Below are 57,671 nucleotides of genomic sequence, written 5' to 3'. Positions count from 1 at the left end.
CTGAACTCAAATTTGGTGAAGGACATCTGGTACGAGTAGATCGGCAATACGTTCGATGAATTCACCGGACCACCGGCGGTCATGATAAAAATGATGTCAAATACTTTGAACGTATTGATGATGCCCAACATGATGAGAATGAGGATGGTCGGTCGCATCAGCGGCAGTGTAATATGACGAAACTGCTTCAATTTGCCTGCACCGTCCAGCTTGGCGGCTTCATACAGCTGCTCAGGCATTCCCTGCAAACCGGTTAACAAAATAATCATGTTGAACGGAATGCCTACCCAAATGTTCGCAATGATGGTGGACAGCAGCGAAGTTGATTGGTTACTTAGCCAACTGTACGGCTGATCAATGATGCCCAGGCTTTGCAAAATGAAGTTGACAACCCCGTAATCTCCGTTCAACATCCACTGAAATACGGAGGCCGTAATGACCATCGGCAGCATCCAGGCAAGCAGCATCAATGAGCGCATCAGATTTCGTCCCGGAAACCTGCGGTTAAAGAACAGGGCCAAAGCAAATCCTATTCCGAACTGAAAAACAAGGCTGAACACCGTAAACACGATGGAGTTGCGAAAAGCCGTATAGAACACGGGATCTTTGAACGTGCTTACATAATTCTCGAAGCCGACAAAATGATGCTTCTTCTTGAAGTTATATACATTCACATCCTGCAGGCTTAGCGTAATGTTATAAACGATTGGGAACAGGACAAACACAAGCATGAACAGCACGATTGGCAGAACGAACAGATAATTGTTCCATGATGAAAACGATCTGGAGGAGCGTTTTGCCGGAGTCATTGCAGAGTGCGCCATCCCGAATCCCCCCTTTCTATTCTTCTTGTTGTTCCTGAAGCAGCGAGGCAATAATTGCACCGGCCGACTTGACGGCCGCTTCCGGTGTTTTGGCTCCTGTCAGCGCTTCCTGAAGCATGGTTTGGATCGCCTCCGAAATGCTGGCATAGTTCGGACCGTACGCTCTCGCTTTGGCCACCTGCATACTGTCGGCAAACACCTTCATTTGCCGGTCTTCCTGCCAGAAGGAATCCTGAAGCAAATCGCTGCGGCTCGGCAGCCGGCCGTTCGTCTTGAGCAGCTCTTTCAGCCGCTCCGGTTCGTTGGCAAATTGAATCACATCAAAGGCGATATCCTTGTGCTTGGAAGCCTCTGAGATAGCCCAGTTTTCCCCGCCAAGCACAGTCGCGGATTGCACATCCGATGGGAGTTTAACAACATCCCAGTTTACTTTTGCGCTCTTCTGCAGAAAGGGAATCTGCCATGTCCCGTTCACCATCATGGCTACCTTACCAGCGGCAAACTGGGTTGCAGTATCCGATTGCTTTTGCGTGATTACGTCTTTGGACATCAGTCCTTCATTCACCATGTCTGTCAACATGGTTAGCGCTTTCAAAGTTCCCGGTGAATCAAAATCCGGAATGTCCGAACCGGCCTGCAGCACGAACGGCAGGAACTGGAACGTTCCCTCTTCCGTTTTGACGGCGCTTACAGCAAAGCCAAACACATCTTTATCGGTCAGCTTTTTGGCCGCAGCCTGCAGCTCATCCCAATTAGTAGGAGGCTGTAATCCTGCTGTTTTGAAAAGATCCGTATTGTAATACAGAGCAAGATTGTTACTTCCGACCGGCACACCATAATTCCGGCCATTGTAAACCGTGGATGACCAAGGTCCCTCAATGTAATGCTTGGCCTGTCCCCACTTTTCTATCTCTTTTGTAAGGTCCGCAAGCACACCGGCAGCCGCAAACGTTTGGTGGTCCGCACTATCGATCCAGACGATATCTGGCCCCTGGTTGCCGATGGACCCAAGCAGAAGTTTGGTCTTGATATCCGAGTAAGACACATAGGTCCGTTCTATCGTGATGTTGGGATGTGTCTCCTCATATTCGGAAATGATTTTGTTGATGGCTGCAACACTGGCGTCACTGGTCATCGTGTCCCACCAGGTGATTTTCACTTTATCTCCCGATTCCCCTGAATTCTGGCCCGGGGTGCAAGCCGTCAAAAGAAGGATCAGGCACGCAACAATTGTTAGCGCCTTCATATTGCCGATCACACTAAGTCCCCCTTTATGCTTTTACTCCTGTTGCCATGATGGATATATGCTTAACGCCGGCGGGCATTGGGCCCACTTAACTGTGGCGGAATTTTTGAAGTCATTTTTTTAAAGTCGGATATAAAATCCTGCGTAAAACCGGCATTGCGATTAATGATGAAGGAAAATTTCATTGTACGATGGAAGAAAAACCGCATGATAAAAGAAAAGATGTAAGAAAAACGTATCGATGAACGAAAAAACCGAAATAATGATGTTTAAATGCAAATTATTGATTTACGTACATCATTTTATTGTGTAAAGCATGCATCCTTACTCCTGCAAGCTTCAGAATAAGGGTGACAATGCTTTTTTTTAAATGTAATAGCGGGCATTTTCCTTCGTTACAAGCTCCAGCTTCGTGATATTCTCCCGCATATTGATCTTCTCCCCATAAGCCAAATGGGCAAACAAAGTCTTTACGGTGAGATAGCCCTGGTTCACAGGATCCTGGCAAATTGTTGCTGTCACGACATTTCTGCGCAGGAACTCATAAATTTCCGTTGTGATGTCATGCCCGACCAACGCCACTTTGCCTGCCAATCCCGCCTTCTCCAAATGAGCAGCCACTACCTGCAGCTTGGCGCTTGTTACATAAACAGAATCGACCTGACTGAATAAATCTGCAAAGGTATCCGGGTCCTCATACTCTTCCTGCTTAAGCTTCAGCATCTGCGTCATTTCCACATTACCGTATTCAGCGATGACTTCCCTGAAACCCATAATCTTCTGCTGCATCTGAAACGTCGTGGCCGACGGTACCGATGAGGCATCCGAAGTAATGAGGCCTACTCTGCCATGGCTTTCCGAGAATTTGCACAGCAGGTCTGCGGCCAACCTGCCCGCAATGCGATAATCACAGCCTACATAAAACAGCCGTTTGCTGAGCGGAGAGTCATTATTGAAGGTGCAAATGGGGATACCGCTGTCGATCCCTTTGTCGATAATATCCGTCATTTCCTCGGAATCATTGGGCGAAATCGCTATCGCATCAAACGCCTTGGACTCAATCAGGTCCAGAACGACCTGCTTCTGCTTCTCCAGATCATATTTTTCGGATTTGAACAGCTCGATATGAAGCCCATAATCTCTCAGCTCCTCATAGGCCGTCCGAACCCCACTCTCAATTTGGTCCCAGAAATAGTCCGGCAGCTCCGGGAAAACAATCGCCAGCGACAGTTCCTTTTTCCGCGATAAAAAACTGGCCGACTTGTTCGGGGTATAATTCAACTCCTGCAATTTGTCCATCACTTTGCGGTACGTCGCAGGCTTGACGTTGCCCCTATTGTTCAGCACCCGATCCACCGTCGCCACAGAGATTCCGATCATCTGTGAAATTTCCTTGAGCGTCAATCTTCTGCTATCGTTCATAGTATCCAACCTCGGATTGTATGCGCTCTCATTATGTGCTGAAAGCTATTTTGTTTATTTCAAATTCATCATAATCCTTGCGGTAAAAGCTGTCAACGTCTTTGTGACGTTAATTTCTATAAAATGATGTTCGTACATCATTTTATTCAAACGCAGACGCCCACCTTCCAGACACGACTGTCATGCCGGGGGTGGGCTTACCGTTTTTTATTAAACCTCTAAGAGTTGCGCCTTATTGGGGATTATCGAGCCTGTTTGGAGCTATGGAGCGAAAGGTTGATCGGCCATACTCCAAGCAGAAGCGAACATTACTACGTTCAACCGCTCTCTTCCGTTACTGGCTTTGTCTTCCACATGAAAGTCACAATGAGCCCGATCCCCATAATAACGGCCGCAAACAGGTAAGGGTAGTTGATATTGACATCAAACAAAATTCCGCCAAGGGCTGGTCCGGCAATGTTCCCCAAACTGGTGTACGTGGAATTCATGCCGGCGACGAAACCCTGTTCTTTATCGGCGGATTTGGACAAAAATGTCGTAAGTGCCGGGCGTAGCAAGTCAAATGCCAGAAAAATAAAACAGGTTACCGCCAAAACGACCCAGAAGCTGGAAACCAAAGTTGAAATGACAGCCAGAATGACTCCGGCGATCAAACAGATCTGGATCAGCTTCTTTTCTCCCAGCATATCAACCATTTTGCCAAACAGGAAAATTTGTACGACCACACCGAAAATGGAGCTGGCGGTGATGATGACGGCAATATCCTGCGGGGTGAAGCCAAACTTGTGATCGGAAAACAGGCTGAACACCGTCTCGTACGCCGAGAGTCCGAATGCGAGCACAAATACGATCACAAAAGCGACAAAATAGATTGGACGCAGCGATTTCCGTAAATCGCCTGCGAAACTGGATTGCTGGGTATATTCAGAAATTTCGGCGAGCTGTTCTTTCGTCAACTGCTCCTTTAACATGAACACAGAGCAAAGACATGCCACAAAAGCAACTCCGGCCGCAAAGTAGAAAGGCAATCGCACGCCGTACTCGGCAATGAAGCCGCCAATGCCAGGACCGATAATAAAACCGGTGCTGATCGCAGCCGAAACATAACCCATCGCCTTGGGACGTTCCTCTACCGAAGTAATGTCAGCCACATAAGCGGTGACGCCCGGCATAATGAATGCGGCGCTGATCCCACCCAGTACCCGGGCGAGATACAACACCCACACATTCGTACCTGCACCAAAAATCAATTCCGAAATGCTAAACAGCAGCAGGCCGAGCAGGATGATCTTTTTCCTGCCATAACGATCAACCCATCGGCCGGCAATCGGTGACACCAGCAACTGGGCAACCGCAAATGCAGCTACCAGATAACCCATCGTTTTGCCCGACAAATGCATAATATTCATAAAAGACGGCATAACGGGAATAACCAGACCAATCCCCAGAAAAACAATAAATATATTGCTCAGCAGTATGAGTAATACCGCTTTTTGCTCTTTAATCGGTTTCTGCATCATCGTTACCTCTTTCTGCGCTTTCTGGTTCATTTCTAAACTTGACGCATTCTATCATGAACGCGAAACGCCCCGCCAAAAAACAGCCCAGGACGCTTCCAGCTTATCTTGCAGTCGCTTCTCATCATTGCCATATACGAGCTCCAATATAATGGAGTCCACTACGCCCAGGAAAGCCAATGTCGGTATTTGCGCAGTGTCTCCAACGATGACTCCGGCATCAAGCCATTCCTGAAATTTGCGCTCCAGTACCCTCTGCACTTGCGTCTCCAGATCAATAACTTCCTTCTCAATAGCTTGAGCCAAATGTGCCGGTGGAAAGAACGACATGCGCAGCCAAAATTTCAACAGCTCGTTTCTCTGGAACAAATCAATGATCAGCCGCAAAAAACCGTACAAGTCCCGCTCAGGGTCCGGCGAAGCGATCGTGCCAAAATACTCCAGCTTGGATGACAGTTCCGCTTCCTTCGCATCACGCAGAACATGCAAAAACAGATCATCCTTGCTCTTGAAATGAGCGTAGATGGACTGTTTCTTCATGCCGACTGCATCCGCGATTTGAGCGAGAGAAGCCCCTTCATAACCGTGAATCGTAAAAAATTTTAATGCCGCATCCTTGATTTCACTGCTCTTCAAACCGACACCCCCTACACTGACGAACGTTCGTCAGTTATAATACCAAAAGAAACCCACATAAGCAAGCAACGCGAAATCCGCCCAACAGAGATCCATTGTGAGAATAAGGAATTTGACTGGGAAATAAAGTGTTGGACTGAGAAGACAAAAGCAGTAGAGTTGTGAGGCGGCTTACGCTATTGTAACAAAAAGAAGCCACTCCTTATTAAAATGGAAGTGACAAGCAACCTTTTAAAGGAGGGCTTCTTTTGTACATTCAGTTACATTCAATATACTCTATAGACCAACTATGTCGGCAATGGATATGCAAAGAAGATATTCATGCCTCTTCAATGCTTTTGCAGCATATTATAGATCATTTCAGCTGCTTCAGCGCGAGTGACATTGTTTTTCGGACGGAAAGTCCCGTCAGGGTACCCCTGAACCAGTGATTCCTGGGTCAGCCCCAGTACTTCCCCCTTTGCCCATGAAGAAATGCCACTTTCATCCTTGTACACATTGCTGATTGCTTCCTGCGGTAAATTCCGCAAAGCGTTTCCGATCATTTTACTGGCCTGTTCCCGGTTAATCACAGCAACAGGAGCAAATATATCCTCACTGAAACCTCGGGCAACGATATGAGCAATTGCCGTCTGCAGCCCAGGAATGTACCATGCTTCTGAGTCGATGTCTTTAAAAGACAGTGCCGTTTCGGATGCTTCCGGAAGCTCCAGTGCCCGAACCATCATGGCAGTAAACTCAGCGCGTGTAACTGCCCGGTTAGGCTCAAATGTCGTTTCTGCAGTACCTTCAATTACGCCATTCTTAGCTAAAAAGGTGATTTTCTCCCGGCTAAAGGTTCTATCAATATCTTTGAATATTATATCTTTGGATGCTCCTGTGGCGTTGTCAATCTCAGCAACAGGAGTTTGTGGCTCCGCTGGTATTTGAATCGTGAAACCTGGTTCCTCAATAACCGTGGTTTGGCCGCCGCCTCCACCACCCCCACCGGACCCGCCAGTTACTCTCGCGTCAGTCTGCACGGTGAGTTCTTTCGATGCAGATTTCATCCCCCTGGCATTCTCCGTCCAAACGATGAAAGTATAGTTGGTTCCAGCAGTCAGTTCTCCTTTGATAAAAGATTGGGCCTTACCACGATATACCTCTTTTCCAGCCAAGGAAACGACCACAGTATCATTCGGTTGAACGTCATCGAAATAAAGTGTAACTGATTCGGTAGTATGCTCACTGCTTAACGTGAAATCACCCGATGGTTTGGTCTCAAAGGCTGCTGAAATCATTCCTCCGCTTCCACTGGTGTTGACGGGCTCCACCGAAACCGTATATGCCTGAGAGCTGTTTAAGGAGATGAAATCATATATGGAGCCTGTAGTCTCCTCAATGATTTGTCCATCCAGATAAACCCGGTAAAAGTCGGCTCCCGTGACCTCCTTCCAAGTAGCCTGGGCGGAGGAAGATGTAATTTCGGAAACCTGAAGGGAGTCTTCTTGCATACTGCTTGGCAATGTCCGCCATGTGAACCGGCTGTTGTTCCCCTCACCGTTTTCATTGATTGCAAAAACGCGGAAGTGATAAATAACCCCAGGAAGAAGATCACCCACGTTAATAGCAGGCCCGGTCACAGTTCCAAGATTCCTAAATCCTTCCTGTTCTATCCGGTATGATGTCGCGCTCTTCGAGGGCGTCCATGCTAAGGTAAATGACTTATCCTTAGCGTTCACGCTTTTCAATCCCTGCGGAGCTGCCGGAAGCGTGAGTACGCTTGCGTCCACTTCTTTCCCAAACCCGGAGGAATTTCCGCTGGCTATGCTTGCTTCGTAGGCCGTCCCACCTTCAAGCCCATTGAAAACAGCAAACGTATCGGAAACGGTCATTGTCTCTCCATTCATGCTTACCTGATACTTGGTCGCGCCAGGCACAGCATTCCAGTTCACTTTGACACTCTTCTCGCCAATTTCAGTGAATCGGAGTTCGTTCACCTGCAGCGGGAGCGTCAGTGCATAAGTTGCTTCTGTTACCCCTAAACCGCTGCGGTTATACGGTTTAATTGTAAATTGAGCCGATTGACCGGCTGAGAGATCCCGGATCGTAATCTCGTTTTGACCAGATTCCAGTTGCATTGGCGAACCACCGTCAACGGAGAACCAGTACCCCGCTGCCCCTCGTACTGGCTTCCAACCGAGCCGGATCCAATCCTCGCCAGCGTCCAGACTGCTGAAGTTTTCGGCTTTGGCCGGGAGAGTAATGAGATCAAGCCTTGCTTCATCCCCGCTACCGGACTCGTTCGTTGCGGTTAAGCGGTAGCTGTACTCGGTTCCGGAATTCAATCCGATATCATGGAAAGCGTTATACACATCGTCGTACACCGTTGTTCCATCCCGTTCCAGTTCATAATAGGTAGCGCTCGTTACGCTATCCCACTGCAGATCGATGTCACGTTCTCCGACCTGAACATATGTGAATCCTGGAGACGCCGGGAGCGACATGACGGACTGGTGCGTAGCCGGGCCTTCCCCGCTCTCATTGATTGCGGATATGGAAATGTCATAGAACGTAGCCGGCTGCAGGTTCAGCACCGGCGCATACACGCTGGTCGTAACCGTCTCATTGAACATTTCCTGCATCGTATCAGCTTGAACTGCTCTCAAGCGGTAGGCAGTTGCCGACTGCACAGGGTCCGCGCTGACCAACACCTGGCTGAAGTCATTTTCGACTGGTGATACAACCATATGCTGCGGAGCTGCAGGCAGGGTCAGAACCTCTTCTGTGCTGCTGGTTGCTTTTCCAACATGATTGCTCACTTCCAGCTCAAACGGATATCGCGTACCCGGCTGCAGACCCGTAACGGTAAGCACGTTTTCCGGATAATCAGCTGTGAAATACTGCCCAGTGGACCGATTGTATAGGGTGTATTGATAGCCGTCCGTATAAGCAGATCCATTCGGCAAGGTCCACTCCAGGACTGCCTCATCCTGTTTTACCGATTGAACGGATAAAGCTGGAACCTCCGGCTCCTCCTGCAGGCGGAACGGCTTCGAAACGGTGATCTCCTCATTCCCCACCTGGTCCACCGCTTTGGCATGGATGTACCAGATTCCTTCATCCTGGATTGTTACTTCCACCCGGTTATCGGCTGCTATATCCCAGGTGGCTGGCTCGTCCAGGGAATTTGTAATTTTGTAATACCTCTCTTTGACTCCCGATCCTTCATCTGAAAAGGAAACGGAAGCTTGGATGTCATCATCCGACCAGCCGCGACCGTCCGGATCGAGGTCTATAGCGGGTCCCTGCTTATCGACATATACCGTCTTGCTGGTTACGGCACTCACGTTCCCTGCTACATCAATGGCGCGTGCAGAGATCACTACCGTACCATCCTCAGTGATGTTGCCACTATCGCCTCTTTCAAATGAGCTGTTACCGATCTGGTACTCATAATGAAACGGGCTGAGCGTGTCGGTGCTGCCATCGACCGTGAAATCCACATTGCCGGCAGTGTAATCGTCTTCAGTTGTAGTAATCACCGGTGCGCTCGGCGCCGTCCGGTCTACCACTACACGTAGCGGATCCGCATCTGCCACATTACCGGCCTTATCGATGGCTTTTGCATGTACGTACCAAATGCCTTCATCTGTGATCGTAGTCTCAGTGTCGCTATCGACCAGTTTCCAGGTCGTTGGTGCATCAGGCGAGTCGGAAATCTGAATATATCGTTTGTCTATGCCGGAGATGCTATCTGCAAATTTAAATTCCGCCTGGATAGCGTCTTGAGCATATTCGGCGTCAGTAGTCACAGTGACAACCGGCTTTGTCTTATCAATCGTCAGCTCATAGACAGCTTCCTGACTGACATTTCCGGCCTGATCATAGGAACGAGCCGTGATAACGGTTGTTCCTTCAGCAGAGACGGTAAAATCATCCTCCGCGTCCACTGGCCACTTCAACTGTGTTGCTCCAGACAGGATATATTCCGTCCGATGCATGCCCGATCCGGTATCCGTTCCTGGTCGGATATGCACGCTCACATCTTCCGGACTTGGAGAGGCCTTACTCACTTCGATTATTGGCGCCGTTGGGCTAGTCGTATCAATGAGAACCGTAACGCTTGTTTCTTTCCCTACGTTGCCTACGTCGTCTGTGGAGCGCGCGGTAATTACCGTCTCTCCTTCCACAGCAGCGGGTATCACAAATTCGGAACTGTACGGCTGCCAGCCTTGATTTAAGGTCCCTATTAATTTGTATTCCGTCAGGCTGACATCCTGATCGGCCGGAGGTTTAATAGTGACCCGGATATCGCGGTTCGACACAGTTTTGGATGGATGTATCTCCGGCAGGCCGGGGCTTGTCCGGTCGATCCGGATGATTTCCTCGGTCACGTCGCTAAAATTCCCTGCTTTGTCGATGGTCCGAGCCCTGACAACGGTCTCTCCTTCAGTAGTGACGATGAACGGCTCTTTCGATTCTTTCCAGTCTACATTCTCTGCGCCACTTAATGCGTATTCTGTTTTGTCTACCCCAGAGAACTCATCTGTTCCCGGTGTAATGCTGACAGAAACGTTTGTAGAGGACTTACCGATCGGATCCGTCGTGATGACCGGGCTGGTCGGCTTGGCCATATCGATCTGTACGGATGCCGTGCTTACGGGGCTCAGATTCCCTACGTCGTCAAAGGAGCGCGCAGTAATGGTCGTTTCTCCTTCAGTCGCGGGAATAGAAAATCGTCCGTTGTATGGCTGCCAATTCTGTGTCACCGCACCATTCAGCTTAAATTCAGTACCTTTTAAATCACTATCTGCAGCAGGCACAATCTCTACAGGTATGGACGCATTCGAAAGTGTTTTTGACGGTACGATCGTTGGCTTCGCGGGCCCTGTTTTGTCGATGTGTACTACAGCCGTTTTTATGCTGCTGATATTGCCTGCATTATCCACGGTTCTCGCGCTGACGGTGGTTTGCCCTTCATTGGTCACCTGGAAGGAAGATGAATAGGTCTTCCAATCGGCAACGGTGGCCCCAGCCAGAGCATACTCCGTTCTGGCCACTCCGGACTTTGCGTCCGTTCCTGGCGTGAGGGTGACGGTAACTGTTGTATTGGATTTTCCGGTCTTGTCGGTTACTATCGTTGGAGCTGTAGGAACCGTTTTATCAATTTGGGGATCCAGTACGGAGACCGGTCCAATGTTGCCTGCATTGTCTATAGTTCGTGCATAAACATTGACGCCCTCTTGGGTGATATTCACGGCCGATATGTAATCCGTCCATCCCCCTCCGTTAAGTTGATACTGTGATTTTTGCACACCACTCACAGCATCCTGACCGTGTGCGATCGTGATTACTTTGTTGCCGCTGTACCAGCCACTTCGATCGGCGGAGATCGATGGAGCAGTAGGTGCCACCTTATCAATCAGGGTATCCAAAGTGGAGGTAGAACTGATATTTCCAACCTGGTCCAGCGTTCTCGCCCCAACCGTTACCCGGTCGCTTACCGTGAACGGTCCCGTATAATCCATCCAGTTGCCTCCGTTAAGCTGGTACTGAGATTTTTGAGCGCCGCTAAGGTTGTCGAAGCCGTGAACAACGGTGATAACCTTATTGCCGTTACCCCAACCGCTACGATCCGGAATAATGGTTGGAGCGGCCGGCGCAGTTCTATCAATGTAAGCATTGACTGTAGTGATAGAGCTGCTGTTACCTCTATAATCCAGAGCGCGTGCATCAATCTGAGTGATTCCTGGATTACTAATTACCAAACTTATTCCATCAGTCCAGTCCCCACTTGTAGCACCAGAAAGTCTGTACTGATATTTTCGTACAGCATAATTATCCGTGCTTCCCCCGATGTTTACTGTCACATTAGATGTAGTCCATCCAGACGGATTAGTAGTTACGACTGGAGCAGTCGGAGGCTGATAATCAGAATAATAATCTTGAGCCTGGAGCATGGCTGACGATCGAGGTATTATTTGATCAGCAGTGACACGAAAATAACGAATAGTCTTGAGTTGGCGAGCAATATCTTCATTTACTGGTGTGTATGAAATGCCATATGAGCTCCCCATGCTGTAAGATTCGCCTAAAATCCAATTAACACCATCTTGAGAAATATACACGTTAAAATTAGCCCCAGGGTAAACAAAATCTAATCCTAATCTCACAGAATACTCATAAGGATCAATTCCAGGTGCGCCAAAATCAAAAGTAACTGTGCTTTGACGACTAGAATCATTCCACGTCTGTCCAGAATAGTAGGCATCAACCTGTGGCGGGACGATGAAACTGAAAATTTGCAGCGTCATAGCCGCAACTAGAAATATCGCTATGACTTTTTTTCTCATACTCTTCCGCTGCCCAAGTGACTTTGCCATCTGGATCTTTCTATTTCCGCGGCGCTCTTTAGCTGGTAAAACAGCTATTACATTTATGAGATACAGCTGCCCATCGTGGTTCGCCAGTTTATGAACTGCAGATAAAACTAAGCTTTTCATACGTTGCATGAATGGAATATCCGACTCTGTTTGATAGGCATTCGCTAGTGCTGCCCATTCCTTAGCTGTGTGCATTACCGGTCCGGTAGAAAGCACTGATTGGACTTTGGCATCCACAGAGGCAATATTACTCACCACCATGGAGAAACCCATAGCACGAGCATACACCGTGGTTCTGCCTTCCTTGGTAATGGTAAAAGGCTCCGTGTAATCAATCCAAGAACCAAACTCCCCCAATTTGTACTGGGTCTTCTCTGTTCCTGCACGACTCCTGGAAATAGTTACAAGTATCGGTTGATCTGTATAGTCAATACTGCTCAACTGAATACTTGGCGTAGCCGGCCGTGTTTTGGGAATAGCCGTCGTGGCCTGAGCTACTGCACTGATGTTCCCAGCATGATCCAGCGTACGTGCATAGATGATCGTATCTTGTTCCGGAACGCGAACAGGTAAACGATAATCCTGCCATTCACCATCACCCAGCTTGTACTGGCTTTTCAGTACACCACTGCCGCCTGCATCCGCTCCATCCTGAATTGCAAGCTGTTTTTCATCGCTGTCCCAGCTCACGTTATTCACCAAAATATTCGGCATATCGGGTACAATGGCATCATCTTTAGGTGTATTTATTCCGTTGTTATAAGAATTTATGTTATTTTGAATAGCTTCTTCTCGCTCCGGATCTGCAGCTTGTTTCACTGGCTCCGAGAGAGAGTCCGAAGAATTTCGTATAGGTAATTCCGCATTCTTCGCTTGATTGGCTGCCTCCGGCATGTCGCTCGATCCGTAAACGGCTGAGCCGAAATACGGATTAAAGATACCGGATACCAGTATGATCAGGAGAAGAATGCTCACGCATCTTCGCAAATGGTTTCCCCCCTCTACATGTTAATGGGTTACAGAAGACTTGAAGTCGTCATAGCTGGACAGATTCGCATGATAGTAAACAACATCCCCATCCGGTGCTGCAAATTCATGGCCATACTTGTCCTGGACTACATTGCTGTACCCTTCGAGCTGCCATTGATTATCCAGCGGTGTGCTGTCCCCCGGCAACCTGTAGTACCGCAGGTGCGGCGTATCCAATCCATCCTGATAGGTTTCAATGCTGAAGTTCACCACAATGAAGCCGTCCTTCAGGAAAATCGGTGAGTGATCCGTTAGCTTATTGGTTCTGCCGTACTCCGCAATATTAAACCCGGTCGGAACGACATACGGAGCTGCCGGCAAACTGTACTCGCAATACCATTTTTGAACGGATGCCACGGCCCGGCCCGGATCTACCGTTTTCGGGAGATTGGACGTCGGTCCGACCAATGTCCGTATCCGCTGCGTTAAATCAAGCAGGCTGTACCCGCCAATGGTGCTTTTATTCGAGGACTGCTTCAGAAAGTCGGTGAAGCCATAGGTGGCCACGTATTTGGCCGTGTTGTTCAGCTCCGTTGAAGAGACGTTTCGCAACGGGGTATTCAGAACCATGCTGCGGGTCAACGTGTCCTGGCTGGAACCGATTTTCACGAATTTTTGACCTGTCGTCTGATTGTGATAATACAGATCGACTTTCTGGCGCTGGGTTCCGTCTTTATTCACGAAGTAGAATGTCGGCACGATCTTCACGTGGTCTTTTGGACCGAAATTATTCCCTTTCGTCTTAAAGTCGAATTTGAACGCATAGCCGGTCTTCACGGCCACATTCTTATACCCGCTGTTCGGGTGGCTGCCCGGCAGGATCGGAAGCATGAAGGGAGACTTATTCCCACGGGGCGCACCGTCTATGGAGTTCGGCCCGACCCAATAAGCTACACCGGTAGGCTCAGAGCTACCCTTCTTCGTGCGGAAGACCGTCTCCCAATCGTAGTCCATAATGTCCGTTACCTTGAAGTCATACAGGCGCCCAATCACTTCCACCGGCACCGTGTTGATCGCCACATGGTTGGCCAAGTCGAAGTTGGCCATCTTCTCCCAGGTGAAATTTTCAGGTGCATTCTCCGCTATCGAACGGAAGTGGACCGTATATTTTCCTTCATCGACCCATACCGGCATCCGGAACGTGGTCTGCAGTTGAGTCACCGGAATATCGATCCAGGTTTTGGCCGGAATGTACTTGCCCATATCTTCATTGTAGACATCGAACTCGAACAGTACCTGCTTATATGCCGTGTACTTCGCATAGTCCCGGTTACCGTATCCTTTAATATCCCGGTGCTGCCCGATCGTCGGAATGGTGACAGTAAACGGCCTGTCCAGAACCAGGGCCGCGGTGCCTGCAGTCGGGTATACCTTCTGGTTATGCTCCTTGTCATTCGTGACGCTGGGGTACATCACCACCGGCGTATGAACCGTAACGCTGTTCAAATCATCTACCGGCTGCCGCACGTTTTCCGGATTGCCCAAGCTGCCGTCCAGTGGTGAATACTCAATCGTGCCAGTGCTTTCATTATCTGCCTTGTTGGTCTTGCTGACCGGAATAACGTTCTCCGGACGGTACAGAGCGTTTTCGTCAATACTGAGCGGCGTTTTGATCGCTCCAGGATCCTTGGTCTTGGTTTTGACCATGGAGCCGTCCATCACGGTCTCTCCGTTGAATGTGAGCTTGTCGTTACGCACATCCAGTTCCGGCGTCTCTTCCTCCGCATAGCTCTCAAGGTTTTCATCCGGAACATCCGGTTCGCTGCTGCCGCCGTCAATCGTCTGACTTGGAGCGGAAGCCGATACCGGTGACGGCTCCAGCAGATTCTCTACTTCCGTTTCCACATCCATCGTCGGCACTTTGTAGGAGCTGCCTGGATCAATGACGATGCCATTACCCTGGAAGGCGTAATTATAGAGCTTGGCATTGTCGATTTTATACACCTGCAGGTCAGGAATCGTCCAGTAGGAATAGTGCCGTACAATGTCATAGGATGGGGTCACGGTGACAGTTCGCGACTTGTTAACATTACGCGTCTTCGTTTCGCCCTTACTGTTTTCATACTCCTCTTTCTCCGTCCATTTCAGTTTATATGTCTTGCTCACGGGAACCGTAAACGTACACGTGCCGGTGAACTTCTCGAATTTGTTGTTATACAGATATTCCTTCGCCAAAACGTTGCCATATAAGCTTTCCGAAGTGGGGATGCCTTTGGCCACTTCAAAATTTTCAGATCCCCGTACGTCCGCCTTGATCTTCCCAACTGCGCTGCTGTTCATCTGGCTGTCGGTCTTGACTCCTGCAGATTCTGGAGGAGTGCAAACCACGGCTGGTTCTTCTGGTTCCTCCGGAAGTGGAGCGCCGCCTACTGCTACGGCAACGGTATCCGTAAGCCAGTACGTTCCATTTTTCCATTGCACCGTGATCTTGGCCACCCCAGGGCTTATCGCCTTGACAAGACCCGTCTCTGGATTAACAGTTGCTACTGAATTGTTATCCGAAGACCATTCAGTTCGGCCGGGGCGTTGAGTAATATCTACCTGGTCCCCATATGCCGTCTCCCCCGGAGCTTGGGTAGCAACCTCCCCTTTGAACTGTGCTTCCTGTCCAACTTCCATTTGTTGGACGCCAGTTGCAAGGATTTTCTTTTTCTCAACAATCGTACCGCGCCATTCAATATTAAGCGGGGTAAGATATAGGGCTGTATTTTTAGGGTAGCCCTGTCCTCCAGGACGAAAGAGTTTTTTACCATTTTCATCCTCTTGTTGTTTGTTATGTTCAGATCTATAATCCCCTTCACCAGTTTCCCCAGGTTTAGTCTCACCAGTTTCAGAGGTAATAGTAATGTAGTGCAGATCAATAACTTCGAGCTTTGTAATTTCTGAAGTAATTCCCTGATAATCTTCCATTGTCTCAGCTTTAGCAATGTGTTTGTTCGTTATGAAACCTGGGGCTTGAGGCAATCCGTTAGCATCAGTATAACCATCAGGTTGATAATCCGGCTTATTCATATCAATCTTGTCCGATACTTCTTCAGCTGCAGGCCAAGGTTTTTTGTCAGTACCGACATTCGGTACAATAACTTTTCCGCCAGGTGCTCGATAGGAAGTGGCGGTCCACTTCCCATCATCTCTCTGCACCCAATAAACTCCTGGTCTGGCATCCTTAAATCCGCTCACAGGAATAACATATTTTTGCTCTTGAACTGGTCCTTCAGGCGTAACATATGAACTCTTCAACTTCAACTGATCGTCAAGGTTCGAACTTACAGCAGTTACCTTTTCAGCAGCACGGACACTTAATCCACCATAAAATAGTATTGAGAACATCCCTATAAGAAGAAACAGGGCAATTTTTAATAATTTCGGAGGCAATAATATCTCATCCTCTCGTCCGCTTATTCTAGAATTAAAACTGTTGACCTACCGTTAACTACTAATTGTTCTATAACCTTTCCGTCTGTAGCTTTCTTGGGCATGGAAGTATACATCCAGAAATTCCTAGTTACACCCTTCTTAAAGAACCCTGATGAAATATAATCGTCGTGCGGTAAATTTGTAATTCCAAATGTTTTAGATGTTCCAGTCTCAAAGTTAGCCCCACTTAGAAACCTATTTCCGGTTGCATTTGCAAATGCGAGGTTTGTTAGCTCTCCATTCGGTGTAACGCTTGCCTCTGTAAAAACATAATAACGGTCGCCTTTTACAGGCCAATCAAATTTGTCATCAATAAACATTTTTCCGTATAGATTTCTAGGCTTCTTATCGCTACCGGACTCAACAACTATCATGCGATGAATAGTCTGAGTTCCAAGATTGTTGCGAAGTTTAAATTCTTTATCCTTAATCTGGCTAAAATCTGCCGGAGTACCATCAGTGTATTTCCCGAACTTATAAGGCGTCAGCGAAGTCAAATTCGTCCCTGTCAGCCCCACCTCTCTCATCTCATTCAAATCCCGAAAATCCGCAGCCTTTTTCTTTTGCACAGACTCATATCGCCCCAAAATGGCGGCAACCTCGGCGCGCGTCGTCGTCTTGGACGGACCGAATGCTCCATCCTCATATCCAGTCATCAGTCCTGTTCCCAGCGCTACCGACACATACGGATAATCGGTCTTGTTCAGTCCACCTTTGTAATACTCAGCAACCGGAACCAGTGTGTCTTGCGTATCGGACAAAGCAGTCTGAAAATCTTCTAGTGCCGCGGCCAGACCGGAGGCCATCCATTTCGCCATTTCGCGGCGAGTCAGTGACGTGGACGGCTTAAACCCATTAGGGTAATCGCTCGTGGAGATAAAGCCCATCCCGATTGCCTTATTAACTTCCTCTTCACTCCAGTTACCGGACAGGTCCGGAAAACTTCCTTTTCCTCCCTCCACCTCATTGCTGGAGACGCGGGACAAAATGGCAGCAAATTCCGCGCGTGTAACTTGTGCATTAGGGCGAAATGTTCCGTCCGAATATCCCTTTAAATATCCGTTGTTAACAGCAGCATCGATAGAGGCCTTGGCCCAGTGTCCTGCCGGTATATCCTTGAAAACCGAAGCTGCGAAAGCTTCCTCTACTCCAACTGATCCCCATACCGCAGCCACAGCAAGCATTCCTGCAGCAACCGATACCATTACTTTTTTCATCCCCATGTTTTAACCCCCCAATTAGTCTCTTGCCATATACTCTTTCAGTGTAACCTCCACTTCCAATTTCTCCAAAAAGTTTCACTAGAATTTGTCAGATTATTTTTTCACTGCACTTCCCGGAAAATAACCGGCCAAAGCCGCCTCCTTCTCACTTGTGAATTTTTCTATGATTTCACCCGCATGGTTATCGGAGGCCCGATAGTAGACTTTGATACCATCTTCCACGTATCCGAATATCTCCGTATTTTTAATCAGCCTGCTGCCGCCGAGCGCATAGCTGTTATAGCGATTCAGCCCAACTGGCATGCCCTGAATAAAGGAAATGACCCCGATATCGTTTATCGTGTTGTTCCATTCCTCCTGTTCCACACGCGGCAGCGTAAATGTGTAGGTTATGCCCAGTTTCTGTACATACTCGTTATAGGAATTAATGTAATATGCCAAATTGTCCTGCAGCACCGATATAATCGTCGTCCGCCGCACCTGTTCAAAAAGCACCGGATCGTCAAGCAGAGCTATGCTGTGGCCGGTAAGAACAGCGACGTTCGCTCTCGTCCCCTCAAACCACGTTTTCGCATCGGCGTCATAAGCATACACATAATCGTCCAGCGTAAAAGAAAGGCTGTTTCCCTGCTCATCTGCATAAGCAAACGGCTTTTTGGATTTCCATACCTGCTTGTTGACATTTTCTCCTCTTCCATTCCGGAAGGTTTCGTTGGTATACACCCACAAACCGTCGTAATCGACAACCGCAATCAGGGGAATATACGTTTTAAGCACCCCTTGGGCAGTTTCATCATCACGAATCCCTACATTATTAAAAAGCGTCTCGTAAAAAGCCTCTACTGCCAGTTCTTTATTGGCACGAATCCGTTTAAAAGAAGCATAGCCGCTCCCCAGGTCCTGATCTTCATTCAACTGCAGTGCAAAAGCCGCATCCTGCACCGCTGTCCGCACAGCTCCATCATAGAGCACAATCTTTTCCTGAGTCCTTTCCTGCTCCAGCACCCGTAAGTTATTTTGGAAGAAAAGTGGAAACACGATCACCACCAGCACAAGCGACCAGCTAATAATCTTCATTCAGTACCATCCCTCCATAAGGGATATAGATTCGTGTCGAGTCTCCTGAATGATCATTGGTTAAGAAGTTATGCATCAGGACAGCCTTGGTCGTATTCGTATTCCTCACCGTAATGGTGAAAAAGTCCCCCTCCCGCATGTAATACTTCCGGTTATCCGCAAAATCCGAACTGCCTCCCGCAGGAAATAGAACGGCCAAAATGCTTTTCGTGTATCGGGTCTCAAAATAAACATCTGTCTTCCCGGTAAAGGTAGCGCCATCAAGCGGGTCCAGATAGACCGGATTATACTGCTTTGCCTTATGCTCCATTTGAATATCATATAGATTTGAAACGCCAAGCTCCCTCGTAAAATCTTTATACATGGTTGGCGTAATGTATCCTTTGCTGCGCACAGCATCCACAAAATTGGTGGTCGCCTGATAAGCAATGTTATACGCTATTTGATCCTGCTGTTGATAGGCCGTTTGCATAGGATAGAAATAGAGCAGCAGACAAGCAACCATAATGGCAAACGGATAAAGCACATACCTGGCCATTTACGATCTCCATTTCTCATTGTTTTCTGAATATTAAACGTTCAAGCCCACCATCCCCATTCCTTTGATACGACGAGCTGTAGACAGCCCGTAAATCAATGATGGAAACCTCCGTATCTTCTATACCGGCGTCTTTGGAAAAAAGATAACCGTCCACCTGAATATCCGCTCCGAGCTCCGCAATTTGGAAAATGGACTGCATAACTCCGGCCCCGCTAACCTTCTCTTCTTCCTCCATCACCGGAATGACGACGATGTCCCGATCCCGGCTGCTCAGCACGGCATCCACTTTATCCAGTGCAACGTGGTTTTGAATAAACAATCCGACTCCAACTGCGGCCGCGCTGATGAACAGCAGAAAACCGACCGCAGTAAACAGCATTTTGGCAGTAATACTATCCATTTCGGCAGTTCCTGTCCATCAGCTTTGCGTAAATTCAATGCCTGTGACCACATTGTTCTCGTCACGAATGATCACACCTTTGAATTGTCCTGACGGATTGACATATTCACTGGAGGTAATATCAGTGGCGCTGCCGATACTGCCTTTGGTATAGAGGGTGCCGCTTTTGTTCTTGTTCGTGGACACCTTGACCGTAAAATTTTCTTTATTGCCGAATTTGCGAATGGTGTTCACCACCTGGCTGCCAGTCAAAATCGTATTATCATAGCCGGCATACGCCTGTCCTGACAGCTCGGTCTGAATGCCGGAAAACTCTGTCTGCGCTTGCTTGGCCCCCTCCTGGGCTGTGCCGAACAGTGTTACACTCAACGTAATCAAGGCGATAGCGAGGAACAAACCCGCTGCTCCGATTAATGCTTTTGCCGCTGTACCCATATCTCATACTCCCCTTTTCTAAATGTAATCAATAAAATATCAACTCACTGCACATTCCGTATTTGCTCAAAAGACGCCCCGGCCTGTGTCATGCTCAAGTAAATCATCGGGACCACCAAATAAAGAAAGATTAAGTACATGGAGGGCGCCAATCCAAAGATTCTGCCCCAGAACGCTTTTCGCTCAATCAGTCTGCTGAAGTGTTCTTTACGCTTTTCGGCGTAATACTCCTTCGTCAATTCCAGATCGTCAAAGGCCTGCAGCAGCGGAATCTTTTCCACCGATAACCTCAGCTTTTCAACAACCCTGACAAAAGGCTCAAAAGCCACTTCCTCACCCAGTATTTCCAGTGCTTCCTCCTGTCCGCTGCTGTAGTTGTTCAGGCAGTTTTTAATCGGGTCCTTAAAAATAACGCTGTATCTCTCCATCCACTCAAGCACCGTTTCGACATCCATTCTTTCAAACTGGGCCAGAATGGATATAATCGTATGGAACTGATCCACCTCATCCTGCATCTCCATATAACGAATCTTTTTCTGGAAATACAGCAGCCAGAGAGGTATATGAAAGGCTGCACAAGCGAGCAGCAGGCAAACCAGCAGCTCCCACCACTTGAAGTACTCATTCTGAATGTCCACATATTTTTGATAGATCCGGTTGGCCGTAAATATCATCGTTGCATCATTGCTACTGGTCTCTGTTAACGTGCTTACCAAGGGGATCAGCGATGATGGCGATACCTCTGCCGTTTCTCTCAGCATGACAAGCACGGAGCGGTCAAAATCGGTATTCTTTTGTGCAACCACCAGCTCATCCGGACCAAGCTTCCCGAAAATTCCCGTCCCCCGCAAAGGATCATGCAGTACATGCTGGATAGATAGCGAGTGCATATAGAAAAACATGAAGACAGTGCCTATCAAAATAATCCCGCTAAGCAACAGGCGCTGTACGTACAGCCACTCCAGTGTGAGATAAGAGTTGGCTTCCTTGATCAATACCATGAGCTGAAAATGAGCCTTTTTGTGCGGCGCAGGTACAAAGCGGTCTACTATCCAGCGCAGCAAGGGGATTTTCGTGTACAAGAGCTTCTCCCAAAGCAAACGCTCGCTCTTGGCTACGTACCTGGCCTCGTCATTTGCCAGCAGCTTCTTGATCAGCTCGTAACACAATAGCACGACAAGGAAGAAAAAGACCTTGATAAAGAACCCGAGCTTGCTCGAATAAAAATCGCTCATGACAGGAAAGTAGGTTTTCGCCCACAGCTCAATCGGTTTTACAAACAGCACCGAAAGCACGGCAATCGTCGATAATCCTTTAAGCAAATAGTTCAGCCGCTCTCTTCGTAAAATTTCATAGTTCACGTCCTGGATCAGCTTGGCGATCGCACTGAGGTACATGGACGAATTTCTGACAATCCGGTCCCCGAATTCAGATACGAGAAAGGAAAAGCCGGTAAACATCTTATAGTACTTGTTGGGCGCAACCTCGTAGTAAATGTCCAAGGCCTTGTGCTGATCATCTGCGGTCAAAATTTCATAAATTCGCTCGCCATGCCGGGCCGCCTCATGAGGGGCAGTAAGGCTCGCTTCATAGATCGCCTCTTCCACATTCCGGGTCCGCTGAAATTGATGCCTCGTATCCTCAAACAGTGTGATGGACTGCTTCAACATCCGGTCCTCCACACGGTTCACAAACGTGGTGATCATCACTCCGTTCAGAACGACAGCGCCAAAAAGAATAAAGAAAATGGTGAACACATCGCGGCTGATCAGACAAAACAGCAGCACCAGAATCGCCGTCGAGCTTAATGTAATAAAAGCAATATGCATCGTCTGCCGGCGAATCGCGTACTCATCGAAGGAATCCAGCACCTCCAGCCGCTTGCGGATCTTCCAGATGTATTTTCGCAGCAAAGGCAATCGCTGAAACTGAACATAGGATTTCTGATAAAGCAGATTCAGGCGATGACGGCTCGCTCTCTTCCCGAACAGTCTCTCAAAAACATCGCTCTTCCTTCTTCCTTCCGCGTTTTTTACGAAGGCGATCAAGGCAAAGGCGATCATAAACAGTAGAAACATACCGAAGAAAAAGCCGGTAAGCAGCCAGTTGTTCATGCGGGCACCTTCCAGTAGGCTGCAAGCAGCTCCGCAAATTCCGCCCGGTCCCTGGCATTCATGTGCCGTATCATTTCCGCCTGCTGCCGCTCCGAAATCGGATGCTTGGCGATATACGCGCCATCCTGGAATACGACGATATCTTTGCCTTCGAACGTTTTGCGATCCGTCATGCGTCTATAAAACTCGATGGCTGCCTGCCCGGGATCTTCAGGATAGGTGTGCTGATCCAGCAAGGGCACACATTCCGTAATCCGTTCGATATATCTGCGCCCTTCCGCATCCTTGAACAGATGGATGTCAAAATCCAGTACGCTGACCACCTGCTGCTCGGCAATGGATTCATTACGGAACAGTCCGGTCTGCAGCGTTGAATTCCGCAGGGAAAATACGAGATCGCGGAACGTCTTCGCATGGTGCGACAAAATGGTGAACAAGCTGGCAACGGTACCGGCCTGCAGAAACCAGGCAACCTGCTCCGCGGTCGCGGCCTCGCCGATAATGTTGACCGCTCCATCCGTTTTTTTCTGAATATCCATCCCTTTTTGGCCAGTGATATCCGCCGTTTCCCGAATGGATACGACGTTCCGCTGCGGAAACAGATTCCTTAAGTGCAGCTCAAAGGCCATTTCCTGTACCCGAAGCGTTAAATACCCGGCTACATAACGTGTCATGGCCATCATCAGCGTTGATTTACCTGTTCCCTGATCCCCTGTGACCGTAGTCACTCTGGCTCCTTTCATAAGGAACGGGATCAGACGAATGGGCAGTTCAGTGTTTCCGAATGTGTATTCCCGGTCCCTTGGATTCAGGAAATGCTCCAGCTCGGTGTATGTGAGATTGAATTTCCGGTTGAAAAACACCCATGACTCCGCAAACGGGGGACGCATCACAACAATCCGCGAATTGTCCTTCATATCGTTGACGATAAAGCCGTTCTGCTCCGTCAGCTGACCCGGATTGTTCCATTTGTAGATCGTTTGACAAATCCGTTTCAGCTCCAGTTCGCTGCCAAAGGACAGGAAGGACAAATGCATCGTTTTACCCCGGTACATAATCCATACCGAATGGGTGTTATCATGCCCCGAGCTGGCTTTCATCACCTGCAGCATCTGCTCTTCATCCTCAATAGCCTGCATGGAGGCAGGAATGCCGGATACTCCGCCCGATACACCGTCGATTTCCATATACCGGATCTCGTCTATGACGCCAAATCCTTTGAAGCTCTGATAAATCCGCTGCACAATGACCTGCATCTTATCCTCGAAAGACAGCAAGCCTGTGCACTTTTCGCGGTAAATTTTGCTTATCTCATCCTCTGTGATGATGTAGGATTCCGTCTGCCCTTCTTCAATCACGGATTTAAGCTCGTCCAGCCGGTATTCTTCAATCATCCGGGGAAGCGCCTTGTAATGATGCTTTTTCTTGTACAGCTGTATTAAAATATCGAATTTGTCCCTGGCGCTAAGCCTGTCCGGCTCTTCAAAGGGCAGGACATAGTCTGCATTGCGCTCATTCATGCCATAATCCCTGATCAGCAGATCATAAATCAGATCCTTGACATACATTTTGTCGTACAAGTCACCGCTGTTGCAGCCCTTGAGCGCAGCCTTCAGCTCGGTGCGCATATGCTTTTGGCGGTTGAAATCCTCAAGGTCCAGAGCCAGGTCATACAGATTCGCACCTGTCATTTCATTGAATTTGTCTTTAATATACTGGGTCATCTGCTTGATGCTGTACCGCTCCGTGTCCTCCGGCGTTTTCTTTTCTTTCCGTACAGCCTGCGGATGCCTCAGCTTGTAAATCAGGTATGACAGAAGAGCGGTCAGCAGGATTCCAATACCGATGCCATTCCAAATGACAAGCATCAGGATACTCCCCTCTCGATTCGCTTGATCTCTGTATTGACCCCGATCTGAGACAGCATCTCCTTGGCAGCCTTCCTGACCTCCTGAAAGAAAGGATAGCTCTCATGCCTCCGCCCGGCATTACGGGCACGCCGGAACCAGCCGAGCACATCCTTATCATTGAAAGCATCCCGGTAATCCGAGCAGTACGGAATGACAAAGAGCGGATCCTTGATCCCGAATTTCCGCCTGATATTCGTCGCGTTATATTTGGAATGGGGATCATACTGTCCAAGCAAAATCATTTTGTTCTTCTCCTGCAGTCCGGACGGCCACTGCTCCTGACTGGCATAACGCTCCAGCGAGTTCAGATCCTGGCTCAGATTAACTACGACAAGGTCCGAGCTTTGAATAAGCTGATTTGTTGTCTTATTTACCCCGCCGCTTTCAATATCCAACATGATGGTCTGATAATATCGCCTTGCCTCATCAAATATGGCGGCCATAACATGCTCAATCCCTTCATGGCCGGATTCATCCGGCTTGCTGGTGCCTGTCAAAAGATCCAGCCGTCCAGGTTCAAGCGATAAGGTATGGTTGCTGATGCCGGACGCGCTCAGCCGCTTCGTTTTAAACAGCCGCTCGAGCGCATCCATGCCGGTCGCTGCCGAGGTCACGAAATTTTTGATTTGCAGTTCCTTGGATTTGAGAAAAGCGTCCTCCAGACTCGAATTCCCGAATTGGGTCCGGGCGATCAGTGTCCGGATATCATAATCCAGTCCAATCATGGCCCCGGCCGCGGCACAGTTCGCCGTATTCCCCCGCCCGTGATTCGGGCTCCAAAATGTAATGATCGACATGTCTTACCTTCCCCTTTCTGCCGCCTTCAAGGCCAGCCGCAATGCGTTTCTCTCCACATCAGTTACAGCCGCAAGAATGCTGAGCAGCGTCTTTTTTGTGCTTCTGGATAGTCCTTTCAGCTTCAGCCTGTTCTCATACTGCATGCGCACACCTGCTATGTAGTCCATTTCATCGTAATAAAATTCCACATCCTGCTCGTCAGGAAATACGGTGTTCAGATGGCCTGCAGCAGTCTCCATAAAAGCTTCACTAACCGGGCTTTCTGCCGCCATGTACCTGATGCGAACTATTTGCAGGTCATCCCCCTGTTGCTCCTGCAGAAGCTTCCGCAGCAGCTCAGCATTACGCTGAATCGTATACCGCTCGCTGTTGGTGACTAACGCATAGCTGCTGATGCCTCCCCATGCCGTCAGCAACGAGGCTTCCAGCGTATCCGTATGATCGATATCCATGAGCACAAAATCATAGCTTGTGTACTGCTCGTTGTTTCTTTGGAAAAAGCTCTCCAGCGACTCATGAATGGCTGCTCCGTTTTTAAAGCTGTGTTCGAAGCCTGACGCCACATCAAAACCATCAAATTCAATGACTCTGCTGCCTCCCTTCAAACCGTCCCCAGACAGCTCCGGAACTGCAAACTGATACTTCTGCAGCACGGTGCCGTCGATAATCAGCACCTTTTTGCCGGCAGACGCCATAATTTTGCCTAGCCAGAGCAGCAGCCCTCCCTTATCACAAGCGCCTAAAAACATAATGTTTTGCAAACCTGCACCTCCTTAAGGTTGAACACTGCCCCCGGGCACCTGTCCGTAGATGTCATCGTCGCTTGCCGCAGCGGTTCCCTCCGTTTCCTCCAACAGCTTCGGGTTTTGTGGATTCCCGTTTGTCGGAGGGGTGGGGGAATTGGAAGCCGTCGTATGCTGGCGTTCAGCATAGTCGTTATTTTCTACAGGCAGCCCATCTTTGACGGGAGGCAGCTGTGAAGCGTAGCCTGAACTGCTGCTGTCTGTCAGCATATTTGAAGCTGAGGCATTTTCATTGTTACCTCCTGCGCCTGTTGCGCCAGTACTGTATCTGCCACGCTCTGCCTCGGACATGGCCGCCAGATTCATTTCCAGGACGTTTCTTTTCCGCGATTCAAGCTGCTCTGTCGCCACCTTTACAATGTTCGGATCGGACTGAATCAGCTTCTTGACCTCGTCCTTAGGTGGATAGGTTACGATGGCCTTGTCCTGCATATAAGGATCGACGTAGCTCAACGCGTAGATCGTTGCCTCATTGATATAGGCATCCACAATGGCGCTGGACATCATCAGAATCTCCTGCTCATCCATCTCGTAGGAAATCAGTCCCCCTGACAGATCCTTTACTTTCTTCTTGGACAGGACGATGTAGTCTTCACCGGTCGGGAATTTGATCCGGACATCGACATAATGATCCGGCCCCAGCTTGGCAGGCAGTTGAATGAGCCTGAATTCCTGATTCCGCAAATCATCCGGGGTGACCCCATTCTCAAACAGCATGGATCCCGTGACCGCCGTATTTTTGGGAAGGTCAATCCTGGTGTATTTGCCGACGATGTCCTCTCTGTTCATCACATTTTCAGGCACGGACGCCACAGGGATATTTACAAGAGCAATATCCGTCTCCGCGAGCGCATCCCCGGCTTTGTGATCACTTACAACTACAGGGACCTGCCTCATCTCCTGCTGCAAAATTTGCTTCGTATCCGCAAGTTCCTGCTCCAGCTCCGCTGTTTCCTGCGAATAATCTGTCTCAAAACTTCTGAACAGCAGCACACCGATGGTCAGGCATACGATCAGCATGACGACCGCACCCACCGCACAAGCCAGCACCAATTGCCTGTGCCGCACACGTAATCTGGACATATCTTCTCTCCTTTGCCGGAACGGAAAACAAAAAAGCACCGACCATTCTCCCAAAGGAGATGATCGGTGCTTCCGATAGGTTCCGCTATTCAAATTATTCCCATTATAAAAATAAATGCTCATCCCGTCAACTATCATTTTTAAGGAGAGGGTGATTTATTGAACTTTGCGGCTATGGTACTGTGAGCAACAGTGCTCCACCGCATTTTTTACATAACTCGGACAAATTTTACGTACATCCCAGTCTGCCTTAACATAAAGAAAATATAATTTTTACAAACAAAGAGCGGACAGCGTTTTCTGTCAAAGCCCGCCCAAAATATTGACTAAAAAGGGGAATATGACTTGAAAAAGACGAACAAATGGCTGTTCACCATGGCGGCAGCTTCCATTGCCGTACATACCGCTGCCGCCCTGCCGGCTGCGCATGCCGCCGAGGCTGAAGGCAAAGCAGTCCGTGACATGGTATCGAACATGCAGGGGACTTTGAAATGGGATACCCGGGATAAAAGCGTAAATGTCAGCCTTGGCGATACGACCGCTGTTTTCCGGACCGGATCGGCGAAGGCCGTTCTGGATGGTGAAGAAGTTACACTCGATCAGGCGCCATATATAGAACACGGCAAGCTATACATTTCTGATCAAGCTGCCGAGCAGCTGCGTGACCGCGTGATCGCCGCACAAAACGGGACCGGCTATAAGCTTGCCGGTTCGTTTCAGATGCCGAGCGGCAAGGCCGAGATCGCCGCTTCCACTCCGGATGGCAGCCGCCTGCTCGTGACCGAGGCGGATAAGGGCAGTGTAAGCGTTCTGGATATCACCTATACAGACCAGGTTAGTGAAATAAAAAATATCAGCTTCCACAGCCTCTCCGACAAGGCGGAAGTCACCAGCGTCGCGGTTATGCCTGACGGCAAGCATGCTATCGCCGTTATCCGCACCGGTGACAACTTCAATGATCCGAATCCGGGGATGGCTGCCATCATCAATTTGGATACCTACGAAATTGCCAAGGTATACGAGACCGGCATCGGCCCGGACTCCATCGCCATCTCCCGCGACGGCAACTATGCCGTGATTGCGATTGAGGACGAAGAACTTGATCCAAAGACAGAGGAATTTGATTATACGGCCAACAAGCGCCCGGGCAGCATCGCCGTGCTTCACTTCCCGAAGGGCAACGTGCTGGCAGGTGAGCTGGTTCAGGTGCCAGTAGATTTGAGCGGCGTTGAAGGAGCCATCTATCCACATGAGCCGCAGCCGGAATATGTGGCTATCAGTCCGGACAGCACAACCGCGGCGGTAACTCTGCAAGAGAATAACGTCATTGCGGTTGTCGATCTGAAGACGCGGAAGCTTGTGCGGATATTCGCCCTCGGCACGACCACCCATGCTGCGGATGCGAAGGATGACGGCCGGGTATCGTTTACAGACGAAATTACGGCCCGCTATGAGCCGGACGGCATCGCCTTTACCACGGACGGACGCTATCTTCTTACAGCGAATGAAGGGGACCTTGGCGGGAATGAATTCAAAGACGGCGTGAAGGCCGGCGGACGCAATATCGCGGTGTGGAGCCTTGAAGGCGATAAAATCTACGACAGCGCCGATATGATTGACAAGGCTGCGGCCCGGGTCGGTTTGTATCCGGATGGACGCAGTGAGAAGAAGGGCAGTGAGGTGGAAAATCTGACGATCGCGAAGGTGAATGGACGTGATATTGCGGCTGTTGCCTCCGAGCGTGCGGACGCCATTCTGTTTTTCGATCTGTCGAATCCAGAGGCTCCAGCCTTGCTTGGACTGATTCCAACGGCCGGCGAATCACCGGAGGGAATCCACTATGTGAACACAAGCGATACGTTCATCAGCGCCGATGAAGGCACTGGCACGATCAGCTTCTATAAACGGCAGCAGTAAAAACAAAGGCAGCCGAGCGGAGTGTTCCCCATTCCGCCCGACTGCCTTTTTAAAGATATTAGACTTCAGTCCGCCTTACGTGCGTTTTTGTTCAGCTCCACATGCGCGCGGAACATTTCCATGATGGACGGAAGATTTTCTCTCTCTGGCCAAGTGTCCGGATTCCATATTTTCGACTGCATGAATGCACGCGGACAATGCAAGAAGCATTCCTCCACTTCGACAACGACGCACATTCCTGTTGTTTTGCCTTCCCACTGCATCTGCTCAAGCAGCTCCGGATCTCTCGTAATCCATGCTTTTCCGTTAATCCGCAGCACTTCATCCAGACCGGGGATCAGAAAGATCATGCCGACCTGCGGATTCTCAATAATATTCAGCAGCGAATCCACCCGCTTGTTCCCCGGACGCTCGGGGAAAACCAGCCTGCGCTCATCCAGCACCTTGACAAAGCCGGGTCCGTCTCCGCGCGGAGAGGCATCACAGCTTCCGCCGGCGCTGCTAGTAGCGAGGAAAAAGAGCGGAGATTGCTGCAGATATCCCCGAGTATGCTCCTCTATGACAGATACAACCTTATGCTGTACGCGATCACTCGGAATCCCGACAAGCTCCCTGAGCTCATCCGGGGACGTCATAATGTGCTGCATCCATGATGGTGAGTTCATAGGTTCCTCCTCCCGATTAGTGCTGACATGCGCATCCTTCTACCTATCAGTTATACGTTTTGAGACTATCAATCCGCTTCCAGACGCTGAACAGCCTCACTCTGTGCTTCCAAGCCGGTCAGACGGTCCAGCTCATATTCACAGGCACGGATGCTGAGTCCTAGCATGATATAAATTTAGATAAGGAGCCCACGTGCTTAAAATGAATTTTCGTCAAATAATAAGCAGCCCTACAGGTCTGCCTTTAGCATTGCTGACGATCTCTGGCGGACAGTCCAAGCTTAAGCCTGCCAATGCTTCTGAATATGCTCGTCCCGTCCCGATTTTTCGCGGTCTTCCTTGTAATGCTTCGTATTCTTCTTATGGTAATCCTGGTGGTAATCTTCGGCAGGATAGAATACAACCGCCGGCAAAATTTCCGTGACAATCGGCTTGTCAAATCTGCCGCTGGCCGCCAGTTCCTGTCTGGAGCGTTCGGCCGCTTCCCGCTGCTGCTCATGATGATAGAAAATAGCCGTCCGGTACTGCGGCCCCCTGTCATGGAACTGGCCGTCCGGGTCCGTCGGATCGACCTGCACCCAGTACAGCTCCAGCAGCTTCTCGTACGGGAACAGCTCCGGATCAAACGTGATTTGCACCACCTCATAATGCCCTGTCGTGCCTTTCTTAACTTCTTCATAGACCGGGTTCTCTGTCGTCCCGCCCATATATCCGGATACGATGCCGTGAATGCCGGGCAGCTCCTCAAACGGAGTGACCATACACCAGAAACATCCGCCGGCAAAAGTGGCTTTGTGTATCATGAGTCCATATCTCCTCTTCAGCATTTGCAACGCAGATAAGTCTATCCACGCTTATTTATTATAGTGCTTGTACCTTATTAAGCAAACAGATCATACCGGACGTACTTCCTCCGAAAAAAAGATACCCCAGAGCCAAACAGCTCAAGGGCATCATTGCTCAGGCCAACAACCTGTATATTCTGTTCACTTTTACGATTCGTCTTCTGCTGCTGCATCTCCTGCAGACACATCCTCTGCCTTCTCAGCCGTCTCACCCTCTGCTTCAACCCCACGCGGAATCACGATGGAAGCAAGCAGTTCTTCTGCAGAGGAAATCAGCTCTACTTTGTCAGGCAGCTTAATGTCTCCCGCTGTCAGCTTGTCCCCGACTTCCATGCCTGAAATGTCGGCCTCGATCACAGATGGCAGATCATCTGGCAGCGCCTCGATCTCAAGCTCTATTGCCTGCACCTGCAGCATGCCGCCTGTCTTGGTGCCCGCCGCAGTGCCCTGATAGTCGATAGCCACACGAACACGGATCGGTTTGTTTTTGGAAACCTTCAGAAAATCAGCATGCAGCCATTTGCCGTCACGCTCCTGATAATCCTTAATCAGCACCGGCACCTTGCGACCGCCTTCCAATACCAGATCCAGCATTTCCGTACGTCCCGTCCGGATCAATTTCTTGAATTCCTTGGCATCCACACTTACCGGAGTCCCCTCCATATCGGAGCCATACACGACCGCTGGAATACGGCCATTCAATCTCAGCTTGCGCAGTTCCGAGCCCTTCGTCTCCGTTCTCGGCTCCGCCGTCAGTTGATTGCTTTTATTGCCGTTAGCCATAGTACATAACCTCCCCAGGTTCTCTTCACAAGTGGCTGTGCCTTATATTCGGGCCGACTGCCACAGCGGCAAGACTGCAAGCAAAAGAAGCCCATAAATATACCTTAACCATTTTACGGATCATTGACACATTTTATGCAAAAAAAGACGCTTTCTCTCCTGAAAGAGACAAAAGCGTCTTCACTGTTCCGCACCCTGTCATACCGCCTGTACCGTCACCGTTCCGCTGCGAATGATGACCTGGACCGTCTCGTTCCCGCCACCAAGCTCCAGATAGCGGTCCATATCGATATCCTTGTCCTCCCACTGGTTCAATCTGAAAATATACCCGATTTTTCGCACATGCGGAGCTACCCGGATACGAGCTACAGCCAGTCCCTCCCCGATCATCGTGAGCGGTACATGCCCATCCTGTACGCCGGTTCCCCAAACCCAGACATTCCACCCTTCATACTGTCCATCCGTACGCTGATAGTACATCTCGACTGTACGGAAATGCCCGGTTTGCTCTCCCGCTCCCGGCATTTTGCTGCCCGTATTTCCACCCTCATCGGAAAGCGCATCATCCGCATCATCATGCAGCACCATCATGGACCAACGGGGGATTGTTACCCTATCGCCCTCCGCGATGGAAAGTGTTTCCGCGCCTGCCTGGCAATCATTAACGACAATATGCCACCGTTCCGAATCGTCAGGCAAAAACATCGTTTCATCCCGGTCTGACCCGTTATAAATCACCACTATATTTCTCCAATCGTCCCCGTTGGCATATCCATGCAGCCGAAAAGCGACCACATGATCGGAGGCGCGTAAAATTTCGAGATGCCGTTCCACCTGCTCCCGGGTCCTCATACGGAAAGCGGGATGGCTGCGCCGCAGCGCAATCAGCCCTTGGTAATAGCGGAACACCGGCAAAAAGCGGGCTTTATTGCCCCAGCGGATCGCATTGACTTCATCTCCGCTGCGGTAGCTGTTATGATCCCCATACTTGGAGCGCAGCAATTCATCGCCAGCATGGATAAACGGAATGCCCTGGGAGGTGAGGACCATGCTGTTGGCCAGCAGAGAGCGGCGCACCGACTCTTCCTTCAGCAAATCATCCCCATTAACCCGGTGGTATGGATCCGCGGATTCCACCGCCTCTGCCGCACTCCGCCCGTCTGCTGGCATCCCCTGGTTCCACTCGGGAAAAGAACAGGCATGACGCATATGACGGGTTGTAATGATTTTATCCCACAAATTCAGATTATCGTGGGCAGTCACATAGTTGATCGTTTCAGAAGGCACCTCGGTAAAATCGTAAATAGCCCCGCGGATACCCTGCACCACATCATCTTCCTTGCCCCAGGCGCCGGTGGCAAAGCCAGTGCCCCAGCCGTCGCTGTCACCTTTAATCGCATTGCGGAAATTATCGTTGAACACAGCAAAGCCTTTGCCGCGCTGCGCTCCTTTAAGCGTTTTGTGTTGCAGAGGCGAATCTCCGCCGGTCCAGGGCTCCCCGTAAATCATCATGCCAGGAAATACCTCGCTGCGCAGCTCTTTCGTGAACTCCTCAACTGTAGGCGTATCGATCAGACCGAGCAGGTCAAAACGGAAGCCATCCACATGATACTCCTCGGCCCAAAACCGCAGCGAATCCTTGATAAACTTGCGGACCATCGGCCGCTCGGTTGCCAGCTCGTTGCCTACCCCCGAACCGTTCGTCAGCCTGCCCTGCTCGTCGGTGCGGTAAAAATAACCGGGAACAATCGGTTCAAATGGCCCGTCATCAACAGAAAATGTATGATTGTACACCACATCCATAATGACGCCGATGCCTGCGGCATGAAGTGTCTGTACCACCTGCTTGAATTCGCGGATTCTTGCGGCCGGGTCCGCGGGATCGCTGGCATAAGAGCCTTCAGGCACGTTGTAATGCTGCGGATCATAACCCCAATTATAGACTGAGCGGTCCCCCGCAGCCACGGCCAGCTCATTCACCGTCTTGTAATCCGGCACCGGCATCAAATGCACATGCGTAACACCCAGCTCCTGCAAATGATCAATGCCGATGCTGTTGCCCTGCGTGTCCTTCAGCCCGGTTTGCAGGAAGGCCCGAAAGCCTCCGCGCCCGCCCCCATAGGGAGCTTCCGGATCGGAGGAAAAATCCCGCACATGCAGCTCATATATGACAGCATCCAGCGGTTCCCCATGGTGGGGCCGAACGTCATTTTCCCAGCCTGCGGGGTCGGTCTCAGCCAGATCGACAATGGCGGACCGCTGTCCGTTAGCGGAAACGGCGATGCTGTATGGATCAGCAGCATAATGTGGCTCTCTGCCCGGCAAAGTGACGAGGTACATATAAAAATAGCCGTTCCAATCCCCCTGCAGCTTCAACGACCACACGCCATATTCATTCCGGGTCAGCGGAAACTCGCGGCCACCGCTATGATCCGTCACATTTCCATGCTCATCATATTCACCTGCATCTTCATACAAAGCCAGAGTGACATGCTCCGCCGTGGGAGCCCATATGTTAAAAAGACAATCATCCTTCGTATAGGTCAAACCAAGGTCCCGGCCGTTGTAGACCGGAATGAGAGATGCTTCATTTCCCACCTGCATCACCACCATCATTTTCAATACAGCGCTATCATACTCGCTTTGGAATCACATATTACTCCGATAAACCGAATCTGTCCATTGACCACTACTACCATTTATGCTTCCTGAACCTCTTTTGTATACCTTCACGCCAATAAATATATCAGATATAACGGACTTATTTCCTGCCGCTATTAGTCAGCCGCATATCGAAGAGGGGATTATACTCTTCCTTATATTCTATGCCACAGCAGGCATTGCTGCTATAGTCCGGCTTGGAGTACCGGCGCCAAGCTTACAGTCACATATGTGTATAAAAACAAAAAGCACCCAGGCGTATGAAGGGCCTGAATGCTTTTCTGCTCAGTTAATATAAGATTAAGCGTTTAATTTCTCATACTGCTGCAAAATTTGGTGATGTACAGGATGATCCTGCGGAATCGACGTATAACGGGTGATTGCGGCAGCCAATCCTTCAGTACGGATCGCTTCCTGCAGTTCTACGGCTTCAGGGTCCTCGCTAACGTTGAATTTGCAGGCAGCCGCCATGCCAAGGGCCAGATGATCCGGGTTAATGCCGTATTCATGGGCTTGCAGGGCCGGACGAACGAGACGGTCGTTCGGCGACAGCTTCCGCAGCGGCGAGCGGCCTACACGGGTGACTTCATCGGTCAGGTTCGGGTTGCGGAAACGGTCCAAAATTTTGCTGATATATTGATCATGCTCCGCCTGATCAAATCCGAAGCGTTTGACCAGCACGGCTCCGGTCTCTTCCAGCGCTCCGCGCACAGAAGCGACCACGTTCTCATCGGCAATGGCCGCCTGGATCGTTTCGAAGCCTGCCACATAACCGAGATAAGCCGCAACACAGTGCCCTGTGTTTACGGTAAACAGTTTGCGCTCAATGTACGGCTCCAGATTATCCACATACAGCACACCTTCAATTTCTGCATGGTCCGGAGCCATTTGGGAACGGTCAACCACCCATTCGTAAAAAGGTTCCACCTGCACATGCAGCGGATCCTCGTGGTGCTGGATCGGTACGATCCGGTCTACCGCCGCGTTCGGGAAATATACGGAAGCCTCCGCTTTCGCACGCACATCCCCTTCCAGCAGGGCAAATACATGCTCTTTCAGCTGCGCGCTGCCACCGATGGCATTTTCACATGCGATCACATGCAGCGGGGATGCCCCGTCTGCAATCCGCTGTGTGATGCCTTTGGCAATTCCCGGCGCGATATGCTTCAGAATATTAACGCCCACCGCTGTCGTCACCAAATCCGCAGAGGCTACAGCGCTGGCTACCTCATCCACATTTTTTCCGTCAATGGCGGTTACATTAGTTACGGTTTCCGTGTCCTTGGCATCATTGGCCAATTCCACGGTATACTGCTTGCGGCTGCACAGCTCGGACACGAGTGTATCGTTGACATCAGAGAAAATCACTTCATATCCGGCGCGCGACAGCAGCAATCCGATAAATCCGCGTCCGATGTTGCCTGCTCCGAAGTGGACCGCTCTCATAGTTCCATCTCGCTTTCAAACAGGTCGATAATTTCCTGTGCACTTGTGGCATTGCGCAGTTTGTCCATATTCTCTTCCTCGGAGCATACCACAGCGATTCCGGTCAGAATCTCCATGTGTTCTCCTCCCTGTGCCGCGATGCCGATCACCATATATGCATTCTCCCCATTAAAATCCACACCCTGCGGGAACTGGATAATGGAGATGCCTGTAGAGTTGATGAATTCCTTGGATTCTTTCGTTCCGTGCGGAATCGCCAGTCCGTTACCTACATAGGTGGACACGATTTCTTCACGCTCGATCATTTTGTCGATGTATGCTTCCGTAATGTGACCGGCATCCAGCAGGATTTGGCCCGCCATGCGGATCGCCTCGTATTTGTCATTCGCTGTTGCGTTCAATTTTACTTTGTCTGTGGACATGATGCTCATTGTATGGTCCTCCCTGTCTCTAGTTTACTGCGGAAAAAATCGGCCAGTTCATCCGCCATATAGCTGGTGATCTCATCCCGGCTTCCGTTCTCCAGCAGTGTAATCATCTCTCCCTGAAGCAGCAGCGCGCTGATTTCACTGAGTACCTCCAGGCTTTCCTTGGACAGCTCGCGTGGACCCAGCATTAACAGCACCTGCTTTACTGCTTCTTGTGCTCCTTCCAACTGCAGCGGCTCGTTCAGCCTGTAGAGCGATAGCGAAGGCGTGCGGATGTGTCTGCTGCGTGTATGGAACAAGGCCAGCGGTGTATCTGGAATCACCTGGCTGCCTTGCTGCTCTCGTTCGGCCAGAAGCTCAGCCACGGCTTCCGGATCATTCACGGTTCCCCGTCCGACCTCGGAAATGCACATGGCATACAAAACTTCATTCATATCCATTCCATGGTTATCCAGTGGATAGACATGAAAATTCTGCACGATCCGCACAATCTCCTGCAGACTGTCCTTCAACCCGACCAGCCACCCCAATCCCTGGTTCGGTTCCACGGTCTGCCTTTGCCTGCCGCTGACTTTCTTGAGTGTTATGTTCTGGATAAAATGACGCAGGCGGTCACTCTCCTCCTGCGTCAGCAGTGGACTGATTTTCAGATAACGGTCCCTCTCAAGCGGCAGATCGACGGTCGAAATGACCAGATCGTAATCCTCCTTGGGAATACGGGCCGCCTCGAACCACGAGGCCCGGTCCACAATCCTGATTTGCGGAAGCTCCTTCGCCAGCCGGGTGGCCAGTAGTCTGGAAGATCCGATTCCGCTGGTGCATACCACAATGGCACGCACCTCCCGCTGCAGCTGGCGCAGCCGCTCAATGGAAGCGCCGAAGTGCATGACCAGAAATCCCACTTCTTCATCAGGCACATTCAGCTCGATCATGCCCGATACGGCCTCCTTGACCGCTTCGAACAGTTCGGCATAATCCTTGCGGATCTGCTGCAGCAGCGGATTACGGATGTCATTCCCTTCTTTCAGCCGTTTAATGACCGGCTCGACATGGGCAATCAGACCTTCACGCAGGAGGCGATCCTCTCCAAAATGCACACCTGCGTTTTCCTCCACCCGGCGGATCAGCTCATTCACTATTTCCAGCAGCACCAGATCATCCAGCGGCAGCAGCCTTGTCGAGCGGTCCTCGGCGGAGCGGAACAGATGTCTGAAATATTTTTTCTCCTGCTCCGTAAAGTGAAGGGACAGCGCAACCGACAGTTCGGCGCAAATGCGCTCCACCATCGCCGCGCGGACCTTATCCTCTTCTTCATGAGTCCCCAGGATCAGCTCCGATTCCGGCTGCTTGGCCGCAAATCCTCGCCGGATGCGGGCGATGGCTACGGAAAGCTGAATCAGCAGCTCCATGTATTTGCTCTCTACCATGTTTTCCAGCCATTTTTCATTCGGCTGCCACAAGGCGTTCTCCACCGTCAGCATCACATCTCTGCCGATCAGTTCCATCAGTTTATCCATGGCATGGGATGAATGTCTGGACAAATCCCTTCCGAACAAATCGGATTCATCCAGATGCTCCAGCCCCAGCTCGGAAATAGCCCGCCTGATGTCGGATTCCCTGCCTGTGATCCGCACACCGTAACCGCGCCTGCGCACAAGGGTAAGCCCATGCTTCTCGATCCAGGACTGCAGCTCGTCAAGATCATGGCTGACAGTCGCGACCGTTACCTTTAAATCAGCCGCCAGCGACAGCAGCTTGATCGGCTCTCTGTCATCCAGCAGTATACATAAGCTGTAAATTTTTCTTTCTTCTGCTGAATACTCTACCGATTCCGAACGGAAAAGCTGCTGACGAAGCTGGAAAAGCCGAGAGGGATCGGCATCCAAATGGATTCCGATCCCGGATTTTTTCTCCAGCCTGACCCCGTTGGGCTCCAGCCATTTCTCCACCGCGCTCAGCTCGCGCAGAACGGTTCTCGTGCTGACATTGATGCGGGCGGCAATGTCGCCCGCAGTCACCTCTTTCGTCTGCTGCAGCAGGAATTCAAGAATTTCGCTTTGTCGTTTGGTAATATTCATGATACCCGTCCCTCCCGATTCGCCCTTGAACTGCCTGTGCCATTGACCTGAAAAAGCTTTGCCGAAAGGCAATTAAGATTTATTTTTTCAGACGTTCAACCAATTCCTCATATTCAGGACTCTTCAGGAAGTTGTCGATGGAAATATGCTCCGCCTTCGGCGCAACCGTTTTGGCACGGTCAGTCAGCGTCTTCTGTGTAATAACGATGTCTGCGTCCTGCGGAATTTCGCTGATTGCCGTGTTCGTTACAACCACATCCACGCCGGCCTCCTTCATTTTCTTGCGGAGGATGGATGCACCCATTGCGCTTGATCCCATACCCGCATCACAGGAGAATACGATTTTATTGACATCTGTTTTCACATTGCTGGAAGCTACTGCTGCCGCACGATCCGCTTCACGGTTATCGGCTGCCACGGCTGCATTACCCGTTTTTCCTTGGTTCTTCATTTCTTTCATGCGATCTGCTGCATCTTCCAGGCTCTCATCTGTCTGTTTGCCTGTCTTCAGCAAAATCGCAGCAATGACAAAGGAGACAACCGCTGCTACAACAACACCTGCCAGCATCGGCAGATAACCGCCTTTTGGCGTCATAAGGAAGTAAGCAAAGATACTGCCTGGCGAAGGAGCTGCTACCAGACCTGCGCCTGTAATCATGAACGTAAACGTACCCGCAACACCGCCGGCCATTGCAGCCAGGATCAGAATCGGTCTCATCAGAATGTACGGGAAGTAGATCTCATGAATACCGCCAAAGAAATGAATGATCGCTGCGCCTGGAGCAGAAGCTCTAGCCGTCCCGCGGCCCAGGAAGCAGTATGCAAGCAGAATACCAATACCCGGTCCAGGGTTGGACTCCAGCATGAACAAAATGGATTTGCCCATCTGTGAAGCCTGCTCGGTTGCAAGTGGTGTCAAAATCCCATGGTTAATAGCGTTGTTCAGGAACAATACTTTACCCGGCTCAATGAGCAAGTTGACGAGTGGCAGCAGTCCTGCATCCATCAAGAACTGAACGCCAGCAGATAACACGCTGCTGATCGCTTCAATAACCGGACCAATAATGGTATGCGCAAGCAGTGCAAGCGCCCCGCCGATAATACCGGCAGAGAAGTTGTTAACCAGCATCTCGAAACCGGATTTAATTTTGCCTTCAACAGCTTTGTCAAATTGTTTGATCACCCAGGCACCGAACGGGCCTGCTGCCATCGCGCCAAGGAACATCGGAATGTCCGCGCCGACAATGACACCGATGGTCATGATCGCGCCGACCACGCCGCCGCGCTGCCCGTGTACCATTGTACCGCCCGTGTAACCGATTAACAGCGGCAGCAGGTACGTGATCATTGGGCCAACCAATGCTCCGAACGTTTCATTCGGGAACCAGCCTGTTGGAATAAAGAGGGCCGTAATCAAGCCCCAGGCGATAAATGCGCCCATGTTTGGCATAACCATGCCGCTCAGGAAGCGTCCGAATTTTTGCACTCCAACGCGCAAGCCTCCGCCGCTTCCGGACTTAGCGTCCACTGAACTCATGTAAAAAACCTCCTCAATGTATTGAAACCTCAACAAGGATTCGTCAAAATTCGCTACTAAAACGAAGTGATTTGTCGCTTTTTGTGATTTTGTCAAACCCTTAGGTAAAAGGCCTCATATCCTTTTGCTTACTTCATCCTAATTGAAAACGGTATCTTCATCAATAAAATGAAAATGCAGTTTCGTCATCAACGTTGATGACAAAATTTAAATTTAAGATTTTCAGAGGGGTTTGGGACCTTATGCCAAGCTCAATTTCTCACACGACTAAAGTCTCATGTATCCATGCGTGGTTATGAATATGGCCTAACCTTAATATAAACTGATTTCCCCGGTATTAACCGTAATTCCCCTGAACATGATGTCTTTGCTCCAATTTTTTTCGGACAAACGGCAAAAAAGCATGACTGCTGTATCCCTCATGTAGGTATCAGGCTGCCATGCTTATAGAACATACTTGCAAAAACAAATATACGCTTGTATACACTTTATGCGATTTTCTCGAAAAAAGTCGTAAATAGGACAAATATCCTATTTTAGAGTGGATGTTTCATTAAGCTTCTTCCACAAGACGACTGTACCCCTCTGCACTCAGCAGCTTGCTCACCGCGTCATTAACGTCGCCATCCACCCGGATTTCAAGCATCCAGCCATCCTCGTATGGCGAGCTGTTGACCAGTTCCGGCGAGTCCTGCAGCGACTCGTTCACTTTAATCACCGTGCCGCTTAACGGTGCATACAGGTCAGATACGGTTTTTACCGACTCGATCGTGCCTACGCTTGCACCGGCTTCCAGAGATGCTCCTTCCCCCGGCAGCTCGACAAACACAATGTCGCCAAGCTGATGCTGCGCGAAATCGGATATGCCAACAAGCAAGGTTCCTTCATCTGTAATTTTTACCCACTCATGCTCTTCGCTGTACAAATAGTTTTCTTTAACTTCGCTCATGTATACCGCTCCATTTCCACTGGAATTTCACGCCATAAAACACTTCATTGTTCCCTTAAACTGTTCTTTGCAACTTCTCGTTTTCAACGTAAGATTAAGCCAAGCAAGATTTAAATGTCAATATAGCTTACAGAAAACCTCGTATTTTTTTCCGGATAGAAGCACTTTAGGAAGAGAAACTGCTTACATTTTGTAATCAGGCCTGAAAATATGACAAATTTATTGACATATTTCCGGTGATCGCGTATTAATGGTTATAGATTAAATAGCGGATGAACGTATAGGGAGAGATTACCGACATTCCGGGAAAATGATGCGCCAAGGCGGCATCTGAACAGGCCCGAGCGGGCTGCAGCATGAAGGGTGAACCAGACCCGTGTTTGCCTTGCACCCGCGGAATCAGCAGGTAACGCCGAAGGAGTAAGCCGACAAACGGTGAATCTCTCAGGCAAAAGGACCTTTACCGGACGCGACTCTGGAGAGAATCCGCGGCAGCGGGTCACCCAAGGGGAAACCTGTAATCACGCAGGGCAACTCTCAGGTATCAAGGACAGAGCTGAAGAATAGCATGGCTGAGCAGCCATGCACCGTTCTTTGGCCTGTCCTTTTTTGCTTTTTCATAAGCTCTGCCAACTCTTGTGCGAGGTGAATTGTGTTGACTGCATTGAAAAGAACACCGCTGTACCCGCTGTATGCCGGATATTCCGGCGTGCGCTGTATTGATTTTGGCGGCTGGGAGCTGCCTGTCCAGTTCAGCGGCATCCAAAAGGAGCACGAGGCCGTACGGGAACGTGCCGGACTGTTCGATGTCTCCCATATGGGAGAATTCAACGTTACAGGTACAGGAGCCGAAAGCTTCCTGCAGAGCGTAACTACCAACGATGTTTCCAAACTTGAAGACGGGCAGGCCCAGTATACGCTGATGTGTTATCCGGATGGAGGAGTCGTAGACGACCTGCTTGTTTACAAACGCGGCGTTGATTCCTATATGCTCGTCGTAAATGCCTCTAATATCGCAAAGGATTGGGAATGGCTGCAGCAGCATAAACCGGATGATGCGCAAATGGAGAATGTATCGGATCAAACTGCGCTGCTCGCCCTTCAGGGTCCTGCAGCCGCCACTATCCTTACCGTAGCCGTAGATAGCAACGTCGTTTCGCTCGGCTCCTTCCGCTTTATTGAACACGCCGGCTTATTCGGCGCTTCCGCGCTTGTATCCCGCACGGGATATACGGGAGAAGACGGCTTCGAGATCTACTGCCGTGCCGAGGATGCCCCGTTGATCTGGCAGGGGTTGATGCAGGCTGGTGAATCCCACGGGCTGGTGCCCGCCGGGCTGGGAGCGCGGGATACGCTTCGATTTGAAGCAAAGCTGCCGCTGTACGGCCAGGAGCTGTCTGCGACGATTTCCCCGCTGGAGGCGGGACTGGGCTTTTTCGTGAAGCTAGACAAAGGGTCGTTTATCGGACAGGAAGCGCTGCTTGCGCAGAAGGAGCAAGGGACTCCCCGCAAGCTCGTCGGTCTGGAAATGCTGGACCGCGGCATTCCACGTTCACATTACCCGGTATTCTTAGAATCGGAGCAGATTGGCGAAGTGACGACAGGCACACAGTCCCCTACTCTGAAGCGGAATCTAGGGCTTGCGCTGATTGACAGCCGCTTTGCCCAGCTTGGCACACAGGTTGAGGTGGAAATCCGGGGCAAACGCCTCAAAGCCGAGGTAGTCAAGGCACCGTTCTACAAACGCACAAAATAGAGATAATTGGAACAGACCGGATATTGAGAGGAGCGCAGTCATGAATCAGCACAGATACTTACCGATGACCGAGCAGGATCGCGCCGAGATGCTTCGCACAGTCGGCGCAGACAGCATTGAGGACCTGTTCAAGGATATTCCCGAAAAAATTCGTTTCCGGGATGAGCTTCCCGTTTCTTCGAGGCTGGATGAGCGGGCTCTGACCCGTCATATGTCGGCACTGGCCGGCAGAAATGCCAGCAGCGAAACCCATGCCAGCTTTCTGGGCGCAGGCATCTATGATCACCATATTCCGTCCGTGATCAATCATGTCATTTCCCGCTCGGAATTTTACACCGCATATACCCCTTATCAGCCGGAAGTTAGCCAGGGCGAGCTGCAGGCCATTTTTGAATTTCAATCCTATATATGTGAGCTTACCGGCATGGCGGTAGCCAATGCCAGTATGTATGACGGCGCAACCGCGCTGGCCGAAGCAGGCAATCTGGCGGCAGCCGCCACACGCCGCAAACGAATCGTCGTATCCCGCTCCGTTCATCCGGAGGCGCGTCAAGTGCTGAACACTTACGCACACGGCCTCAATCTGGAAATTGTGGAAGTGGGCTGCAAAAACGGCGTGACCGATCCCGAAGCGCTCGCAGCAGCAGTAACTGAGGATACCGCCGCCGTGCTCGTGCAGAACCCCAATTTCTTCGGCTCTATTGAAAATATCCGGCCAATGGCCGATTTAATTCATGCGCAGAAGGGTCTGCTGGTGGTCAGTTCCAATCCGCTCTCGCTCGGGCTGCTTGAAGCGCCGGGTAAGCTGGGAGCCGATATTGTAGTAGGCGATGCGCAGCCGCTTGGCATCTCCTCTTCGCTCGGCGGACCAACCTGCGGTTATTTCGCCGTATCCCAGGAGCATATGCGCCGCATTCCGGGAAGAATCGTCGGCCAAACGAAGGACCACAACGGCAAACGCGGCTTTGTCCTTACCCTTCAGGCCCGTGAGCAGCATATCCGCCGCGAAAAAGCGACGTCAAATATTTGCTCCAACCAGGCGCTGCTTGCACTCTCCGCGTCCGTCTATATGTCCGTCATGGGCAGAAACGGAATGATTGAGGTGGCTGAGCTGAATCTGCATAAGAGCCGGTACGCTCTTGAACGTCTCACATCCCTGCCTGGAGTAAAGACGGCGTTTACTTCCCCAACTTTTAATGAGTTCGTGCTCGTCCTGCCGGGGGATACAGATATGCAGACCTTGCAATCCCGTTTGCTGGATGCCGGTTTTATCGGCGGTTATGATCTGGGCAGAGACTACGAAGAATACAAGAACCACATGCTGATCGCCGTAACGGAACAAAGAACCAAAGAAGAGATTGACCAATTCGCATCGGTGCTGGAGGAACTACTATGACTCAATCCGAACATGATATGCCGCTGATTTTTGAATTGAGCCATCCGGGCCGTATCGCATATTCGCTGCCCGCATGTGATGTGCCCCGCCGTCCCACTGACGAGCTCATTCCTTCCGGGCTGCTGCGCAGCGAACCTGCGGCGCTGCCGGAAGTCTATGAGGTGGACGTCATCCGTCATTATACCGAGTTGTCCCGCCGCAACTTCGGGGTGGATAACGGTTTTTATCCGCTTGGCTCCTGTACGATGAAATACAATCCGAAAGTCAACGAAGACGTTGCGCGTTATTCCGGACTGGCGAAAATCCATCCTTATCAGCCGGAAGAAAGCATTCAGGGTGCACTTGAGCTGTTGCACACACTGCAAAACGATTTGGCCGGACTTACTGGCATGGATGCCGTCACGCTGCAGCCTGCTGCCGGAGCCCACGGAGAGTGGACCGGCCTGATGATGATCCGCGCTTATCATGAAAGCCGCGGCGAGCGCCGCAGCAAAGTGATTGTGCCTGATTCCTCGCACGGAACGAATCCGGCGAGCGCTACAGTTGCCGGATTTGAGACGGTCACGATTCCATCAACCGCCAGGGGACTTGTTGACCTGGACGCTCTGCGCGCCGCCGTTGGCAGCGACACCGCTGCTCTTATGCTGACGAATCCGAATACCCTTGGACTGTTCGAAGAGCAAATCACGGAGATTGCGGAGATTGTGCATGAAGCTGGTGGACTGCTCTATTACGATGGGGCCAACTCCAACGCCATTATGGGCATTACCCGTCCGGGGGACATGGGCTTTGATGTCGTGCATTTGAATCTGCACAAAACGATGAGCACCCCACACGGCGGTGGCGGCCCGGGAGCCGGTCCGGTCGGTGTCAAAAAGCTGCTCATTCCGTTTCTGCCAAAACCGCTTGTCGTCAAAAACGAGGATGAGACGTACAGCTGGGATACAGAGCAGGCCGATTCCATCGGCCGTGTCAAAGCATACTACGGCAACTTTGGCATTCTCGTCCGTGCCTATGCGTATATCCGCACCTACGGACCGGAGGGCCTGCGTGCCGTATCGGAAAACGCTGTACTGAATGCCAATTATATGATGCACCGGCTGGCGCCTTACTACGAGATTCCGTATCCGGGTGTCTGCAAGCATGAATTTGTCATGTCCGGCCGTGGCCTGAAAAAATTTGGCGTCCGCACCCTCGATGTCGCCAAACGACTGCTCGATTTCGGTTATCATCCGCCGACTATATACTTCCCGCTGAATGTGGAAGAATGCATTATGATTGAGCCGACCGAAACGGAAAGCAAAGAAACGCTGGACGGCTTTATTGATACGATGATCCGCATTGCCAAGGAGGCAGAGGAAAATCCCGAGCTGGTGCTGAACGCCCCATACACCACAACGGTCACACGTCTCGATGAAACCACCGCCGCACGCAAGCCTGTTTTGAACTGCGCCTGCAGTTAATGCTATAGCTTCATTAAGTGGGGGTCCCAAGGTCTGCGGACTTGGACCCCCACTTTTTTCATGATCTGAGACGTTTAAAGCCATTCTGAGCATTCTGGAACGTTCCGCGAACTAAGCATTTTCTAAATTCCTGATAAACGAAGTACATTTTTCGTTATATCTGCAAACGATGATCTTTTGAGGGAATGGCAACCCTTTCTTACTTTCCTCTATTAGACATGCGCACTGGATGGATACTTTCCTTTCGGATTTCGGACATGAATTGCGTATAGCCGTCTTTCTCTTTTTTCTCTACTTTACCGCTCTCCAAATAGTCCATCTGTCCTTTTCAATAATCGGCGAGTTAACCTGCCACAGCAAATGTAGTTCAATATAGCTTACGAGATTAGCAAGCTCCTCGTCGGTCAGCTCATGCAGCAAAGAGCGACCCGTTCGTTGAAGCAAGTCGTTTGACAGTTGTTCAGGTTCATAGTAAATTTTCCGAGTCTCCCAAAGCATATGTTCTTCCACTTTTGTAAAGCCCGCATCCCGCAAATTATTCATCACCACATCACTTGGATAACGGCGTTTAACCTCCTTAAATGATAACTTCGGATAACGCTCAAAAAAGTAACCGCGGATGTGGGTATTGCTCCCCGGCAGCAAACAGTCTTCTGGTGTGCGGTTCTGGATGATCAACACTCCACCTTTGCGCAGTAAACGCTTGCATTCTAATAAGCACTGCTTCACACCCGCTTCATCCAGATGATGAATCAAAGCTCTTTGCAGAATCAAATCATATTCTTCATCCGGTAAGCCGGTATCAAACACGTTGCCTTCAACAAACTCGACATTTTCAATGCCCTGGCAATTGACTCGAGCACCTGCGATAACCTCTTTCGAGAAGTCTAGACCGGTAACATGACTAGCACCTAATTGCACCAAGCCTTTACTATAAATACCACCCCCACAGGCTAGATCCAAGGCTCTCTTACCGCTAACTTCCACAAGATCTTTAATTTTCTTAAGCCAACTGGCATCCACTTCTCGACTAGCATAAGTGAAACGGTTCCTTTCAGAATGAAAATCAATGGGCATATTATCATCCCCTTAAACTTTGTAGTTTCTATACACTTAAACTAGGCCGACAAGTGAGATGAATCAGGGATCGGTATTTTTCGAGCATGCTTGGTTGTAAGTAAGGTCAGGAACACGATACCAGCAGACTCCCAGAAAATATAACGAATATCAATCACGTCTGGCAAGAAAAATATAGGGAGTTAACCTCTACAGACTTGTATTTGAAAAAAATCTTCCATTTGCGCCCTTGTATATGTAAAAAAATAGGTTATGAGTCCTCCATTTAAAAACTTACTTTTAAGTCCAACATATTGTTCTTATCCCCACTCGGCGTTGTACGAACTCGGACCGGAAAGCCCTTATTTCTGCTAAATCCCGCTGATTTCACCTTCCAACGGACAGAGATGCACTTATTCGCACATTTTCCAGTCCATTCCCCTTAAATCTTGCCGGATAAGATCTGTGGTGTCCGAAAACATAGACAAAATCATCTAAACTCAAGAAATAGTGGCTCTACGGTCCGCAAAGGGGGCCTTTTTCTTTTTCGGTCTTTTAAGTTCTCAGTCTTCGGTTTTTCGGTCTGTGTTTTACGTTCTGTATTTTTCGTTCTTCATGTTTTATTTTTTCCTCTGTGAATTAGCCCACAAGAAATACCTTGAACGGGTGAAGCGTTCAAGGGGTACTACCCTGCCAAGTGCTCGGAATTCTTCTGGAGAAGCGAAGCGTTCGCCTTTATCCCCGGATTTCTTCAACTGTCCAATCTAATCAGGAAATCCGGGGATAACAGCGATCGGAAGAAGAATCCGGGTACGCCCCAGCGATCGGAAGAAGAATCCAGGCACGTCCAACGAAAAAAACCGGTACCCCTTAAGGTACCGGCCGCTGAAGGACTCAGCATGAGTATGTTTTGGAAAAAGATAAACCTTGAAAAAAACGGATAAAATTTTACCCTTCAATGCTTTGAACCAATGCAACAACCTCTTCGGCTGTCTGCATGTTCAATGCCTGAGCGGCCAGCTTCTCCATGTCCGTGCGGGACAGCTTGGAAATCTGGCTGCGGGCAGGCAGGATAGAGGTCGCACTCATACTGAATTCATCCAGTCCAAGTCCGAGCAGCAGAGGAATAGCTGTGGCGTCCCCTGCCATCTCACCGCACATGCCAGCCCAACGGCCATTCGCATGAGCTGCGTCAATAACCATTTTGACTAGACGTAGAATCGCCGGGTTGTACGGTTGATACAGGTAGGACACCCGCTCATTCATGCGGTCTGCCGCCATCGTATATTGAATCAGGTCGTTGGTGCCAATGCTGAAGAAATCGACTTCCTTCGCGAATTGGTCTGCCAGCACCGCCGTTGATGGAATTTCCACCATGATGCCCAACTGAATTTCCTCAGACACCTGAACGCCTTCGGAAGCAAGCTTCGCTTTCTCTTCCAGCAGAACTGCTTTAGCTTCACGGAATTCACCCAGTGTAGCGATCATAGGGAACATGATGCGCAGATTGCCGTGCACACTGGCTCTCAGCAGAGCACGCAGTTGTGTCCGGAAAATATCCTGGCGGTCCAGGCAAAGACGAATCGCCCGGAAGCCCAGGAACGGGTTCATTTCCTTTGGCAGATCCAGATAAGGAAGCTCCTTGTCGCCGCCGATATCAAGTGTACGGACTACGACAGGTTTGCCTTCCATTTTCTCCAGAACCGTTTTGTAAGCATTGTACTGTACGTCTTCCGAAGGAAGCTTGTCGCGTCCCATGTAAAGGAACTCCGTACGGTACAGACCTACGCCTTCCCCACCGTTCTCAAGCACACCTGCAACGTCGTTGGGAGTACCGATATTGGCAGCCAGCTCAACGTGAACGCCGTCTGTCGAAACGGTCGCTTCGTCGCGCAGCTTGCGCCATTCTTCGCGCTGCTTGTCGTAAGCCTGCTGCTTCTGACGATATTCGGCGACCACTTCGTCGCTCGGATTCACAAACACCTCTCCATCCAAACCATCCACGATGATCAGGTCACCGCTTTTCGCTTGGGAAAGAACGTCCTTCGTACCGACGACAGCCGGAATTTCGAGCGAACGCGCCATAATAGCGGAGTGGGAAGTACGGCCGCCGATATTCGTAGCAAAACCTTTGACATATTTACGGTTCAATTGCGCTGTGTCGGAAGGTGTCAAATCTTCTGCAAGCACAATCGTTTCTTCGCTGATTTCAGCAGGGCTCATAAACTTCAGTCCAAGCAGGTGATTCAGCACACGTTTGGTAACGTCACGCATATCAGCTGCCCGTTCCTGCAGATATTCGCTCTTCATGTTTTCGAACATGGTAATGAACTGCGACGCCGTTTCATTCAGTGCAAATTCCGCATTCACTTGTTCGTTTTTGATTTTATCCTTAACCGGATCAATCAGCTCCGGATCGTTCAGAATGAGGAGGTGGGAAGCGAAAATTTCCGCCTTCTTCTCCCCCAATTCCTGAAGAGTCCGTTCCTTGATTTTCTCCAGCTCGGATTGCGACTGTGCCAGTGCTGCGTCCAGCTTCGCAATTTCCGCTTCGACATCCGTTACCGTGCGTTTTTCTACAGAGTAGTCAGGGTGCTCCAAGATAAACGCCTTGGCGATAGCGATGCCTGCCGAGGCAGCGATCCCGGAGATTTTAAGCATTTACTTCGCCCAGCCCTTCTTTAACCATAACATCTTCCAGCGCTTGCAGAGCTTCTGCTTCGTTTCCGCCTTCACAGATGATGTTGATCGTATCGCCTTTTTCCAGACCCAGGGACAGTACGCCCAGGATGGATTTCAAGGTAACTTTTTTGCCGTTAGCTTCAGCAAAGGATTCTACACCGCTGAATTTTGTCGCCGTGTTCACCAGAGCTGTTGCCGGACGTGCATGGATACCGTCTTCGTCAGTGATTGTAAATGTTTTTTGCATGATGATTCTCCCACTTTCTGAATATATTATTGTAAATCTGCCGCTTGCTGATATACCATCAACCGCTTATGCCCATAGAACGCTCCTGCGGTCCTGGGACCGCTACGGAACGTTCACTATAGAAGCAGATCGTTACTATTTTATCGTAATAATTTTATCTTCGCCAGCTTTGAGTGTTCCGCTCTTGTCCAGCGTGACTCCGGCACCCTGTGGCAGGTTGGAGAAAATGATCGCAGAGATGATCGATTTGGCATTCTCCTTCACGTACTCCAGATTGACTTTCATGATCGGCTGGCCTGCAGATACAAGGTCTCCCTCGTTAACGAGCACCTCAAAGCCCTGTCCTTTCAGCTTCACGGTATTGACACCGATATGCACGAGAACTTCCTTGCCACCATCGGACATAATGCCCACCGCATGCTTGCTCGGGAACACGTTGAACACTTTACCATACACCGGAGAAACAATGTTGCCGTCATGCGGCAGCACCGCAAATCCGTCACCGGTCATTCGCTCGGAGAATACCGGATCCGGCACTTCGGTAATCGGCAGCAGTTCACCGTTTACCGGCATGACGATATCCTCGGTGATAATCGCTTGCCCTGCTTCACCAGCCGCTTTTTCAGCTGCAGGCTCAGGAATGGCAGCGGGTGCAGGTGTGCGCCCTGCCATAATATCCTGCATTTGCGATTTGATCGTATCGGAACGTGTACCGAAAATCGCCTGCACGTTATTGCCGACTTCCAGCACGCCGGAGGCGCCAAGCTGTTTCAGACGGTTTTTGTCAACATTGGCTTTCTCATTGACTTCAATCCGCAAACGTGTAATACATGCATCCAGATGCTTGATATTGGACGGACCGCCAAATGCCGCCAAAATATTGTGCGGAAGATCGTCATTGCCTCCGCCGCTATTACTCTCATTTTCTTCGGTCTGCTCTTCGCGTCCCGGCGTCTTGAGATTAAACTTGCGGATAATGAAGCGGAAGCCGAAGTAGTAGATCACCGCCAGCACAAGACCAACGATAATGACATACCACCAAGGGGTCCGGTTCGGCAGAACCCCGAAGATCAGGAAGTCGATAAATCCGCCGGAGAACGTCATCCCGATTTTCACGTTCAGCAGATACATCGTCATGAAGGACAAGCCTGCAAAGATCGTATGCACTGCGAACAGCAGCGGAGCTACGAACAGGAAGGAAAACTCCAGCGGCTCCGTAATACCTGTCAGGAACGAAGTCAATGCGGCGGAGCCCATGATGCCTGCCACATATTTTTTGTGCTCTGGTCTTGCTTCGTGATACATGGCCAAAGCTGCGGCAGGAAGCCCGAACATCATAAACGGGAACTTACCTACCTGGAATGCGCCTGCGGTGAATGGCACGCCATCTCTCAGCTGAGCCATGAAAATGTGCTGGTCACCACGAATGACCTGACCTGCTTTGTTGACATATTCACCGAACTCAAACCAGAACGGAGAATAGAAAATGTGGTGCAGCCCGAAAGGAATCAGAGCACGTTCGATCACACCGAAAATAAAGGTTGCCAATACAGGATTCGTATCCACCATAAAGTGGGACACCGCGTTCAGAAAACCTTGAACCGGCGGCCAGATGACAACCAGCAGCAGGCCGATGATCAGTGCGCCAAGCGATGTTGCAATCGGAACAAACCGTTTGCCGGCAAAAAAGCCGAGATAAGACGGAAGCTCGATTTTGAAAAAACGGTTGTACATCGCTGCCGCCAGGATACCGATAATGATACCCCCGAAAACACCCGTTGATAGTGTCGGAATCCCGAGCACTGTTGCATATCCGGGAATTTGCTGTGCGACAAGCCCTGGCGTTACACCCACCGCAGTACCCAGCGTCACGTTCATGATCAGGTAACCAATGATGGCCGCAAGACCCGCAACGCCTTCGCCGTTGGCCAGACCGACGGCAACACCGACCGCGAACAGCAGCGCCAGGTTGTCAAAGACAATTTGGCCGGCATTCATCATGATCGTCGCAACGGATTCAACCCAGCCGGCGCCAAGGAACGGCATGTACTGAACCAAATCCGGGTTAACCAGCGCGTTGCCGATCCCCAGCAGCAAACCCGCTGCAGGCAGGATGGCTACGGGAAGCATCAAAGCTTTACCGACACGCTGCAAAACGCCGAAAAGCTTTTTAAACATAAAACCCACATCCTTCGAGAGTATTCATCTCAAAACAACAGAAAAGAACGCAAAAAAGCATGAGCTAACAAAAGCATAAAGTTTACAACCTTGGGATGTATCTTTCCCCTGAAAGGCTGTCTCCAATCATACTTTAATCAACTCATGCCTGATCGAATCAGTAACACGTTTTCATCTTCAATTGTTGTTTTGCTTATTGACGAAAGTCATTGTAGCACCACTTGTCGAAATATGCAATCCTTTTCATCACAAATTTATCAGCTTTCTTCCTTCCGCTGCTGCAGCCGCTGAAGGTGCATCGTCAAATAGCTGACTTCCGCCGGATAGACAGGCTGATGTAGCCGGTTTTCCATAATTTTCGTCAGCTTCCATGCCAGCATATACATTTCCGGGTATTCTGCATTCAGAAGCTTGTCGAGCTTATGCATTTCCTGAACCTTCTCACCACGCCGGATTCGCTCCAGCGCAAATCTCAGATGGGTCAACAGCCGGGAATAGTCCAGGGAATCCGTAGGAATTTTATAATCAAGCGTCTGTTCCACGACCTGTACCAGATCTGAAATAAGCTGAGAATGCTCCTTGACCTGGGAAATATGCTGGTTGGTCAAAGCGCTGTAGATATGGAGCGCGATGAAACCGATTTCGTCACTACCCAAATCAATGTTCAGCTTGTCATGGATTTTTCGGACCGCGGATTCAGCCAGTTTATACTCCTCCGGGTAAATTTCCTTCGTCTCATACAAGAACGGATTATGAATCGTAATCCCCTGCTCTTTGCGCTTCATGGCAAAAGCAATATGATCCGTTAAGGCAATATGGATATGCTCGTTCAAGGGCGCGTTGACCTGTCCTTCAATATCATGTATGACTTCGCCGATAATTTCGATCAGCTTCTCATCCACCTGCGGAAGGAGCTGCTTGTACTGCTCCTGCTCATCCTGATTGGTCAGGATAAACATTTTCTCAACAGCATCCAGTGAAATCTGATCTTTGGATTTACGGTTGAAACCGATTCCTTTTCCAATGACGACAACTTCCTGGTAATCCGGATGTATGCCTATGATGACGTTATTATTGAGTACTTTGGACACTTGTAGGCCGCTCACATTCGCACCTCATTTTTATACCCACTTCTGTCAGCTAAAAGTAACAAATAATACGCTGCAGGTCAAATAGAAGTGCTTTACCCTGGGAGATGAAGGAGAACACAAAGTCAATAAAACCGCCCTGCAATAAATTAGTGCGAATTGCAGGACGGCTTCAATTCTTTTATTCTTTGGCCGGCGCTAATTCGGCAGCTGTTGCGGCAGCTTCACTGCCCGCCGCAGGAACTGGCACAGCGTGCGTCGGCTCCACTTTCTGCCTGGTCAGCCCCTGGATCATTGCTTCCAAATCAAGACCGGATACACTTTTAAGCATTTCGGGAGCCGTGGACATCAGCTCGGTCACGTAATTGCTTACACGTGCCGCGCCTTCTCCCTTACCGGTATCAACCACCGTCAGTTTATCGATGGATGAAATCGGAGCAGCAATTTTCCCCGCCAGTTCAGGCAACATTTTGACGATAATATCGAGAACGGCTGCCTCGCCAAATTTCTGGAACGCTTCCGCCAGCTTTTCCTTCGCCTCGGCTTCCGCAAGACCACGCAGACGAATGACCTCCGCGTCAGCCGAGCCTTTGGCCAGTTCCGCCTCTGCCATAGCCTGGCCTTCCAGACGCTTCTGTTCCGCCGTTGCCTGTGCCTGTTTTTCAATGGAATATTGCATCGCATCGGCTTCACGCATTTTACGCGCCTTTTCCGCCTCGGCAGCCTGTTCGACCGCGTAACGGTCCGCTTCCGCTTTTTTCTTCACTTCGGCGTCATACTGCTTTTCACGAACCTGAATCTCTTTTTCCTGCAGGTCAATTTCACGTTCCTTGCGCACAAGCTCTACCTTCATCTGCTCTTCCACCGCAGTTTGCTTCGCGCGTGCTTCCTGAATGTAATACGCTTGATCCGCTTCCGCTCTGGCTGTATCCTGTTCCTTCTTGAAGGCAGCCACCTTCAGTTCTTTCTCTTTCTCCGCTTCAGCAATATTCGTATCACGCAGCAGCTCGGCCTTCTGCCCTTCCTGCTCCGCCTGTGCCTTTTGGATTCTAGCATCCCGCACCGCCTCGGCTTCCGCGATCTCGGCATCCCGCTTGACCGCCGCAATCCGCGGCTTACCGAGCGCATCCAGATACCCGTGCTTATCCCGGACGTCCTTGATAGTAAAGGAGACGATCTGCAGTCCCATCTTCTTCAGATCACGAGCCGCGACACCCTGCACCTCCTGGGCGAAGCGGTCACGGTTTCGGTAAACCTCTTCCACTGTCATCGAACCAAGGATCGCCCGCAGGTGGCCCTCCAGCACCTCCTGAGCCTCGCCCTTCAGCGATTCAAGCGGTTTGCCGATAAATTGTTCCGCAGCCGTCGCCACATCTTCAATGGAACTGCCGACCTTGATAATGGCAACTCCGTCCGCGATAACCGGAACTCCTTGCTCGGTGTACACCTCAGGTGTAGTAACATCCAGCTTGTGGGACAGCAGCGATATAAACTCGGACTGCTGAAAAATCGGCCATATAAAAGCTCCCCCGCCCCGTACAATTTTAATTTTCCGACCGGACTCATCCTCTGAAATGTTTTTATTGCCCAGAAAAGAACCCGTCACAATCATGGCTTCATCTGGCCCAACTGTCTTGTACCTTGCCCAAAAGGCAATACCCAGAACCAAAATGACCGCTACTACAATACCCGGAATCAGAAAAATATCCCATTCAACCATGCAAATCCACCCTTTCTTGTTTATGTAGGTCAACAACCCAACACACTACATCTCCAAATCCGATACTCTGACTACTCCGTCGCTTACCTTAACCACCACGATTCGTGTACCCGCTGAAAGTGGCATGCCGTCAAAACTGGAGGCCGTATGGATCGTGTTGGCAGCACCCAATTTGATCATGACCTCGCCGTAACCTGTTTCCGGCACCGGGATGGTTACCTCCCCGATTTTCCCTTCCAGCTCCTGCATCGAAAAACCCATAGAAACCTCGCTGTTAGCCGCAGGAAAGACAAAACCGAACAGCACCAGCAGCGCTGCCGCGACAGCAATAAGCAGTGAAATCGCAAAGACAGCTCCATTTCCCAAAGCCGTGTACTTTAACAGCAGAATACCGGCTCCTCCAAATGCTGTACCCGCTCCTGCAACCACGATCGGCTTAAACCAGTCTCCGAGAACATCGCCAATAAACACGGTCACAATCGTAAACAAGGCCCCACCGATCAAAAAACACCAGAACAATGTTTCCATCCGATCCCCCCCCCTCTTGCCGCTTGTGTAGGCCTATATCAACATATACGTATAAAATAGAAGCAAGTTTCATTATTTTCCTTTAATTCCATCAACAAATCAGTAAAGTGTTTGCTTTGGGAATACTAAAAGACAAAAAAGGCTGCTTCCAGCCAATAAATGACTGAGAGCAGCCTTTACTGCACACCTTAAAACTACAGAGATGCCTTATAAATAGCTATAACATCCTCACGCTGTAGCTTGTTGAAACCGCCGAAAGGACCGAAACGCATAGCTTTATCCGCCATCAACTCGATGTCCTTATCTCCGATATCATAATCCGCCAGACGGCTTGGGGCACCAATGGAGCTCCAGAAGTCACGCAGCGCCTGAATGCCTTCTTCGCCAACTTGCTCATCACTCTTGCCCTCCGGATTCACGTTGAACACATTGACCGCAAGCCGCTTGAACCGCTCCGGCTTCACATGCAGGTTATATGTCATCCAGTTCGGGAAGATAATCGCGAGTCCTCCTCCGTGCGGAATATCGTATACAGCCGATACGGCGTGCTCAATATTATGGGTTGCCCAATCCCCTGCGAGCCCCATGTTCAGGAATCCGTTCAGCGCCATGGTGCCACAGTACATAATCGTCTCGCGCAGCTCGTAGTTTTCGAGATCCTCCACAAGCTTTGGTGCCGTTTCAATGACGGTCCGCAAAACAGTTTCACACCAGCCCAACTGCACATGGGTATTCGTTTCCAGATGGAAATAATGCTCCAGCACATGGGTCATCATATCAACCATACCGTATATCGTTTGATCCTTAGGCAGCGTGAAAGTAAACGCAGGATCAAGAATGGAAAACGCCGGGTAAGCAAGCGGACTGCCCCAGCCCATTTTTTCCTGTGTAGCTTCATTCGTAATTACCGAACCGCCGTTCATCTCTGAGCCGGTCGCCGCCATCGTCAGCACCGTACCGAGCGGAAGCGCGTCCTGGGGAACGGCTTTACGCTCCACAAAATCCCACATATCCCCGTCATATTTGGCACCGACGGCAATCGCCTTCGCACAGTCAAGCACACTGCCCCCGCCGACCGCCAAAATCAGTTCGATATGATTGGCCTTGCACAGCTCCACACCCTTATGTACCGTAGAGAGGCGTGGATTCGGCTCAACGCCTGCAAGTTCCGATACTTCCGCATCGCTTTCATGAAGCAGGGCAATCACCTGATCGTACAGACCACTGCGTTTAATGCTGCCGCCTCCATATACAAGAAGCACACGTTTACCATATTTCGGAACCTCGCGTTTGAGGAGTTCAAGCTGGCCCTTGCCGAAAATTAAGCGGGTCGGATTACGAAATTCAAATGCTTTCATCGTAAACATTCGCCTCCAATATTTGGTATAGTTTCTATCTCCACTTTATTATTATATTCCTCTCAGGCACAATAAACAAAATACAACGTTATATTGCCGACAATTTAATATCTACAAATGTTTCTACCAAAAAAGAAAGCCGCATTGTACATGGGACTTCCCCGTACAACTGCGGCTTTCTTTTTTCTTTTTATTGTCAGACCGGAAGATAACCAAGGCTGGTGAGAAAACGGTGGAAGGCAGCCTGTCCTTCATCGTTTCTTTTGAATACACCGGCATGCTCCAGAATCGTGCTAAATTTCAATCCGACCTCATTTTGCAGCAGACGCACGGCTTCTTCCTTCTCCATACTCCGTCCAAATTTGCCGATTAGTTCGTCAATCCAGCCAGCATGCTTGTGCAGTGGATGGTCATCCTGTGCTGCCGCCTCCACAAGCGCCACATCTCCGGACAGAATATCCGCGATTGCGTCTAACTCTTCCTTCAACCGGCCCGGCAGAATGGCAAGCCCCATAACCTCAATCAAACCGATATTTTCTTTCTTCAGATGGTGCATCTCCCGGTGCGGATGAAAAATGCCTTCCGGGTGCTGCGCATTGGTACGGTTATTGCGCAGCACCAGATCCATCTCGTAGCTGCCGTCCAGTCCTCTGCGCACAATCGGGGTTACCGTATTATGCGGCACTTTTTCCCCATCGGCTTCAGAAAAAGCCAGCACATCTACCGACGCATCGCTGTACTGCTTCCATGCTTCATATAAAGCATCACCCGCTTCCAGCAACTGCTCCGGATCGGAAGAGGTGAAACGTACCACCGACATCGGCCATTTCACCACAGCCGCCTGCACGGACGGATAGGAAGGATGCGTGAATACCTGCTCCTTTTCCGCCTTTTGAATCGCAAACGTATGCCGCCCTCCCTGAAAATGGTCATGGGTCAGTATCGACCCGCCCACGATCGGCAGATCCGCATTCGAGCCGATAAAATAATGCGGAAATGAATCCGTGAACGACAGCAGCCGCTTGAGCGTATCACGTGTCAATTTCATGGGCACATGATCATGATGGAATACGATACAGTGCTCGTTGTAGTATACATACGGCGAGTATTGGAAAAACCACGGCTCTCCGTTCATATCCAGCGGAATAATGCGCAGATTTTGCCGTGCTGGATGGTTCAGCCGTCCCGCATAACCGACATTTTCCCTGCAAAGCTGGCATTTTGGGTATACAGGCGGCGGCAGCAGCTTGGCCATGGCAATTTCCTCCGGGCTCTTCTCCGGCTTGGACAGGTTGATCGTAATTTCCATATCCCCATATGGCGTCGGCTGCTTCCAGTATGCATTTTTGTTCACACGATCCATCCGGATGTAGTTGGAGTCAATCGACAAGCGGTAAAACCAATCCGTCGCCGCTTCAACTCCCCCTTCTGCCGTCTTCTCCCGAAATGACCGTACCACTTCCGACGGTCTGGCCATCAGCATGCCCATAATTTTGGCATCCAGCAGATCCCGGTACGTATCGGTATTTTCAGGAATCAGACCGATCTCATAGCCGTAATCAATCAAAACATCCAGCGCCAGCTGCGGGCTATCAAGCACGGCGGCATCCGTCTCCCCTGCAAAGGGCTCATCAAAGCCGAACCGTTCGAGCAGCAGGTTACGGCTGTAATCGATATCGGCCTCTTCAATTAATCCACGGGCCGCCGCAAAGACGGTCAGACGCTCAATGGCCTGGAGAGCCGCCTCGCGCAAGCCTGGATGCGCTTCAGATATGGATGTCTTCAATCCGTCAGTCATGATACTGCTCCTCCCTAGTTGTCACCATAGCCGTTGGGACGGGACTGGTGCCAATTCCATGCGCCCTGGATGATGTCATCAAGCTTCGTACGGCTTGGTGTCCAGCCCAGCACGCTGCGGGCTTTATCCGAGGAAGCCACCAGCACCGCCGGATCACCGGCACGCCGCGCTTCCATAACGACTGGTATATCCAATCCTGTCACCTGTTTGGCCGTTTCAATGACCTGTTTGACCGAGAAGCCCTGACCGTTG

Annotated in this window: 40 protein-coding genes and 2 riboswitches (2 of these 42 cut by a window edge); of the genes, 4 read left to right on the top strand and 36 right to left on the bottom strand. The window is 50.2% G+C overall.

Annotated features, from left to right (window positions below; genetic code table 11):
• From ACE5LO_RS17765 to ACE5LO_RS17685, 17 genes are all read right to left on the bottom strand, one after another.
• Positions 1-824, bottom strand: the 5' portion of a protein-coding gene (locus tag ACE5LO_RS17765; protein ID WP_375521346.1) for a carbohydrate ABC transporter permease. It extends 94 nt beyond the left edge of the window; the window shows 824 of its 918 coding nt (coding positions 1-824); its start codon is at positions 822-824; its stop codon lies beyond the left edge, outside the window.
• Between the two features lie 16 nt (positions 825-840).
• On the bottom strand, positions 841-2,082 hold the full coding sequence (locus tag ACE5LO_RS17760) for an ABC transporter substrate-binding protein (RefSeq protein ID WP_375521345.1): 1,242 nt from the start codon (positions 2,080-2,082) through the stop codon (positions 841-843).
• Positions 2,083-2,436: 354 nt separating this feature from the next.
• A complete protein-coding gene (locus tag ACE5LO_RS17755; RefSeq protein ID WP_375521344.1) occupies positions 2,437-3,492 on the bottom strand; it encodes a substrate-binding domain-containing protein in 1,056 nt (351 codons plus the stop codon).
• A 317-nt stretch (positions 3,493-3,809) separates the two neighbouring features.
• Positions 3,810-5,042: an MFS transporter gene (locus ACE5LO_RS17750; protein WP_375521343.1), complete on the bottom strand. Its 1,233-nt coding sequence runs from the start codon at positions 5,040-5,042 to the stop codon at positions 3,810-3,812.
• 21 nt (positions 5,043-5,063) lie between these two features.
• Entirely contained in the window at positions 5,064-5,645 is a 582-nt protein-coding gene (locus ACE5LO_RS17745; RefSeq protein ID WP_375521342.1) for a TetR/AcrR family transcriptional regulator, read from the bottom strand.
• 329 nt (positions 5,646-5,974) lie between these two features.
• The gene (locus ACE5LO_RS17740; protein ID WP_375521341.1) at positions 5,975-12,997 is read right to left on the bottom strand and encodes an OmpL47-type beta-barrel domain-containing protein; all 7,023 of its coding nucleotides are present in this window, start codon (positions 12,995-12,997) and stop codon (positions 5,975-5,977) included.
• A 21-nt stretch (positions 12,998-13,018) separates the two neighbouring features.
• A complete protein-coding gene (locus ACE5LO_RS17735) occupies positions 13,019-16,180 on the bottom strand; it encodes a DUF5704 domain-containing protein (RefSeq protein ID WP_375521340.1) in 3,162 nt (1,053 codons plus the stop codon).
• Between the two features lie 257 nt (positions 16,181-16,437).
• Positions 16,438-17,679 carry an S-layer homology domain-containing protein gene (locus tag ACE5LO_RS17730; RefSeq protein ID WP_375521339.1) on the bottom strand — a complete coding sequence of 414 codons (1,242 nt, stop codon included), beginning with the start codon at positions 17,677-17,679 and terminating at the stop codon, positions 16,438-16,440.
• 93 nt (positions 17,680-17,772) lie between these two features.
• Positions 17,773-18,756 carry a hypothetical protein gene (locus ACE5LO_RS17725; RefSeq protein ID WP_375521338.1) on the bottom strand — a complete coding sequence of 328 codons (984 nt, stop codon included), beginning with the start codon at positions 18,754-18,756 and terminating at the stop codon, positions 17,773-17,775.
• Positions 18,743-19,294: a hypothetical protein gene (locus ACE5LO_RS17720; protein WP_375521337.1), complete on the bottom strand. Its 552-nt coding sequence runs from the start codon at positions 19,292-19,294 to the stop codon at positions 18,743-18,745. The genes ACE5LO_RS17725 and ACE5LO_RS17720 overlap by 14 nt, the downstream gene beginning before the upstream one ends.
• A gap of 16 nt (positions 19,295-19,310) precedes the next feature.
• A complete protein-coding gene (locus ACE5LO_RS17715) occupies positions 19,311-19,697 on the bottom strand; it encodes a hypothetical protein (RefSeq protein WP_375521336.1) in 387 nt (128 codons plus the stop codon).
• 18 nt (positions 19,698-19,715) lie between these two features.
• Positions 19,716-20,132 (bottom strand): ABC transporter permease, encoded by a 417-nt coding sequence (locus ACE5LO_RS17710; RefSeq protein WP_375521335.1) that lies wholly within the window; start codon positions 20,130-20,132, stop codon positions 19,716-19,718.
• Positions 20,133-20,176: 44 nt separating this feature from the next.
• The gene (locus ACE5LO_RS17705; protein ID WP_375521334.1) at positions 20,177-22,246 is read right to left on the bottom strand and encodes a hypothetical protein; all 2,070 of its coding nucleotides are present in this window, start codon (positions 22,244-22,246) and stop codon (positions 20,177-20,179) included.
• On the bottom strand, positions 22,243-24,114 hold the full coding sequence (locus ACE5LO_RS17700) for a P-loop NTPase family protein (RefSeq protein ID WP_375521333.1): 1,872 nt from the start codon (positions 24,112-24,114) through the stop codon (positions 22,243-22,245). Before ACE5LO_RS17700 ends, ACE5LO_RS17705 begins: the two co-directional genes overlap by 4 nt.
• The gene (locus tag ACE5LO_RS17695) at positions 24,114-24,953 is read right to left on the bottom strand and encodes a hypothetical protein (RefSeq protein WP_375521332.1); all 840 of its coding nucleotides are present in this window, start codon (positions 24,951-24,953) and stop codon (positions 24,114-24,116) included. The genes ACE5LO_RS17700 and ACE5LO_RS17695 overlap by 1 nt, the downstream gene beginning before the upstream one ends.
• Positions 24,954-24,956: 3 nt before the next feature.
• Positions 24,957-25,715 carry a hypothetical protein gene (locus ACE5LO_RS17690; protein ID WP_375521331.1) on the bottom strand — a complete coding sequence of 253 codons (759 nt, stop codon included), beginning with the start codon at positions 25,713-25,715 and terminating at the stop codon, positions 24,957-24,959.
• 12 nt (positions 25,716-25,727) lie between these two features.
• Complete coding sequence (locus tag ACE5LO_RS17685; RefSeq protein WP_375521330.1) at positions 25,728-26,840, bottom strand: SAF domain-containing protein; 1,113 nt, start codon at positions 26,838-26,840, stop codon at positions 25,728-25,730.
• A gap of 345 nt (positions 26,841-27,185) precedes the next feature.
• Between ACE5LO_RS17685 and ACE5LO_RS17680 the strand changes: the two genes are divergently transcribed.
• Positions 27,186-28,757, top strand: coding sequence for a choice-of-anchor I domain-containing protein (locus ACE5LO_RS17680; protein ID WP_375521329.1), 1,572 nt, complete (start codon positions 27,186-27,188; stop codon positions 28,755-28,757).
• Positions 28,758-28,822: 65 nt separating this feature from the next.
• Here ACE5LO_RS17680 and ACE5LO_RS17675 read toward each other — a convergent pair whose 3' ends face one another.
• From ACE5LO_RS17675 to gcvH, 9 genes are all read right to left on the bottom strand, one after another.
• The gene (locus ACE5LO_RS17675; protein WP_375521328.1) at positions 28,823-29,422 is read right to left on the bottom strand and encodes an MSMEG_1061 family FMN-dependent PPOX-type flavoprotein; all 600 of its coding nucleotides are present in this window, start codon (positions 29,420-29,422) and stop codon (positions 28,823-28,825) included.
• 281 nt (positions 29,423-29,703) lie between these two features.
• Positions 29,704-30,222, bottom strand: coding sequence for a peptide-methionine (S)-S-oxide reductase MsrA (gene msrA / locus ACE5LO_RS17670; protein ID WP_375521353.1), 519 nt, complete (start codon positions 30,220-30,222; stop codon positions 29,704-29,706).
• Between the two features lie 192 nt (positions 30,223-30,414).
• On the bottom strand, positions 30,415-31,050 hold the full coding sequence (locus ACE5LO_RS17665) for a 50S ribosomal protein L25 (RefSeq protein ID WP_375521327.1): 636 nt from the start codon (positions 31,048-31,050) through the stop codon (positions 30,415-30,417).
• A 198-nt stretch (positions 31,051-31,248) separates the two neighbouring features.
• Positions 31,249-33,654, bottom strand: a complete 2,406-nt coding sequence (gene pulA, locus ACE5LO_RS17660; protein WP_375521352.1) for a type I pullulanase — start codon at positions 33,652-33,654, stop codon at positions 31,249-31,251.
• Positions 33,655-34,011: 357 nt separating this feature from the next.
• Positions 34,012-35,157: a mannitol-1-phosphate 5-dehydrogenase gene (locus ACE5LO_RS17655; RefSeq protein ID WP_375521326.1), complete on the bottom strand. Its 1,146-nt coding sequence runs from the start codon at positions 35,155-35,157 to the stop codon at positions 34,012-34,014.
• Positions 35,154-35,588: a PTS mannitol transporter subunit IIA gene (locus tag ACE5LO_RS17650; protein WP_375521325.1), complete on the bottom strand. Its 435-nt coding sequence runs from the start codon at positions 35,586-35,588 to the stop codon at positions 35,154-35,156. The genes ACE5LO_RS17655 and ACE5LO_RS17650 overlap by 4 nt, the downstream gene beginning before the upstream one ends.
• Positions 35,585-37,663, bottom strand: a complete 2,079-nt coding sequence (locus ACE5LO_RS17645; protein WP_375521324.1) for a BglG family transcription antiterminator — start codon at positions 37,661-37,663, stop codon at positions 35,585-35,587. Before ACE5LO_RS17645 ends, ACE5LO_RS17650 begins: the two co-directional genes overlap by 4 nt.
• A gap of 79 nt (positions 37,664-37,742) precedes the next feature.
• Positions 37,743-39,200, bottom strand: coding sequence for a PTS mannitol transporter subunit IIBC (locus tag ACE5LO_RS17640; protein ID WP_375521323.1), 1,458 nt, complete (start codon positions 39,198-39,200; stop codon positions 37,743-37,745).
• 553 nt (positions 39,201-39,753) lie between these two features.
• Positions 39,754-40,149 carry a glycine cleavage system protein GcvH gene (gene gcvH, locus ACE5LO_RS17635; protein ID WP_375521322.1) on the bottom strand — a complete coding sequence of 132 codons (396 nt, stop codon included), beginning with the start codon at positions 40,147-40,149 and terminating at the stop codon, positions 39,754-39,756.
• 350 nt (positions 40,150-40,499) lie between these two features.
• A riboswitch (glycine riboswitch) is annotated at positions 40,500-40,619 on the top strand.
• Positions 40,620-40,713: riboswitch (glycine riboswitch) on the top strand.
• 91 nt (positions 40,714-40,804) lie between these two features.
• Here gcvH and gcvT point away from each other — a divergent pair.
• From gcvT to gcvPB, 3 genes are read left to right on the top strand one after another with little or no spacing between them, the layout of a single operon-like run.
• A complete protein-coding gene (gene gcvT, locus ACE5LO_RS17630) occupies positions 40,805-41,905 on the top strand; it encodes a glycine cleavage system aminomethyltransferase GcvT (protein WP_375521321.1) in 1,101 nt (366 codons plus the stop codon).
• 40 nt (positions 41,906-41,945) lie between these two features.
• Entirely contained in the window at positions 41,946-43,301 is a 1,356-nt protein-coding gene (gene gcvPA, locus ACE5LO_RS17625) for an aminomethyl-transferring glycine dehydrogenase subunit GcvPA (protein WP_375521320.1), read from the top strand.
• Positions 43,298-44,764: an aminomethyl-transferring glycine dehydrogenase subunit GcvPB gene (gcvPB, locus tag ACE5LO_RS17620; protein ID WP_375521319.1), complete on the top strand. Its 1,467-nt coding sequence runs from the start codon at positions 43,298-43,300 to the stop codon at positions 44,762-44,764. The genes gcvPA and gcvPB overlap by 4 nt, the downstream gene beginning before the upstream one ends.
• A gap of 291 nt (positions 44,765-45,055) precedes the next feature.
• On the opposite strand, the gene ACE5LO_RS17615 is transcribed toward gcvPB, so the two are convergent.
• From ACE5LO_RS17615 to galE, 10 genes are all read right to left on the bottom strand, one after another.
• Positions 45,056-45,841, bottom strand: coding sequence for a class I SAM-dependent methyltransferase (locus ACE5LO_RS17615; RefSeq protein ID WP_375521318.1), 786 nt, complete (start codon positions 45,839-45,841; stop codon positions 45,056-45,058).
• Between the two features lie 927 nt (positions 45,842-46,768).
• Positions 46,769-48,481 carry a phosphoenolpyruvate--protein phosphotransferase gene (ptsP, locus tag ACE5LO_RS17610; protein ID WP_375521317.1) on the bottom strand — a complete coding sequence of 571 codons (1,713 nt, stop codon included), beginning with the start codon at positions 48,479-48,481 and terminating at the stop codon, positions 46,769-46,771.
• Positions 48,474-48,749, bottom strand: a complete 276-nt coding sequence (locus ACE5LO_RS17605; protein WP_355320510.1) for an HPr family phosphocarrier protein — start codon at positions 48,747-48,749, stop codon at positions 48,474-48,476. Before ACE5LO_RS17605 ends, ptsP begins: the two co-directional genes overlap by 8 nt.
• Before the next feature lie 135 nt (positions 48,750-48,884).
• Positions 48,885-50,927, bottom strand: coding sequence for a glucose-specific PTS transporter subunit IIBC (gene ptsG / locus ACE5LO_RS17600; protein WP_375521316.1), 2,043 nt, complete (start codon positions 50,925-50,927; stop codon positions 48,885-48,887).
• Positions 50,928-51,184: 257 nt separating this feature from the next.
• The gene (gene glcT / locus ACE5LO_RS17595) at positions 51,185-52,033 is read right to left on the bottom strand and encodes a glucose PTS transporter transcription antiterminator GlcT (RefSeq protein ID WP_375521315.1); all 849 of its coding nucleotides are present in this window, start codon (positions 52,031-52,033) and stop codon (positions 51,185-51,187) included.
• A 163-nt stretch (positions 52,034-52,196) separates the two neighbouring features.
• Positions 52,197-53,735, bottom strand: a complete 1,539-nt coding sequence (gene floT, locus ACE5LO_RS17590; protein ID WP_375521314.1) for a flotillin lipid rafts scaffold protein FloT — start codon at positions 53,733-53,735, stop codon at positions 52,197-52,199.
• A 45-nt stretch (positions 53,736-53,780) separates the two neighbouring features.
• Positions 53,781-54,263, bottom strand: a complete 483-nt coding sequence (locus ACE5LO_RS17585; protein WP_375521313.1) for an NfeD family membrane protein — start codon at positions 54,261-54,263, stop codon at positions 53,781-53,783.
• Positions 54,264-54,457: 194 nt separating this feature from the next.
• Entirely contained in the window at positions 54,458-55,621 is a 1,164-nt protein-coding gene (locus ACE5LO_RS17580; protein ID WP_375521312.1) for an iron-containing alcohol dehydrogenase, read from the bottom strand.
• A gap of 196 nt (positions 55,622-55,817) precedes the next feature.
• Complete coding sequence (locus ACE5LO_RS17575; protein ID WP_375521311.1) at positions 55,818-57,419, bottom strand: UDP-glucose--hexose-1-phosphate uridylyltransferase; 1,602 nt, start codon at positions 57,417-57,419, stop codon at positions 55,818-55,820.
• Positions 57,420-57,433: 14 nt separating this feature from the next.
• A protein-coding gene (gene galE, locus ACE5LO_RS17570) for a UDP-glucose 4-epimerase GalE (RefSeq protein WP_375521310.1) crosses the window boundary here: on the bottom strand, positions 57,434-57,671 show its 3' portion. 752 nt of this gene lie beyond the right edge of the window; 238 of the gene's 990 nt are visible here — the last part of the coding sequence; its start codon lies off the right edge, out of view; its stop codon occupies positions 57,434-57,436.

It is taken from the genome of Paenibacillus medicaginis, assembly GCF_042138635.1.
GTDB lineage: Bacteria > Bacillota > Bacilli > Paenibacillales > Paenibacillaceae > Paenibacillus > Paenibacillus medicaginis.
The sequence above is the reverse complement of the archived record's forward strand: the minus strand, read 5'-3'. Positions and strand labels throughout refer to the sequence as shown.

What these genes read in the sequence shown, in the direction of transcription:
- ACE5LO_RS17755 (WP_375521344.1), bottom strand. Translation starts at nt 3,492, where the DNA reads ATGAACGATAGCAGAAGATTGACGCTCAAGGAAATTTCACAGATGATC.
- ACE5LO_RS17750 (WP_375521343.1), bottom strand. Translation starts at nt 5,042, where the DNA reads ATGAACCAGAAAGCGCAGAAAGAGGTAACGATGATGCAGAAACCGATT.
- ACE5LO_RS17730 (WP_375521339.1), bottom strand. Translation starts at nt 17,679, where the DNA reads ATGGGGATGAAAAAAGTAATGGTATCGGTTGCTGCAGGAATGCTTGCT.
- ACE5LO_RS17725 (WP_375521338.1), bottom strand. Translation starts at nt 18,756, where the DNA reads ATGAAGATTATTAGCTGGTCGCTTGTGCTGGTGGTGATCGTGTTTCCA.
- ACE5LO_RS17720 (WP_375521337.1), bottom strand. Translation starts at nt 19,294, where the DNA reads ATGGCCAGGTATGTGCTTTATCCGTTTGCCATTATGGTTGCTTGTCTG.
- ACE5LO_RS17715 (WP_375521336.1), bottom strand. Translation starts at nt 19,697, where the DNA reads ATGGATAGTATTACTGCCAAAATGCTGTTTACTGCGGTCGGTTTTCTG.
- ACE5LO_RS17710 (WP_375521335.1), bottom strand. Translation starts at nt 20,132, where the DNA reads ATGGGTACAGCGGCAAAAGCATTAATCGGAGCAGCGGGTTTGTTCCTC.
- ACE5LO_RS17705 (WP_375521334.1), bottom strand. Translation starts at nt 22,246, where the DNA reads ATGAACAACTGGCTGCTTACCGGCTTTTTCTTCGGTATGTTTCTACTG.
- ACE5LO_RS17700 (WP_375521333.1), bottom strand. Translation starts at nt 24,114, where the DNA reads ATGCTTGTCATTTGGAATGGCATCGGTATTGGAATCCTGCTGACCGCT.
- ACE5LO_RS17695 (WP_375521332.1), bottom strand. Translation starts at nt 24,953, where the DNA reads ATGTCGATCATTACATTTTGGAGCCCGAATCACGGGCGGGGGAATACG.
- ACE5LO_RS17685 (WP_375521330.1), bottom strand. Translation starts at nt 26,840, where the DNA reads ATGTCCAGATTACGTGTGCGGCACAGGCAATTGGTGCTGGCTTGTGCG.
- ACE5LO_RS17675 (WP_375521328.1), bottom strand. Translation starts at nt 29,422, where the DNA reads ATGAACTCACCATCATGGATGCAGCACATTATGACGTCCCCGGATGAG.
- ACE5LO_RS17665 (WP_375521327.1), bottom strand. Translation starts at nt 31,050, where the DNA reads ATGGCTAACGGCAATAAAAGCAATCAACTGACGGCGGAGCCGAGAACG.
- pulA (WP_375521352.1), bottom strand. Translation starts at nt 33,654, where the DNA reads ATGCAGGTGGGAAATGAAGCATCTCTCATTCCGGTCTACAACGGCCGG.
- ACE5LO_RS17655 (WP_375521326.1), bottom strand. Translation starts at nt 35,157, where the DNA reads ATGAGAGCGGTCCACTTCGGAGCAGGCAACATCGGACGCGGATTTATC.
- ACE5LO_RS17650 (WP_375521325.1), bottom strand. Translation starts at nt 35,588, where the DNA reads ATGAGCATCATGTCCACAGACAAAGTAAAATTGAACGCAACAGCGAAT.
- ACE5LO_RS17645 (WP_375521324.1), bottom strand. Translation starts at nt 37,663, where the DNA reads ATGAATATTACCAAACGACAAAGCGAAATTCTTGAATTCCTGCTGCAG.
- ACE5LO_RS17640 (WP_375521323.1), bottom strand. Translation starts at nt 39,200, where the DNA reads ATGAGTTCAGTGGACGCTAAGTCCGGAAGCGGCGGAGGCTTGCGCGTT.
- gcvH (WP_375521322.1), bottom strand. Translation starts at nt 40,149, where the DNA reads ATGAGCGAAGTTAAAGAAAACTATTTGTACAGCGAAGAGCATGAGTGG.
- gcvPA (WP_375521320.1), top strand. Translation starts at nt 41,946, where the DNA reads ATGAATCAGCACAGATACTTACCGATGACCGAGCAGGATCGCGCCGAG.
- gcvPB (WP_375521319.1), top strand. Translation starts at nt 43,298, where the DNA reads ATGACTCAATCCGAACATGATATGCCGCTGATTTTTGAATTGAGCCAT.
- ACE5LO_RS17615 (WP_375521318.1), bottom strand. Translation starts at nt 45,841, where the DNA reads ATGCCCATTGATTTTCATTCTGAAAGGAACCGTTTCACTTATGCTAGT.
- ptsP (WP_375521317.1), bottom strand. Translation starts at nt 48,481, where the DNA reads ATGCTTAAAATCTCCGGGATCGCTGCCTCGGCAGGCATCGCTATCGCC.
- ACE5LO_RS17605 (WP_355320510.1), bottom strand. Translation starts at nt 48,749, where the DNA reads ATGCAAAAAACATTTACAATCACTGACGAAGACGGTATCCATGCACGT.
- ptsG (WP_375521316.1), bottom strand. Translation starts at nt 50,927, where the DNA reads ATGTTTAAAAAGCTTTTCGGCGTTTTGCAGCGTGTCGGTAAAGCTTTG.
- floT (WP_375521314.1), bottom strand. Translation starts at nt 53,735, where the DNA reads ATGGTTGAATGGGATATTTTTCTGATTCCGGGTATTGTAGTAGCGGTC.
- ACE5LO_RS17585 (WP_375521313.1), bottom strand. Translation starts at nt 54,263, where the DNA reads ATGGAAACATTGTTCTGGTGTTTTTTGATCGGTGGGGCCTTGTTTACG.
- ACE5LO_RS17580 (WP_375521312.1), bottom strand. Translation starts at nt 55,621, where the DNA reads ATGAAAGCATTTGAATTTCGTAATCCGACCCGCTTAATTTTCGGCAAG.
- ACE5LO_RS17575 (WP_375521311.1), bottom strand. Translation starts at nt 57,419, where the DNA reads ATGACTGACGGATTGAAGACATCCATATCTGAAGCGCATCCAGGCTTG.